Below are 57,671 nucleotides of genomic sequence, written 5' to 3' on the forward strand. Positions count from 1 at the left end.
ACCGGTATCGGGGCGCCCGAGCACCACCGTGCCACCCTTGGCGTTGACCGCGGCGACCTGCGCTGCAAGTGCGGCCTCCGAATAGAACTGCAGCGCCCGATCGAGGGTCAGGGTGACATCGGCGCCGGCACGGGCCTGGCGCAGCACACGCTCGGTGCCCGGCACGTTGATCCCGTTGCGGCCCCGCTCGACCCGTTCGACCCCGTCGGTCGCACTCATGTCGTCGTCGTAGAGCTTCTCGACACCGGAGCGGGCCTCTTGTCCGAACGGATCGAGCGATCCGATGACTGAGCGGGCGAGGTTTCCGTTGGTGGCATGACGGATCTGATCGGGGTCGTAGATCAGCCCGTTGTAATCCCGTAGCGACTCCTGGGCCGCCTTGCGCTGGGCCGGGTCCTCGATCGCCGCGGCCTCCTTGCGCATCGCAGCAACCCGGTCTTGGAGCTGTGCCGCGATCTCGAGATCGACGTGGCGCTCGATGACCGAATACTCGGTGTCCGGCTTGCTCAGCGCATTCTGGACGGCGACCGGATCGAGCCCGACGACCTCGGCCACGACCGCTGCGACCGCTTCGGGGTTGGCGATCATCGTCGGGTCGGCGGCGAGCGTCCTGGTCGGGATGTCCATGACGAGCGCTTCGCCGTTGCGATCGAAGATCGTGCCGCGCAACTCCTTGAGCACCGTTTGTCGTTCGAACTTCTCTTTACCCTTTTGGCTGTAGACCTCGGCGTCCACCGCACCGATCCACACCAGGCGAACCACCATGACCATCGCCAGCGCCACGATCATGGCCCCGGGCAGCGCGAGGCGGTGCGTGTCTCTGACGGTGCGCGGGCCGACCGGACGCCGCGGGCTGACCGGACGGCGCGTACGGGGCGCGACGGTTCGCGCGCCGGTGGTTCGGGACGAGCCCGAACCACCGGACACACTGGCGCGGGCGCCGGGGAAGGACTTGCGAGCGCGGCCCGTGCGGGCGGCAGCGGGACGACGAGACGACGAGGCGGGGCGCTTGGAGGTCATGGCGACGGGCGTTCAGCCCTCACCTCCCGCCGTACCCACCACGACGGTGGCGGGGGTCACGATCTCAGAGGGTCGTGCCTGCACCATGCCGAGCTCGGTCTCGGCGATGCGCAGGATCTCCGAGGTCGACTGCAACATGCTCTCGTGTTGACGAAGGGACTTGTTCTCTTCCTGGATTCGGTTGATCTCCGAACGGACGCTGTCGAGACGCTGCTGGCGTTGCACCATGCGGATCTGCAATCCGACGGCGCCGAATGTGATCGCGACGAAGACCAGCATGGACACCATCACGATGGGCCGAACCCGACGAACCGTCTCGGCACGCTGGTGGACGGTGAGCTCTGGACGCCGCGGCGAAGCCTGGCGCGAAGCACCGTGAGCGTGACCGCGGGCGGTGCTGGAGGCGCGGGCAGCAGCCATCACGCAACTTCCTGAGGACGCTCCGTGAAGCGGACCGATTCCACGACACGGCGGCGCACCGACGCCGCGCGGGGGTTCTCGTCGATCTCCTCGGCGGACGCCTTCTGCGCACCCCGCTTGATCAATCGAGCCTGAGGTTCGGCGCCGCAGACACACTCGAGGCCCTGCGGGCACTCGCAACCGCCGGTCTCGGCCCGACGGAAGCGGTCCTTGACGATGCGATCCTCGCCGCTGTGGTAGCTGAGCACGACACATCGGCCGCCCGGCAACAGCAGGTCGAGCGCCTGGTCGAGCGCGTTGGACAGCGCAGCCAACTCGTCGTTCACCTCGATGCGGATCGCCTGAAACGAGCGATTGACCGGGTTGCCGCCGCGGCGCCGAGCCGGGGCGGGGATCGCACTGGCCACCACCTCGCTGAGTTGGGTCGTGGTCTCGATCGGTCGGGCATTGACGATCTGCTTGGCGATACGACGATGGAAACGTTCGTCGCCGTAGCGATGCAGCACCTCGGAGAGCTGCTCTGCGGTGTAGTCGTTCACGACATCGTGAGCGGTCAAGGTCTGTGATGTGTCCATGCGCATGTCCAGAGGTGCTTCGAGGCGATAGGAAAACCCACGATCTGCGTGATCGAGCTGCGGAGAACTCACGCCGAGATCGAGGAGAACCCCCGAGACGTGGTCTTCGCCAAGTCCACGAACGGCTTCGGCCATCTGGTCGAAGCGTCCGTGGTGAAACGCGACCCGGTCGCCGAAGCGAGCCAGGCGCTGACGTGCCACCTCGAGGGCGGCGGCATCGCGATCGATACCCAGGAGCCTCACGTCGGCTCGTGAATCCAAAATGGCGCTCGCATGGCCGGCGCCGCCGAGGGTGCCGTCGACGATGAGGCCCGGCGGCACCGTCGAAAACAGCTCGACGACATCGCCCAACATGACGGGCACATGTTCGAACGTCTCGTCGCTGAACCCGCTCAAAATCCCAGATCCTTGAACTTGAGGGCCTGGTCGGCCTTCGTCCGATAGGTCTCGACGGCTGCGGATTCGTCCTCGCCGCCGGGCACGATCGACAGGTAGTCGAGCCGGCCGCCGACCGTCACGAGTCCGGCGTCGAGATTGACCGCCAACCGCATGATCTTGGGGATGATGAGGCGACCCTGGGAGTCGACCGTGGCGTTTTCGGTCATCTGCATCAGATCGTCGATGTCAGAACGGCCCAGCCGGCCTTCGCGAAGCAGTTCCTCCATGCGGGCGACGACGTTGTCGAACCCCGATTCGGAGTAGAGCGCGAGGTGATCGCCCCGGTACATCAGCTTCGCCCGCTCCACGAAGTCGGGCCGGTACTGCGCCGGGACGAACAAGCGACCCTTGACGTCGAGCTTGATGACGTGGGTGCCGACGTAGGTGCGAAGGGCCGTCATCGGGCACCCCCGCGGGCCTCCGGTGTCGCAGCGCGGCCGTGGCAGCTGTCACAGCCACCACTTTCCACCACTTCACTGGTCCGGCACTCCATAACGCACCACTCTACGCAGTGACCACCCCACCACCGCTAGCGTTCGTCGCCGGTTTTTGGGAGATTTCTCGCGTTTTTTCGCGTTGGAGATGCCTTGAACATCATTCAGACATCATGAAAACCCCTTCCACGTTTGTGATTTCGAACGAGCGTTCCGAGCCCGTCCAGGCTTCGATCCGCTCCACTTCGCGCCAAATCGACCTCACCGGCAGCCCGCGCCACCGGTCGAACGCTCCACCGGTGGAGCGGGGCCGGACCGGCGACGGTGCCGCGAAACGTCAGCGGAGGGTGACGAGGCGTTCGACCAACGCGTCCGACACGCGATCCATCGCCGGTACCGTCCGAACGCTCGCGCTCAGGTGCCGGGTGAGCGCGTCGCGGTCCACCGAGCTCGTCGGGCCACCGAACACGGCGTCGTCCAACAACCCGGTCGTCTCGGTGGGATCGAACCGGGCGTAGGCCAGACACTGGAACCTCGCCCAATGCCGCGTTCGGCGCTGCGAAACCCCGATCACCTTGGCCGAACCGTCGACGACCTCGCCGGCTCCGATACCGGCGAAACACACCGTCCGGGCGAGGTCACGGTGCCGGAGCGGACCGCGATGTACCTCAAAGGATCCCGAGTCGGCGATCTCCCCGGCATCATGGAGCGCGTCGACCCACAACTCCCCCAGCCAGGCCCCGGCCGACGAAACGTCGTCGCGCCACAGCGGATCGCCCGCGGGGATCACCACATCCACCCACAGGACCTCCCCCGGGTTCATCACCACGAGCCCGCCGCCGGAGCGCCGAGTGGTGACCTGACGGCCGCTGCGTTCCACCGCATCCGGATCGAGTATGTGCGCCGACTGGGTGCTGCCGAGCACTGCGCATGCGCCCTCGAGTTCCATGAGAAAGACGCTACGTCGCGCCTCGATGAACCCCGTAGCGTGAAGGTCCTCGCCACGACCCCGGCGGCGTTCGACGCTGAAAGACATCGGGGCGAATGCTACCGGCGGGGCAAGTATGGTTCGGCGCCATGGGATACGTGATCCGACGCATCGCCGCACGCGTGGTCTGTTTCAACCCGCAGGGCCAACTGCTCATGATCCGTTCGAGCGACCCCGTCGACCGCACCAAGCCCGACTGGTGGGAACTGCCCGGAGGTGGCATCGACCACGGCGAGAGCGCGACCGACGCGATCCTTCGCGAGCTGCGCGAGGAATGCGGCGTGAACAACGTCGTCATGGGCCAGCTCATCTGGACCCAGCACGCTCAGTTCACCTTCGCCGGCTGGGACTTCGATCAGCATGAAACACTGTTCGTCGCGCAATCCGACGGGGATTCGAGCGGCGTCACCACCCTCGAGGCCCTCGAGGCCGTCGCGTTTCAGGAACTGCGCTGGCGAACCATCGAAGAGCTGATGGCCGATCCCCTCCCGACCGTGCCGCCACGACTCCGCGAATTCATCGTGCCGATCTCTCGGGGCGACTACCCGAACGAACCGATCGACATCTCGCCGAGGACGTGATCGATCCGCGTCACCCGCCCGAGGACAACACCCGCATCGAACGGCACCACTGCAGGTAGGCGATGACATCCTCGCTCGTCGCGCGGGCATCGCCCGACCCGCCGTAGGCGGTCACCATCCGGAACCTCAGGTAGGCGACATCGGGGACCGGCAGCCACGGCCGCCGACGCCACCACCGCGGCGGCACCAGCACGAGGAACTGGGCGAACGCCGTCGGCCACAGCCGGGGGTGGCGCGCCAAGGACCGCACGACCGTCCACATCATCGTCAACACCCGGTCACCCTCCATGGACTGCGGGTACGGGTCGGCGCCGCCGACGCGCCGCTCGACGCGCCGCTCGACGCCTGGTTAACGCACTGGTTGACGCGCTGGTTGACGGGAACTCCTGGGTCGGCACGAACGCCATCCTACCGAGCGACCTGCAAGACTTCTCCGGCAATGACGATCGACGAACACCCTCCGCCGCCCGCCACCTTCCAGTCCCTTTTCGACGCGATCTGCGACAACGTTCGAAGCGTCGTCCGAGGCCATGACGCCTCGATTCACCTGGCGGTCACCTGCCTGATCGCCGAAGGCCACCTCCTGATCGAGGACGTCCCTGGGGTCGGCAAAACCACCCTCGGCAAGGCCCTCGCCGTCTCGGTCGACGGCACCTTCGGGCGCGTGCAGTTCACCCCGGACCTCCTGCCCGCAGACGTGGTCGGCACGTCGATTCTGAACCAACAACTCGGGCAATTTGAGTTCCGGCCGGGCCCGATCTTCGCCAACCTGCTCCTCGCCGACGAGATCAACCGGGCGACCCCGAAGACCCAATCCGCCCTCCTCGAAGCCATGGCGGAGCGCCAGGTCACCGCCGGGGGTGAATCGCGCGACCTGCCCGTACCGTTCATGGTCATCGCCACCCAGAACCCAGTCGAGCACCACGGGACTTACCCGCTTCCCGAGAGCCAACTCGACCGGTTCCTCATCCGCTTGTCGCTCGGCTACCCCGCTGCCGAGGACGAGGAGCAACTCCTCATCAGCGAGGGAGCCGTTCCCCAACTCGAATCACTTCAGCCGGTCGTGTCGATTCAGCACATCACCGCGATGGCGAAGCGGGCCACCACCGTGCGCGTCGGCGATGACGTTCGCCGGTACATCGTCGCGCTCGCGAACGCCACCAGAAGCCACCACTGCATACGCCTGGGGATGTCGCCGCGGGCGTCGCTCGGCCTGCAGCGTGCCGCCCAGGTCACGGCGGCGGCCCAAGGGCGCGATCACACGACCCCCGATGACGTCAAACAGATCGCGACCGCCGTCCTGGCGCACCGACTCGAGCTCACCCCGCACGCGCTGGTCGATGGCCTCAGCGTCGACGACGTCCTCCACGACCTCCTCGCAACCGTTCCCATTCCGAGGTCCGCGTCGGTTCCCCTCGGTGCCCATGGCGCGTAGCAGCGCCGCAACCCTTCGCCCGACCGGTGCCGGCTGGGCGACGATCGGGTTCTGCGGGTTCGCACTCGCGGTGGGGCGCGCCACCGGCATTACCGAATTCCTCTTCGGCGGGCTGTTCGGCGGCATCGTCGTCGTGCTCTGCGCAGTCGCTGCGAAGGTCAGCGCCCGATCGGTGGAGATCGATCGGGCGCTGTCGCGGGACCGGGTTCCCATGGCCTCACCGTTGCGGTCGATCTTCACCGTCTCCACGACCGGTCGCTTTCCCTGGCCGCCCGTCGTCATGGTCGACCACATCGACGGCGAGGCGCAGCCGGCCCGGCTCCTGGCCGACCCGGAGTCGCGATCCGGCAGCGGGGCGCGCACGCGAACCGAACGCGTCGAGATCCCGATGCACGCTGCTACCCGCGGCCTCGTGCGTTTCGGGCCGGTACAACTCGTGCACCGCGACCCGCTCGCACTCATGGCCGCAACGACGACACACCCGGCGCCTGCGACACTCCTCGTCCTGCCGACCATCACCCCGCTCGGAACGATGAGCCCGGCCATCGGGGCGCAACCTCACGCCCAACTGCGCAGCGGCGCGCGGCGCATGGCGAACCGCAACGACGAGTTCGAAGCGCTGCGCGAATACGTTGAGGGCGACGACATCCGACTGGTTCATTGGGCGGCGAGCGCGCGGGTCGGTCAGTTCGTCGTGCGGGAATTCGAACACCGGTCGCTGCACCGAACCCTCGTCGTGGTCGACACCGGAGTAGGTATGGGAGTGGGTACGGGCGATTCGAACGGGCCCACGAGCGACGACGTCGATTCGGCCTTCGAACAGGCGGTGTCGAACGCTGCGTCGGTGCTGGTCGACCTGGTCGATGCCGGCGAGGCCACCACCTTCATCGTCGGGGCTCAGGTCGGCGTCAGCCCTGTGCGATTCGACATCGACTCGCCGAGCGATCTCGATCGAGCACTCGACACCCTGGCGACGGTGGCTCGCGACGCTGTTCCGGCCTCGTCGTCGAATTGGATCGAAGGCCCCATCGGCCGCGCCCATGGCGTCACCGGCGGCGACCAGGTGGTGGTGTGTACCGCCGGTCTCGACCGCGATGGCGTGGCCGCATTGAGCGCTGCGGCGTCCACCGGAGTCGACGTCATCGTGCTGGACGCCTCGCGATCCGGCGCCTCGCGATCCGGCGCCTCCACCAGCGGCGCCTCCACCAGCGGCGCGATGCGCTGGTTTTCCGCGACCGACGCCGACCAACTCCGCGACGCATGGACGGCCGCGGGTGGGGCGGTCGGGGTCCACGCTGCGGCCTCACGGGCCGGCCGACGATGATCCGCTCCGACGCGCCGGCCACGACGCCCGACTGCAGGCGACAGCGGACCGCGCCCTACGGCATCGACGACGCCCTCGTGGTGCTCGCCGTGGTCGCATTGTCGTTCGCGACCGCGTTCTGCGCCGCTCGAGCCTTCACTCCCATGAGCGATGTCATGGGACGTCTGGCGATCACCATCGTCACCTGCGCCAGCCTCGTCGTCGTCGCCCGATCCGCTCGACTGCCGGCGGCGACTACCTTCGCGTGTTCCCTACCGGCCGGGGTCCTCGCCATCGGCGTCATCTTCGACATCCCGTACCGGACGATGGGTCTCGTGCCCACCGCCGAGTCGATCGCGTGGCTTCACGAGTCCATGACCGACTCCTTCAGTGGATTCCTCCAGGCGGTGCCCCCGGTGAGCGCCACTCCGGGATTCGTGATCCCGATCGCCGCGGTCCTGTGGTTCTGCACCTCGTTTGGAATCTTCGCCGCCGTCGACTCCCACGGGCCCCTTCACGCAGCCGCAGCGCCGCTCACCTTGTTCGCGACCACCTCCATCCTGCTCCTGGGCCGGTATGCGATCGCGTCCACCGCGGCGATGGCGCTGGCCCTGATGTTGTTACGGCTCGCGACGGCCGCCCGGTCGGTGTCGATTCGACACTCGCCGCGGCGCTCCGGTTCCTCCGCGCTCACGCGTGGGATCTGGGTGAGCGGAACCGCGGTGATTCTCACCTCGGTCGCTGCGGCACTCGTCGTGAACGCCGTCGTTCCCCTGAACGTGTCGGGGGCGATCGACCTCCGGGCGATCGGTCGGCCCGAACCACCGCGCACCGTCGAGAGCCCGTTGGTCAGCGTCTCTGCGCTACTGCGCAGCCAGTCGACGCGACGGCTCTTCGACGTCGACGCGTCGAGTGCGCACTACTGGCGACTGACCGCGCTCGATCGGTTCGACGGCATCTCGTGGTCGGCCACCGCCGATTACGAATCCGTCGGGGACGGCCGCCTCGCCGGGGAGGCCCCCGCCAACGCAGCGGCCGACACGGTGAGACAACGCTTCACCCTCCGCGAAGCCTTCAGCGACTGGCTCCCCGCAGCATTCGCCCCGACCCGCATCGATCTCGACGAATCTCTCCGCTTCGATCGGGACTCGACCTCGATCTTCCTGCCCACCGACGACCGTCCCGCAGCGATTTCCTACGAGGTCACCTCCTCGGTTCCGGATCGCGACGCGGTCACCGCCGACCGATTCGCGTCCATCACCACGACCCCGGACGACACGACCGACACGATCCACAACCTGATCGACCCCAGCGTGGCCGAGTTGGCGAGGGTGATCACCGAAGGCCGCTCCCCGTTCGAGTCGGCCCTGGCCCTCGAGCGGTTCTTCCACACCGACCGCCGCTTCACCTATGACACGAACGTCGATTACTCGCGCCAGGGCGACCCGTTGGTGGCCTTCTTGAACGACGGGGCCGGGTTCTGCCAACAATTCGCCACCGCGTTCGCCGCGATGGCGCGGGCGGTGGGAATCCCCGCACGGGTCGCGATCGGATTCGTCCCCGGCACCGCCACCCCGATCGACGAGTCCTCGACGCTGTTCGCCGTTCGGGCCAACGACGGCCATGCGTGGCCCGAGTTGTACTTCGACGGGCTCGGCTGGGTGCCGTTCGAGCCAACCCCGGGCGCGCAGAACCCCGATGCTTCGAGCTATTCCACCGCACCTGAGCCGACCGGATCGGGCCGCGATCGCGACGACCTCGCAGACTCGACGACGACGACGACTGCTGCCCCGGCGACCACCATCGCCGATTCCGCCGTTGCGCCGACCACGACCTCCGATCCGTCCAACCCATCCGATGCGTCGGATGGCGACGACGCTTCGGACGGGCTCGACGACCGCTCCGCGTGGCGACCCGGCCGGGGCAGCGCACTCGTCGCGCTCATCGCCCTCGTCGCGGGCGCGACGATCGTCGCCCGGGTGATCACCGTTCGCCGACGGGCGCGGCACCTACAGGCGCCCGACCGCCCCGCCGACCGACGGATCGAGGCGTCGTGGGACCGGGTCGTCGCCGAGCTGTCGCGCATCGGCATCGTCGCGCAGCGCTCCGAGACCCCCCTCGAATTCGCCGAACGGGCCCACCGCGAGGTGGGAGAACAGGAACCGCTCGACACCGCGATCGACCTTCGCCGGCTCGGAGAGATCGAGAGCCGTCGTCGCTATGCCGGCACGCCGCCGCACCCCGACGACGCCGACCGCGTCGCCGAGATCGCCGATCAGGTCCACGACCTCGTGTGGGCGCGCCTCGCCTCCGCCGACAAGGTCCGGTTCCTGCTCGATCTACGGTGAGCGGATCGAGCGAAGCTGATCAGGTCCGTCGTCTTTTCAGGTCAGTCGTCTTCGGGTTCGGCGGGGAACCGGTCCGCGGAATCGCCGTGGGTGGAGCGCTCCGCCGGAGCCAACGCCGAGCCGATCTGGTCGAGCGACGCCCAGGCGAGGTGGCGCAGGCTGCGTTCGAGCGAGATGCCACATGCGAACATCGGCAGGAACCCGACGACGAACGCGGCAACGGCGTTGACGCTCACCAACAACAGCAACATCACCGCCAGCGACACCACGAGTCCGACCGCCGCCACCTTGGTGTGACGGATCGGAGCGGTGAACACCGTCGTGGTCGACACCTGCCGCGCCAGCTCCGGATCGGAGGCGCGCAGCTGATGTTCGATCTCGGTGAGGATTCGCTGCTCTTCTTCTGACAGCGGCACGTCGCCCCCTCCCCAATCAAGCCGGGCCGTTCGAGTCATCGACTCGCGGCTCCATGTTTCCACACCATCGGCGGACCGACAACGCGACTTGACCGACGAGGTCGATCTCGGGTTACGAGCCGTGGCCGGTCGCCCCCGGGCCCCATTGCTGTTCGCCCTGTTCGAAGGACCGACCCGAGCGGCTCGACCGCAACGAGGCGGGGCCGATCGAGCGCAGTCCGAACCGGTCGCGAATGGCGTCGATCGCCTCGTTCAGTTCGACTCGCTCGAGGTGGCTCGGCTCGGGTTCGTCGAGCAGGGAGAGCTGAGCGCTTCGCTGGGCGCGTTCGGCAAGCCCGCTCACGCCCACACCGACCAGGCGAACCCCCCGCAAATGATCGGCATCATCCATCAGGTTCCGGGCGATCTCTGCGATAGCAAGACCGTCGTCGACCGGGGTCGCCAGGGATCTCGACCGTGTGATCGTGTCGAAGTCGGCGAAGCGCACCTTCAGATGCACCGTGCGTCCGGTGTTCGACCCCGCACGCAGCCGTGCCGCCACCGCATCGGCGAGTCGCACGATCTCGACGTCGATGGCCGGGCGTCCGACCAGATCGACGGCGAAGGTGACTTCGTGGCTGATCGACTTCGCCTCGAGGTCGGCGATGACCGGCCGGTCATCGATTCCGTGGGCCAACGCCGAGAGGTGTCGCCCGGCGGCCTCGCCCAGTGCGCTGCACAACGCCGTCTGCGGCATCCCGGCGAGCTGTCGCACCGTCGTGATGCCCAGCCCTCGCAGCTTTTCTCGGGTCTTCGGTCCGACCCCCCACAACGCGCCGACCTCGAGGGAGTCGAGAAAGGCGCGCACCTCCCCGGGCCTCACCACCGCCACACCGCTGCCGAACACCGGCCCCGTCGGCGTCGGCGCCGGCTTGGCGGTCTCGGTGGCGAGTTTGGCGAGGAACTTGTTCGGCGCAACCCCGATCGAACAGGTCAATCCGACCTCGTCGAGGACGCGCTGTCGAATGGCCGCAGCGATGCGAGGTCCATCGCCGAGGGCACGCCGCCGGCCGGTGACGTCGAGAAACGCCTCGTCGAGCGACAGCGGTTCGACCAGCGGTGTCACCTCGCCGAAGATGGCCATGACCTCAGCACTGACCTCGCGGTAGCGACCGTGACGACCGGCCAGGAACACCGCCTGGGGGCATCGACGGCGCGCCAGCGCACCCGGCATCGCCGAATGCACGCCATAGGCGCGGGCCTCATAGGAGGCAGCCGCGACGACCCCTCGGGGACCCGACGCCCCCACCACCACCGGACGACCCCGCAACGACGGGTCATCGAGAATCTCCACCGACGCGAAGAACGCATCCATGTCGACGTGCAGAATCACCCGCTCGGGCCCGTCGCGGCCGGTGGTCGTGTTCACCACGCCTCGCTCACAGGCGCACGATGCGCCCCGGCCCGCTGCGGTGAGGTTCGAGCCGGTAACGGTAACTGCGCGGTTCGGACCAGCGCTGCCCGAGCCAGTCGGTCAGCGGTTCGCTCACCCAACGATGGGTGCTGGTGAGCTGTGCAGCACACGCGTCGACCGGGACGTAGGCCGCGTCGGTCACGATGCCATCGGGGTCGTTGCCGACCACGACCTCGCCGATCACCGCCGTCACCAGATGGATCTGCGCACGCATCACCCACCCGAGCGCCGGCGCCTCGGCCACCACCTCGTAGAGCAACTCGCCCCATCCGGCAACGGTGAGCCCGGTCTCCTCGAGCACCTCGCGTGCGAGTCCGCTGCGGATGTCCTCGGCGTCGTCGGCCTCGATGACCCCGCCGGGTGGGGTCCAATCGGTCGCACCGTTGCGCCGCAGGTTCTCCACGAGCAACAGCCCGGCATCGTTTTCGATGACCGCTCCGGCGACGACCCACTCTCTCACGACACCATCTTTCCCGATTCGACGCCGCTTCGCGCCTCGGGTGTTCGGACCCAGATCGACATCAGGTCGGCGTCGAGGCCTTCGACCTGACGCGATTCGAGGTCCAGGACGGCCTGGTATCGCGGCCCCGTGCGATAGCGCAGCCAGCAATCCGAGGTGGCCGGAACCCGGATCTGCGACGGGTCGTCGACCGAGGCGAACTGCGCCCACGTGTCGGCGAGAGCCGCGGCGAAACGACGGCGTCGTGGGGTCAACTCGCCGAGCAGAACCTCAACCCCGGGCTGATCGAGGTTGTCGAACACGAACGGAACCTCCACCGCGTGGCAGGCGCCGAGCGCACCGCCGAAGGCGCTCGACGGTTGGGTGAAGTGATACGACCACACCCGGCCCCGTGCTGCGTGGGCGTCGGCCATGGCGAACATGTGCGCCCGGAAGGTCGTGTCGGTGCTGATGGTGCTCCACAGTTGCGAGTTGTCCTGATACGGGTACCGGTCGCGGTAGCGGGCGAGCGCCTCGTCGAGGCCGACGGGCGAACCCCAGAACTCGAGCGCCCGTGCCAGACGCCGCCGTAATCGATCCTCATTCAGATCCTCCGAAGTTCCCGACAACAGGTCCTGCACCCGAAACAGGTTCATCTCGTCCGCGTTGGTGCCACACAGCAGGTCGACGTCGCAAGAACTCCCACTCCGCAACGATTCGACGGGGTGCTCGGAGATCGTGACCCCGTCGATCGTCGGACAGAACGCCAGCGCAGTGTCGCCGACGGACTGACGTGACACGGTGTGTACCGCCTGGCGAAGCGCTGCGGCCGAAACCCCCTGGAGGCGATCGAGGAGTCGGTGACCGCTGCGGCCTGCGCCGCGGTCCAACGGGCCGGGCCCCAGTCCGAGCGAGTCGAGAACCGCCTCGGCCACCTTGGTTCCCGAGGCCGCCGACTGCACGTGTCCCGCGGCCCCGGACTGCGCGATGACCCGCCGAAACAGGCCACGGGACCCGGGTGAGGCCAGGTGCACGGCGGCGCTCATCGCCCCCGCACTCTCGCCGAACAGCGTCACCCGATCCGGGTCTCCGCCGAAGGCCGCGATGTTGTCGCGAACCCAGGCCAACGCGAGCGTCTGGTCCTGCAGCCCGAGGTTGGCGGTGCCGACCAGCTCATCGTCGAACTCGCCGAGGTGCAGGAAGCCGAGCGCGCCGAGCCGGTAGTTGATCGACACCACCACGACCCCGCGTTGCGCGAGGCGGGTGCCGTCGTAGTACGGCTGGCTGCCCGATCCCGAGGTGAAGCTGCCGCCGTGGATCCACACCATCACCGCCTGCCGTGCCGACACGTCGGGGGTCCAGATGTTGAGCGACAGGCAGTCCTCGTCCTCGGGCTCCGGGGCCGCGGTGAGCAGCGAGGGCGGTTGAATCGCACGCGGGCCGGCGACGGTCGCGTCGTAGACCGAGTGCCAGGCCGCGGTGGGTTCGGGCGGACGAAACCGCCGCGTGCCGACCGGGGCCTCGGCGTAGCGAATTCCGCGAAAGACGCTGATCCGATCGGCCCCGACCGTGCGGGTCCCGCGGACGGGCCCGAGCGGCGTCTCGACCGTGTGCGTCTCGGCGATCACCGTCGGCGTCTCATCCCTTCGGCACCGAGATCGAATCGAGGTCGATCCGTACGGGCCCATTCGTCGCCGGGACGGCGGGGGCCGTCGCGGCGTCGGCCATGTTCTCCATCGGACCCGGCGCAGCGACGGTCTTCCAGTCGACATCCGCCGGTGCGGCCGGGATCTCGGCGAGGATTCCCGACAGGTCTCCGAAGTCGAAGTCCTCGCCGCCACACCCCGCCTTTTCCTGGAGGTTCTCGGGGAAGTTGGCGGTGGTTTCGTTGTCCTCGAAGCAGTTTCCGAACAACGTCGAGGCGAAGTTCACCGGGATGTACACGAGGTCGAATCGATTGTCCGACAGACGATTGGCGCGCACGACGTTGCCTTCGGGTTTGAATCCGTCGGGCATGTCGGTCACCACCACGCCGCCGACCTGATGGCCGCGGATCAGGTTGCGTTCGGCCACGTTGTTCGACACGCCACCGAACACGATGCCCGTTCCGTAGGCGATGGCGAACGACTCGTTGCTGGGGGCCTCCGCCGAGTTGTTGTTCTCGATGAGGTTCCCCACGATCGTGGTGCCAGCGTTCGGGGCCAGCTTCTCGCCGTTCAGCGAATTCGGGACGATGCCCGAACGGTTGTTGCGAAACACCGAGTTCACGATGGTCACGCCGGTGGAGTTCGTGCCCGAGTAGCCCAACATGTTGTACTCGCCCACGCTGTCGGTGATGACTGAGTTACAGGGGTTGCACTGGCCCACGTAGAACGCCGAATCGGGGTGGCCCGAACCGTAGCTGTGGTCGATCTGGCCGTCGTTGGCGTTGAACCCGTAGATGCCGTACAGGCCGTTGTTGTAGGCGGTGATGTAGCTGGCCCGCCATCCGGCGAGGATCTTGTTTCGCGAGGTGTCCTCGTTGTACTCACCGGTGAAGAACAGACCGTTCGCGGTGTGGTTTCGCACGGTGAGGTTCTCGATGGCGACGCCGTCGGAGAACACCTTGATGCCGTTGTCCCGGGTGAACTCGCCGTCGATGATGACCTCGTTGCGATCCTCGCCGCGGATCACGATGTCGGCGGTCTCCACGACGATGCCCACTCCTTCGGGGGTGTAGACCCCGGGGGCGATCAACACCAGGTCGCCGGGCTTGGTGGCGTCGACCGCGGCCTGGATCGTGTCGTAGTCGGCGGGAACCCGCAGGACGGTGCCGGCCGCCTCGGCGGTGGTCACCGTCGAGGCATCGGAATCCTGCGCGTCGTCGGAGCCTCCGCAGGCCGTGGCGGCGATCAGCGCCGCGACCGAGACGGCTGCGGCGGACAGTGTTCTGAACCGGTTTCGTGACGTGACCGACATCGTCGGCCCTCCTCTCAGGCGACGACGCGGATGACGCCGTTTTGGCCGTTGCGCGGGGTGCCGTGCAACGAGCAGAAATACGGGAATTCGCCGGGCTTTTCGAAGGTGACGGCGTGGGTCGAGCCGGCGCTGAACTGCCCGTGATCGACCCCGGCGAACGCCCCTTCGGGCTCGGCGATGATGTTGTGGTCGTTGCGGCCGTTGTTCGTCCAGCGGACCTCGGTGCCGGCCGACACCACCACCCAGCGTGGCTCGAAGGAGTTGTCGACCACGCTGATCTCGACCACGGCCTGGTCGGTGTGCTGTTCGAAATCCTCGTCGGGAATCGTCGGCAGATCGGTCTCGGGAACCACGGTCGATCCGGTCGATCCGCCCGATCCGCCCTGGTCGGAGTCGCTCTGGTCGGAGTCGTTCTGGTCGGAGTCGTTCGAACACGAAGTCGTGCCGAGCGCCCCCAGGCCGACGCCGGCGAACGCGATGGCCCAGGTCGATGCCGCAGATCGGAGCAACCGGCGGCGCGAAATCACGGGACGAGTCATCGCCCGCGAGTGTATCGACGCGTCAGCGTTCGAGCGTCTGAGCCTCGATGACACCCACTTCGGCGGTCGCATCGGCCTCGGCGGTCGCATCGGCTTCCGCACCGGTCCGCACCCTCGCTTCGCCGACGCTGCCGTCCGCGCCGCGCTCGACGACCACGGCAGAGCCGATGTCGACCGGAACCTCCGCGGCGACGATCGTCGTCGGGGCCGTCGACGTCGTCGGAGCCGTCGAGGTGATCGACGTCATCGTGGAGGCCGAGGACGCGGGGAGCCCGTCGTTGCCGCTGATCAGGATCAGGCTGCCGGCGGCGATCGCGGCGACGAGGACTCCGGCGGCCGGAATCAACACCCGCCGATTCAGCAGTCGGTGGCGCCACGACGCCAACTCCTCCGGAGCCGCGATGAGCGCCTCGAGACGTACCCGCACGTCGTGTCGGTCGCGCTGCAACGCGCGCCCCAACACGTCGAGGTCCTCGGTGCGCAAGACGAGGTTCGAGCCGGCGGCCTGCCCGCGCATGGAATAGACCATGGCCAGATACCGGGTGAGCAACTCGTCGTGGCTGGGCGCTTCGAGATCGATCCGCTCGGTGCGGCCGACCACGAAGAGGTGCCGGGTGTCGGTGTCGAGCACCAGGCGAGAACGGGCCGGGACGATGTCGGTGGTTTCGAGCGCGTAGAGCGACGCGAGCGCGGCCGCGTCCTCGTCGGTGACCGTTCGTATGCCCGACTCAAAGGCCGCCAGCATCGCCGGGGTGAAGCGACCGTCGGAATTCGCCGCGACCTCTTCGACCGTCTTGCCCGCTGCGGCCCGAGCCTTGCTGAGCAGCGAGGCCAGGCGCGCCGGAGGCACCAACGACGCTGCGGTGATCCCACCACCACCCGGATGCTCGTCCACATCGAATTTCATGACCACGGCCTTCCTTCGTTACGTCCGTCGGCAACCTGCATCGGCCTCCGCTGTATCGGCGCGGGACCACGGTGACACAAACAAATTCTTCGCCGACCTAACCTGACCCCTGTGGATGACCCGCTTATGACCGAACCCGAAAGTGCCCTGCCCTCGGTTCGCGCTCGCGCCATCGCCTTTGCGTCGGTGTTGTTGTGCGGGTTGCTCGGCGGCGCGGTCGGCGTGTGGTTCATGGACACCCAGTGCAGCGACGAGTGCACCGTGCCCACCGGCATCGCCATGTGGGTCGGGACCGTGATCCTGGCCCTCGGCGCGGCCGTGGTCGCCGTGTTGAGCCTGCGCACCCTCGCCGAATGGAAAAGTCAGGGTGCCGCCGCCGAGGCCCTCCGCAGGTAGGACCGCCGCAGGTAGGACCGCCGCACCAATAGGGTCCCAGCATGGCTCATTTCGACCCCGACCAACCCAACCCCACGCTCGACCTGCCCGCCGACCCACGGGAATTGGCGACGATCGCGTTGCGGATCGCGTCGAGCGCCGCCGATCTTGTACGCGAGCGGCGGGCTCAGGGGTTCGGAATCGAGACGAAGTCGACCGCCACCGACATGGTCACCGACGTCGACCGGGCCTCGGATCGGCTCATCCGGGAGTTGATCGGCCAGGAGCGTCCCGATGACGGGATCATCACCGAGGAAGACGCGACCATCGTGGGCACCAGCGGTGTCACCTGGGTCGCCGATCCCATCGACGGCACCACCAACTTCGTCTACGGCATGCGGCCCTACCTCGTTTCCATCGGGGCCGTCGTCGATGGGGTCTCGGTCGCGGCCGCCGTCGTCGAGATCTCCGGCGACACGCGCTTTCATGCAGCGCTCGGGTCGGGGTCCTATCGCGACGGCGCCCGATTGAGGGTGCCCGAAGCGCCGACGCTCGACCGGGCACTCGTGGCCACCGGATTCGGGTATGCACCCGAACGCCGCAAACGACAGGCGCGCGTGGTCGCCGGCATCATCGATCACGTCCGAGACATCCGCCGCCTGGGCGCGGCGGCCTACGACCTGTGCGCCGTCGCCATGGGACACGTCGACGGCTACTACGAACACGGACTCGGAGCGTGGGACCTCGCCGCCGGCCGGCTCATCGCCACCGAGGCCGGCGCCGCGGTCGAGGCCATCGCCGGGGGTCCGGCCGAGCCCCACGAGGGAGTCATCGCCGCGCACCCCGACCTGATCGGCCCCTTGCGCTCGCTCATCGTCGAACACGGCGCACTCGAGGTCCTCGATTGAGTCGGCCGTCGCCGAACCAACGCCGCGTGGCGCCGTTTTGCTCGCGGCGCATGAGAGACTGGCCGGGTGGGTACGCGCATTTTGACCGTTGAGGATGACGAGCGGATTCGGACGTCGGTGAAACTGGCCCTCGAAGATGAAGGGTGGGAAGTCGCGGAGGCCACCAACGGCGAGGATGCCATCGCCCAGTTCTCCCATCACCCGGCCGATGTGGTGCTCATCGACATCATGTTGCCCGGTATCGACGGGTTCGATGTGTGTCGGGCGATCCGGCGTGTCAGCGACGTTCCTATCGTGATGGTCACCGCCCGAGCCGACACCCACGACGTCGTGGCCGGCCTCGAGGCGGGGGCCGACGATTACCTCACCAAACCGTTCGTCCCCAAAGAACTCTCGGCGCGTATCCGAGCACTGTTGCGCCGGGCCCGTGCGGCCGACACCGGCGTGACGCGCATGAGGTTCGCCGACATCGAGATCGTGCCTCAGGAGGGCCTCGTCACCAAGGACGGCGAACAGGTCCACCTCACCAAGACCGAGTTTCGGCTCCTGGTCGAACTCGCAGCCAACGCCGGTCGGGTGTTCAGCCGTGAGGCGCTGCTCGAAAAGGTGTGGGGTCACGACTACTTTGGCGACGGCCGCCTCGTCGATGTTCACATCCGGCGCCTCCGCACCAAGATCGAGGCCGACCCCGCATCGCCGCGTTACGTCGTGACCGTGCGCGGACTCGGCTACAAACTCCAGCCGTGAGCGAGTCGGCCCCGATCCCTGAGGAGTCGCTGCGCGGCCCGCTTCGCCAGCTCGGGCTTCGCACGCGCCTGATCTTCACCTTCGCACTCGGCTCGCTCGTGATCGCCGCGCTCGTCGCCGGGGCATCGGTCGCGGTGAGCCGATCGAACCTGCTCGACCAACGCGAGAAGACCAGCCAGGACCGCGCGCTGGTCAACGCCGCGACCCTGTCGGACCAGTTGTCCTCCCCCGACGTCGATGCGCAGACCCTGTTCGGATCGGTGTCGGTGGCCGGCAAGCCCTCCGCCATCGTGCGAGACTCCGCCGACCCCGCCGGATACCGGTCCGTGAGCCTCGACCCCCGATACGGCGTCTCGGCGCTGCCGACCTCGCTTCGCGACCGCGTGATCGTCGATCGCGAGGGTTCGATGATGCGCTATCGGCGAGACGGCGAGTTGCTGTTGGCCGTCGGGGTCCCCACCGCGAACGGCGGCGGCTACTTCGAGATCAGTCAGCTCGACGACATCGCCCGCTCGATCAGCAGCCTCAGCTACCGCCTCGTGCTCGCGTGCGGGGCTGCGGGCGTGTTGGGCTCGGTGCTGGGGGTGTGGGCCAGTCGACGGGTGCTGCGACCGCTCGCGGATGTCAGTGAGGTCGCCGAGGCGATCTCACTCGGAAAGCTCGATGCCCGCCTCGTCGACACCGACTGGACCCACGACACCGACCTCGCACCGCTCGTCGCCTCGTTCAACTCGATGGTCGCCGCCATGCAGACCCGCATCGAGCGCGACGCCCGCTTCGCGTCCGACGTCAGCCACGAGCTGCGGTCTCCCCTCACGACCTTCAACGCCTCGCTCGAGGTGCTGTCCAACGCCCGCGACGAGATGCCCGAACGCGCCCAGATGGCCCTCGATCTGTTGTCGAGCGACATGGAGCGCTTCACCCAACTCGTCGAGGACCTGCTCGAGATCAGCCGATTCGATGCCGGTGCCGTGCGCCTCGAACTCGACGAGGTGCTGATCGTCGAGACCGTGAGGATCGCGACTCGAACCTTCTCGCGCGACCCGGTTCCGATCGAGGCGCAACCCGGCCTTGAGGACTTGGTCATCATGTGCGACAAGCGGCGCCTGATCCGGGTACTCGCCAACTTCTTGGACAACGCCCGAAAGTACGCCGGTGGCGCAACCCGGGTGACCGTCGAGCGGGTCGATCCGGTCGACGACGACCCCGAGTCGATCTCCATGGTCCGAATCGCCGTCGAGGACGAGGGGCCGGGGGTGACCGAATCCGAACAGGAGCGGATCTTCGACCGGTTCAACCGCGGCGGCCAGGGCGGCAGTCGCGGCACCGACCTCGGCGTCGGCCTCGGTTTGGCCCTCGCCGCCGAACACGCACGACTTCACGGGGGATCGGTCTGGGTCGAGGATCGTCACGACGACATCACGGGGGCGAGATTCGTCGTCGAGTTGCCCCTCGTCGAGCCGATCGACGACCCCGAGGAACCCTCGCTCGATGAGGCGGTGATCGCATCGTGAGCCCGCAGCGTCCTCCCCTCCGATCGGCGGTTGCGAGGCGTGCCGCGTCGGTGGCCGCGCCGGTGCTCGTGGCGCTGCTCGCCGCCGGCTGTGCCATGCCCGTCGACCGCGAACCTCGCGCACTGTCGGCCACCACCACGACGGCCTCGCCGTCGACCACCCCCACCTCCGAGTCCGGCAACGGCATCGCGTTTCTGTACTTCCTGACCAACGGACGCCTCGACGCGATCTCGACAGAAACCTCGAGCGTGCGTCCGGTCGACGTCCTCGCGTTGTTGTTCGACGGAGTCCCCGCCGGCACCCACAGCGACCTCACCACCCAGATCCCCGCCGGCGCCAGAGTCCTCGACGCCTCGCTCGCGGCGGGGACACTCACCGTGAACATCAGCGAGGACTTCAACAACATGGTCGGCTCCGGACGCACCCAGGGCATCGCCCAGATCGTGCTCACCGCGACCGGGCTCAGCGGCGTGCGCCGGGTGACGTTTCAGGTGGAGGGCGTCACCACGCTGGTGTACTCCCCGCTCGTCGGCGACACCGAGACGGTCGATGAATGCGACTTCGTCTCCCTGTTGCCCGATCCGGCGTCGCTGCCCGACCGCGAGGACGCCACCCGATCCCAACGCGAGCTCATCGACCGGATCGAACAGGCGAGCGACGGCTGCGACGACGGGTAGATTCACGCCATGGCCGTCGTGTTGTCCATCGATGCAGGTACCACCGGGGTGCGATCCGTCGCCGTCGACGAGCGCGGCGCGGTGACCAACTGGCACTACCGAGAGTTCACCCAGCACTTTCCTCGTCCCGGGTGGGTTGAACACGATGCCGCCGAAATCTGGTCGGCGATCGAGGCGACGATGACCGACCTGGTCGCCGAACTCGACGAACCGATCGCCGCGATCGGCATCACCGACCAACGCGAAACGATCGTCGCCTGGGATCGGCGCACGGGGGCACCGCTGAGCCGGGCGATCGTGTGGCAGGACCGCCGGGGAGCCGCCCGTTGCGAGGAACTCGCCGAACTCGGCCACCTCGACCTGGTGCGATCGACCACCGGGCTGGTGCTCGATCCGTACTTCTCGGCGACCAAGATCGAGTGGTTGATTCGAACCGGCGGCGTCGAGGTGACCGCGGACACCGCCTTCGGAACGATCGATTCATGGATCCTCTGGAACCTCACCGGCGGCCGCGCCGACCGCGGGGCGGTGCATGCCACCGACACCTCCAACGCGAGCCGCACGATGCTGTTCGACATCGCCTCCGGAGCCTGGTCCCCGGAACTGTGCGACCTGTTCGGCGTGCCCATGGTGTCGCTGCCCGACGTCATGGCCTCCGCCGGACGCTTCGGCGTCACCGGAACCGACTTGCCAGTCGAAGCCGGCATCCCCATCTCCGGAATCGCCGGCGACCAACAGGCCGCGCTGTTCGGCCAGGCGTGCGTACGCCCCGGGATGACCAAGAACACCTACGGCACCGGCTCGTTCGTGCTCATGAACGTCGGCGACACACTCCCCACCCCCGCCGATGGCCTCCTCACGACCGTGGCGTGGACCCTGCCCGGACGACTGCTCGGAAACGAGGGCCCGGAATTGGTGACCCATTACGCGCTCGAGGGCGCGATCTTCGCCACCGGCGCAGCGGTTCAGTGGCTGCGCGACGGCTTGCAGATCATCGACTCGGCCGCACAGGCGGGTCCGATCGCCGAGTCGGTCCCCGACACCGGCGGAGTCGTCGTCGTCCCGGCGTTCACCGGTCTGGGTGCGCCCTACTGGGACCCGTATGCCCGCGGAACCATCGTCGGGCTCACCAGAGGGTCGACCCGTGCTCATCTGGTGCGCGCCGTCGTCGAGTCGATGGCCTATCAGACCCGCGACGTCGTCGAGGCGATGGCCTCGGCCAGTGGTCGCTCGATCAGCGAGCTCCGCGTCGACGGCGGGGCGTCGCAGATGAACCTGCTGTTGCAACTCGTCGCCGATCAACTCGGCGTCGAGGTTCGACGCCCGGTGGTGAAGGAGACGACCGCACTCGGCGCCGCATACCTCGCCGGCCTGGCCGAAGGGGTCTGGGCGACGGTCGATGACCTCGACGGGGCGTGGATCGAAGATGCCCGAGTCGGCCCCGGCGACGGACGCACCGAGGCCGACGAGCGTTACCGAATGTGGACGCGGGCGGTCGAGCGGTCGCGAGATTGGGCCGACGCCGACGAATCGGATTAGGCGTCGGCTGAGGGCACCGTCGCTGAGGGCACTGTCGCTGAGGGCACAGTCGCTGAGGGCAATGCGGCGAGCCGCGTGCGGGCGAGCGAGCTGAGCCGCTCGAGAAGCGAACGTTCGACCTCGCGCAACGGTAGGTCGCGGCGCGACAGCAACAGTTCAAGTCCGTCGGGCCCGTGATCGACCGACTCCCCGAGCGAGGCGCAGGCGAGTTCGCCGATCACCACCCCGCCCCCCGTCGCAGCCCGCGGTGAGACGCCGGACGGCTCGGTATCCGCACCGGAGGCAGCGCCGAACGCGAACGCCGCCATCCACTCGGCCGACGGGAGGTCATCGCCAACGCTCGAGACGACTGCCGGAGGCCGGGCCATCGACACCGCCGCGACCCAGTCGGCCCCGAACAGCGCTGCGGTGCCCGACACGACCTCATCGATGAGCTCCTCGCGATCGGTGGCGGAGGCGATTGCGGCGGCGAGATCGAGTGCCTCGACCGCGCGGTCGCCCAGCACCGCACGGGCGGGCCGAACATGTTCGACGTCGACGCCGTCGACCTGGCCGATCTCTTTGATGAGCAAGTCGACGTGCTGTGGGTCTTCGATGTCGATCGTCAACTCATCGACCGCCCGACCAGCGCCGCGCTCGAGGATGTCGATACCGACCACATCGGCGCGGACCGAGCCGATGCGACTCGCGACCGCGCCGAGTGCGCCCGGGCGATCAGGAAGCCAAACACGAACAACGAATAACGGCATGCCTGCAGGTTATCGAGGCGGCATGAACGCACTGTGTAGCGCCATTACGGGCGTGTGAACTCCGCCGCCGACTGTCTTGACCGCCCGGTCAAGACTGGTAGCTTGTCCGCTCATGAGCGACGACACCGACGGAGGCGCCGACGGAGGCGCCACGCCAACACGTCGGCTCACCCCGCGGGGTTCTCAGCGGCGCAGCCAACTGATCGAATTCGCCACTCGCAAGTTCGCATCCGACGGCTACCACCCGACGTCGGTAGCCGACATCGTCGACGGGATCGGCGTCGGCAAGGGCGTGTTCTACTGGTACTTCGAGTCCAAGGAGATGCTCCTCGAGCAGATCCTGCGCGACGCTCAGCGAGGACTGCGCCAGCGCCAACGAGAGGCCGCCAGCGCCGCACCGGACCCCATCGAGAAGCTCGAGTTCGGCATTCGGGCGGCCGTTCGATGGACCGCCGAGCACGAGGACCTGGCAAAGCTCGTCGAGTTCGCCCAAACCGACGAACGGTTTGAACCGCTCGTTCGCCGGGGGCGCGCTGCGCTCGTCGGCGACACCGTTCCCCTCGTCCGAAAGGCGATGAAGCAGGGGGTCATCCCCGACGGCGACGCCGAAATGCTCTCCTATGCGATCTTCGGCGTCGCCTCAAGCCTCAGCGCGGCGCTGCTGCCGCGCGAGGGCGTCGACCCCGACCACATCGCCGATGCGGTTGTCGAGTTCTGCCTTCGGGGAATCGGTGCCCGGCCGGACGGCTAACCGAGCCTGGTGAGTCCGCGACGAAGGTTGCGGATCGCCTGGGCGGTTCGCTGTTCGTTCTCGATGAGGGCGAAGCGGACGTGGCCATCGCCATCCGGGCCGAATCCGACGCCGGGCGAGACCGCCACCTGACCCTCACGCACGAGGAGCTTCGCGAACTCGATCGAACCGAGATCTCGATAGGCCTCCGGAATCGGCGCCCACGCGAACATGGTTCCGCGAGGCGGCTCCATCTCCCACCCGATCCGGTTGAGACCGTCGCAGAGCGCGTCGCGACGGCTCTGGTAGATGGCCGTTTGCTCGGCGGGGAAATCGGGGGCCTCGTTGATCGCCACCGTAGCGGCGATCTGGATGGGCTGAAACGTGCCGTAGTCGAGGTAGCTCTTGAGCTTCTGCAGCGCTGAGACGACCTCAGCGTTGCCCAGCATGAAGGCGACACGCCACCCGGCCATCGAGAACGACTTCGTCATCGAATAGAACTCGACGCAGCACTCGAGCGCCCCCTCGGCCTGCAGGATCGACGGGGGCTGGTAACCGTCGAACCCGAGGTCTGCATACGCGTTGTCGTGCACGATGACCACGTCGTTTTCGCGGGCGAAGTCGACGACGCGTTGAAAGAAGTCGAGGTCGACACAGGTCGTCGTCGGGTTGTGCGGGAAGGACAACACGATGACCCGGGGCTTCGGAAAGCTGTACTTCCAGGTATCGACCATCGCATCGAAGAACTGCTCGGCACCGTTGATCATCGGCAACTCGCGCACGTCGGCGCCGGCGAGCAGCGGACCGTAGATGTGGATCGGGTAACTCGGCGACGGCACCAGCGCCGCGTCGCCGGGGCCGAGCAGGGTCCACATCAGGTGGCTGAAGCCTTCCTTCGCCCCGATGGTGTTGATCACATGGCGATCGGGGTCGAGTTCGACCCCGAAACGACGCAGGTAGTACCCGGCGATCGCCTCTCGGAGCTTGGGCAGGCCGCGGCTCGAGGAATACCGATGGTTCCGGCTGTTCTGCGCCGCCTCGACCAGCTTGTCGACCGCGACGTCGGGCGACGCGAGGTCCGGATTCCCGAACCCCAGATCGATGATGTCTTTCCCGGCGCGCCGCTCTTCGATCTTGAGCGAGTCGATGATGGTGAACACATACGGCGGGAAATTGGTGATGCGCCGAAACTCCATAGGCCTGCGATCCTACCGCCCCTCCCCCATGGCCTCGACCCATATATCCCAACCGGGCCGCGCCGGTGCGAAATCGGTCAGTGGTGAGCGGGGCTGAGGCGTGGATCGATCACGAGTGCCCGGCTCTCGCCGAGGCCTCCGGCCCAGTCGGCCACGGCCGGATCGTCGGTCAACATGATGATCTGGATGACGTCGCCCATCCGCTCGAGGCGCGTGTACACCTCGCTGATCTGATGCATCGGCCACTGTGCGAAGGCGTCGTCGATCACGATCGGCACCGACCCCACGAACGACACCGACCGCTGCTGGGCCAGCCGAGCGAGGATGTACCACTCGAGGGTCTCCGATGCCGAATCGTCATCGGATCCGGCCCCTCCCACCGCATGGGCGATCTGCGGGGTCTCGCGAAGCGCCGACTCCAAGCGCTGCAACTCGTCGTGAGCACCTGCTCGCTGCTCGAGCACCGCGGCCACGCGCTGCTCGCGTTCGGACAATGAGAAGCTCACATCGTTGGTGCGTTGAGCGAGGCGCTCGCGACGTTCGACCGCCTGTGCGTAGGCCTGGGCGGCGCCGCGATGGGCCTGGGCTCGCGCCTGGGCCGCGCCGAGGCGGCGCTTGGCAGCGATGACCACGGGGTCGTCATCGGTGGGGCCATCGAGCAACGGATCGTTGGGCACCGGCTCGTTGGGCACCGGCTCGGTGGGCAACGGCTCGGCGCCGTCCGCGAACGAGTCGCTGAACGAATCACCAAACGAGTCGCCAAAGGTTCCCACGACTCCGAAGCCCTCGTCCCCGCCGCCGGCCGACTCGCCGACATCGAGGCCGGTGGGATCGCCGAACCCGGTGGGGACATCGAGGTCGGTGGGATCGCCGAACCCGGTGGGGACATCGAGGCCGGTCGGGGCATCGAGGTCTGGCGCAGCGTCGAACCCGGTCGCAACGCCGAGGTCGGCCGTATCGGGGATCTCATGGTCCACAGCAACGCTCGGAGCCTCACCGGAGTCGCTCGGATCACCCGAGTCGACCCGAGCGAGCAACGATTCGTACCGGGCCCCCATCTCCTCGATCTCGGCTTCGAGGCTCACGCGCTCGTCGGCGAGTTCGCCGATCCGGTCGTTCAACCCAGCCATAGCGTCGAGCCACCCTGCGGCGATCGCACCCATCTGCTCGGCGGCAAGATCGGAGTCTGGGAGTTCGGCGCCGGTGGTTGTCAGGGCCCACCGCAGATTCTCCGTCGCGGTCGCCAACTCCTCCGAGTCCGCCGAGGCTGTCGAATCGGCTGTCGAGGCTGCCGAATCGGCTGAACTCGACTCCACACCGGGCGCATCCCCGTCGGCGCCGGCAGGCGCACCGGAACCGGCACCGGCATCGGCATCGGACGCAATCGCCTTGCGTTCGGCGATGAGTTCCGAGCGTCGTGCCAGTAGCCCATCGACCAGCGCGGCGTCCGAATGATCAAGCTGTTGCGCACCGAGGAGCGTGGCGGTGTCCTCGATCAGACGTTGGCGGCGTTGCCCCCGGTGCTGTCGGGATTCGAGTGCAGCGTCACGACGAGCGTTGTCCTGTTCCGCCTCGGCGATTGCGTTGTCGATCTCAACGAGACGAGCGCGGGCGGCGGCGACAATTCGTTGGCCGGCGTCATCCCCCGGCGAGGACGCGGACGTCAGCGCGTTCGAGGAGACACCCATCACGTAGGCGCTCCAGCTCGCGAATCCGAGTTCCTCGAGCAGCTTCGCCTCGGTTTCGCGCAGCGCCTCAAGTTGTCGACGGTGCTTCGTCGCGCCGATCCGAGGGGACTTGCCATCGAGTTCGAAGATCTGGTCGTGAGTCCGTTCGAGTTCGGCGACCAATTTCTCCGACGCGCGGTGTTCCTGCACGGAGGCTTCGGCGAGCGAAACCGCTTCCTCCGCGACGTCACGGTCGGCACGCAGATGGCCCAGATCGACCGGAGGCTTCAGCGCGACGTCATCGTCGTCGAACGCCTCCGAGATCTCCTGCCACCGATCCAAGATCGACTCGATCGCCGAGAACTCCTCGTCGACCGCAAGAAGCTCCGGCTGCCCCGCCGCTGTTCCGGCTTGGTCGGGCGCTTCACCCACCAGGCCCGCTCCGGCGCCAGCATCGTCGGCCGACCCGGTCGCCTCGTCATCGGCTTCTGCAAGGTGCAACAGCGGGATCAACGCGTCGTAGGCCACCTGCACGGGCTCGGGATCGAGCGCTCGCAACGCCCGGAGTTGCTGGCGCAGGTCGTTGGACCGCTCGATCGACTCCGAGAGACGCAACTCAAGTTGCTCGAGTTGCACCAGCGGCGATTCCTCCTGCGGCTGAACCGCCGGTTGCTCCACGGGCGCGACGAACTCCACGGGCGGTGCCGGATCGGGTGCCGGTGCCGGATCGGGTGCCGGTGCCGGATCGGGTGCCGGTGCCGGATCGGGTGCCGGTGCCGGATCGTGTGGGGTCGAGTGCTGGTCCGACGCTGCCGCCACCCGGGGGTCGCCCGCAGCTGCCCGCGTCGCGCTGAGCGCGGCCGCGCGGGCGGCAGCCACCGCGTCGAGCGCGGCGATCAGCTCGGATTCGGCATCGGGATCGAGTGCGGCCTCTGTGGCCCGCAACTCGCGCTCAAGTCGTTCATGTTCGCCCGCCAACTCTTCGAGCTTCGAGCGGTACTTGCTGACCGCAGAGATGACCGCCTCGTACTCACGCTCCGCCTCCTCCGCCGCGATCCGAGCGCGTTCGAGTGCCACATCGTCGAGATGTTCCGCACCAAAGTCCGGTCCGCTGCCGACCGCCGTCGGCAGGTCCATGGCACGCACGACCACGTCGAGGTCGGTTTCGAGTTCGAGCAGCTCCAGGCTCTCGCGGTTGAGGTCGAGCAGCACACCGTGCACCTCGATCGTGCCCCGTCCGCCCGGGTCCGATCCTTGTGGGATTGCCTCGACACAGTTGATCAGGCGCTCACGCATGTGCGCGGGGAGACCCCCCACCACCGTGATCAACGGATGGAAGTCGACGGAGAATCCACCTGATTCATCTTCGAAACGCACGAGTCTCATCGATGGGTCCTATCGGCGCGCGAGGCCACAAACTAAGAGAAGTCCCACAAGATTCTCCCGCACCCCCTCGAGTCGTTGCACGACCGAGCCGACGACAACAGCTTCTGCGGCCGCCCGGCCGAGACCGTTTCGAGGCCGGATCCGAGCAGAAGCGGCATCCGGGCCGGGGGACGTTACTCGACGTCGATTCGACGCACCCTGGGTCGGCGGCTCGCCGATTCCTCGGTCGTGTGCCTTCCACGGGCCGAGGCGCCGGCCGCGCCTGCCGGGTCTGCGGGGTTTGCGGCGTGGGTCGACCCGGCCGCCTGAACAAGGCGGGTCAGCATCTCCGACGTTCCGGACAACAGATCGGTCACGCCACCCGCCACCGAGGCCAACTTCTCGCGGTCGGCGACGACCTCCTCGATCACGTTCAAGAAGACGCGGGCGGCGGCGATCATCTCATTCGCCGCCACCTGCAGGTGTTCCATCCCGTCGGAGACGGTCGCGTCCGGGCCTCGGTTTGACTCCGGTTCCTCTGAGTCCTGATCCATCGGGTCCATCGGGTCCATCATGCCAACGAGTGAACGACTCGCGCTGCCGGCGCCCACATCAACGACCTATTCGAACACGATCGTGAATCGGCCTTCGGACAGCGTCGCCCGCACGATGTCACGACGCCGAAGCGACTCCGGCAGCAGAATCGAGCGTCGATAGGGGCCCACACGGACGAACACCTCCGCGGCGCTGCGGCTCACCTGCAGGTTGTCCTTGGTCGCGAACGGGAGGTCGAGATGCACTCGGAAGGTCTCCCCCTCGCGGTCGATCCGTACGGCATCGCCGTCGATCAGCACCTCCGCCGCAGCCACCTCGCGATACAGGTGCGTTCCGAGCGCGGTGAGCGCCTCGACGCCGACCACCTCGCGATCGGCCAGCGGGGCACGCAACACCGGTAGCGGCGCAAACCCCTCCGAGATCTCCTCGAGGTGATGGGACTGCGAACGTTTCCACTCGTCGAACCACGGGTCGGTCACCTCGTCGGGCAGGATGCGATTCGCGATCACCGCGTCGGTTCGATAGCCGAACAACGACAGATAGGTGAAGGTTCGACGGGCCTCGGCGACCACCATCTTTTCCGGGGTCACGACGAGGCGAGCGGTCGATCGCGAGCCATCGCGCAGCAGCGTTCGGACCGCTTCCAGCTCACGGTACATCCGCTCGACCGCACCAAAGACGTGATCGCCGGCGACAGGAATACTCGCCAGGCGCTGCACGACCGGCCCCACCGTCGCGGTGAGGCGCCGACCGAGTGGAAACGCTCGGTCCATGTACCAACTCAACACGTCGGGCAACGAGAGAAACCTGATCGTTTCGGCCGTGGGCGCGCAATCGACGATCAGCACGTCGACCTCGCCGCTGCGGTCGAAGGTCACGATGTCGGTGAGCGCGAAAATCTCCTCGAGTCCCGGGATGATCGACAATTCCTCGGCCTCGATCTCATCGACTCCCGCCCAGCGCAACACGTCGCGCAAATAGCTGCGAATCTCGCCCCAGTTCTCCTCCATCCGGGTCATCGCGTCGAGTTCGGTCGCCTGCACGTTCGCCGCGACCTCGGTGAGCGATGAATCGAGAGCGACGCCGAAGCTGTCCGACAGCGAGTGGGCCGGGTCCGTCGACATCACCGTGACCCTCGCACCATCTGCCGCGCAGGCCAACGCGGTCGCCGCCGCGATGGTCGTCTTGCCCACGCCGCCCTTGCCGGTGAACAGGATCGTCCTCATCGCACCGAACCCCCCGTCGAGGCGCGCCGCGGCGCGAACATGCCGTACATCGCACCCCAGAGCCCGAGAAAGGACAGGCCGAGCATCGGCACGAGCACTCCGAACGCGATCGAGGTCTCAAAGCGAATCGCCGCACACACGCAGCTGACGACAATCTGCATCAGCAGCGCCCCCCAAAGGTGTGCCCGCGTCGATTTCGGGGCGCTTTCGGACAGGAACCACCACCCGACCATGGTCATCTCGTCGCGACGGCTCCGTTGCGCACCCAGCCACAACGCCACGAGATGGAGTACCAAACTGATGCTGAACAGCGCGAGGGACAACAGTGCGGCGACGAGGCGAGCCTCGCGGTTGTTGACGACCGTGGCCACGACGGTGGTCAACACGAACACCCCGGTCGAGGCCCACGAGGTGAGCACGATCCAGCGACCGGTCGGGTGCTCGGCGAAGTACTCCTCCAGCGCAGCCGCGTTTGCCGAACGCCGCTGCTTGGCCAGGGCCTGGGCCTTGGCGCGTTCATCCGCGACGTTCATCGACCCGCCGCCTCCGGGGCCGAGTCGCCATCGGTCACCCCCGAGGGCTCCGCCGAGATCTCCCCTGAGATCTCCGCCGAGGATGTCGCTGGGCCACAGCCGAGCGCTTGCGCAAGCCTGGCCGCCAGCAAGTCATAGGAGAACTCCGCAACCGCACGCCGACGCGACTCGCGCGCCATCGCAGGGTCTGGGTGGTCGAGCAGGTGCGCAAGCCCGGTCGCGACGTCGACCACGTCGCGCGGGTCGTCGACCACCGACCCGGTCACCCCGTGTTCCACGGCCTCGTGACTTCCGCCGCTGCGTCCGGCGAGCTGCGGAACGCCGCAACTCGCCGCCTCGAGGAACACGATTCCGAACCCTTCTTGTTCGAGCCCGAACCAACGGTCGTGACACAGCATCGCGAACACGTCACCACACGCGTGGAACGCGGCAAGGTCCTCGTCGGGAATCCGGCCCATAAACGCCACCGGTGCGCCAAGGGATGTCGCGAGCCGCTTGAGGCGCGCCTCGTCACGTCCGGATCCGGCGATGGCCACGAGCAGATCCGGTCGGGCGGGAGCGAGCCGGGCAGCCGCTCGAATCACCATGTCGAAACCCTTGCGCGGAACCAGGCGACTGACGGCGGTCACGATTCGTGCGTCCTCCGGCAGGCCGAGACGGCGACGGGTGGTGCGACGTTCGTCATGCGAAATCGGGATGAAGCGTTCGGTATCGACCCCCGGCGGAATGACGACCGAATTCAACCGCCGACCCGCACAACGCTGCGCCTCGGCAAGCGGATACCCTCCGGCGGCGATGACCAGATCTGCTCGCCGCAGCAGCGACCCCATGAGCTGGGCGCTGCCCGGGAGACGACCGGGAACCGTGATCTCGGCGCCGTGCAGGACGTACGCGATCGGGCGCTCGATCTGGGGGGCCAGCGCGCCCAGCGGAAGCACCGGATCGAGCACGACCATCGAGGCGTCAACCTCCTGCGCGAGGCGGTTGATGCGGCGCGCCAAGCCGGGATGCGGCAGCAGCACCTTGTCCGGGGTCCGCACGATCCGAATGGGCGACACAGCATCGAACGCCTCGGATCCCGAGTACGGGGTGGTCAGCACCGTGGTGGCGGCCGGCGGGAGTCGACGCCACAACTCCCAGAGGTAGGACTGAATGCCGCCCACTTTCGGGGGGAAATCGTTGGTGACCAGCAGGTGGTTCGCTGCGCCGGATTCGTTCACGGGGCCCTCGTCGTCGCCGGTGGCGGATCGGATTCCATTGTGGTGGTTTGGTCGGTCGTCGTTCCAGATCCGGCACCGGAGGGGGAACCGATGGTGGAACCGATTCGGTCATCGAGGCGATTCAGCGCCCACGTTGCATGTTCGGACAGCATCGGGTCGGCACCGGAATCGAACTGTTCGAGGACGGAGCGGACGCTGGCGTTGTCGGCGGGGGCGCTGTTGGCGATGACGATCAGGAGGTTGCGACGCACGAGGTCGGGATTGCGGTCCGCGATGTACCAACGACCGACGCGATCCAGCAGCGCCTCGTCGTCCAGGTTCAACAGCTCCATCGCGTCCATCCATCGTCCAGGGCTCGCAATAGAGCGATGTGGTCCGGACCCAACATCATCCGACGACTCCAGGCGTCGGGCCCGCAACTCGACCGCACGGTTCGGCGGACATGCCGTCTGGCAGTCGTCGCAACCGTAGATCCGATCTCCCAGCGCGACACGGTGTTCGACCGGAAAGCTCCCGCGGGCCTGCAGCAACCAGGACAGACACCGGCCCGCATCGATGACACCATCGGCGACGATCGCTCCGGTCGGACATGCGTCGACACAGCGTCGACATGTGCCGCAATGATCGCCGACCGGCGTCGGCACCGGTGCGGTATCGGGGTTGAGCCTCGCGTTGGTCACCACCGAGCCCAACACGATCCAGCTCCCGAACCCTGGAGCCAACAGGAGCGAGTTCTTGCCGTACCACCCGATCCCACAGCGCCACGCGGCTTCACGGTCGACGATGTCATTTCGGTCGAGGACCACGACCGCCCGAGCGCCTCGGGCGCGCAACGCTTCGGCAACCCGTTCGAGGGATGCGGCGAGTTGCCCGTAATGGTCGGCCGTCGCGTACCTCGCCACCTGCGCCGCGACCTCGATCGAAGGGTCCGGGGGCGCATCATCGGTCTGGAGGTAGCTGCGAGCCCCGACGATGAGGGTCGCTGCGCCCTTCACCACGCGCGTGGCATCGGTGCTGCGCGGTGGGTTCTTGTAGGTGAAGGCCATGTCCGCGTTCAGGCCCAGGTTCCGGCGGCGCTCGAGTTGGGTTCGGGTGTGACCCCACGCCGCGGCGCGGGTCGCACCGACGAGATCGAGTCCCGCCGCTCGGCCGACCTCGAAGAGTTCGGAAAGGTCGCTGCCGTCGAGCACCACCGGTTGGGATCCGCTAGCGCGCCGGGCATCGCCGGTGCGCCGGACCCCGCCACGGCGCCTGGCCCCGCCGCTGACCTGGGGCGGCGTTGCGTGTGAGGCTTGCGAGCGTTTCGGCTCACCGCGTGAATCAGCGCCACGGGTCGCCTTGGCGGACGTGACTCCGGTCGGTCCCGCAGGTTCAGGCGGATCGCCAGTCTGAGCCACGGGTGGATCCGGCATCGCCCCGAGTCTATTGGTGTCTCTTGGTCGATTCCGAGGTGACCCGCCTCGGAGGTCAACCGGTAGCTACACCCCTGGCTGGCACGGACTCGGACAGCGTCACAGCGATTCGCACTGGTAGCGCACCTCTGGAACCAAGCCCGAGGCGGCGAGGCGGCGAAGCACCAAATGCTCCTCCATGCTCAACACCACGGCGTCGTCGGGCTCGCGCGACAGGATCAAGGCGACGACACAATCGTCGCAGGCCGACGTCGCTTGCATGATGCAGTCGTCACAGCTGATTCGCAGAGTTCTCATGGCGCCATGATCCACACAACCACCGACAGCGAGGGTTGCCGCGTTTCTAGGGTTGGCCGAGAAGGGCTTCGACCCAGACCGAGAGTGCCCATGAGGTGAGTGGTGCGCCGGCGCCGGCGGGTTTGGCGGTGTATTTGTCGATGTCGATGTTGTCGATGCGGTTCCGCAAGCTGTGTTCGGTTGGTGGTGTGGTGGCGTTGAGTGCGTGTTGGGCCATGGTGTTGCCGAGGAGGCGTCCACGTTCGTCGTGGAATTGTGCGTGTCCGTCGACGATGGCCGCGTTGAGGTGACCGCTGTGGATGCGGCGGTGGTGGAACGAGCAGATTGGTACCAGGTTGTCGAGATCGGTTGGGCCGTGGGGGTAGGGCTGGACGTGGTGGTAGTGCAGGAATCGTGTTTGGCCACATCCTGGGACTGCGCATCCGCCGTATTGGACGCGTAGCGCTTTTCGTTGGGTTGGGGTCGCGAAACGTTGTTCGGTGCCGACCTTGATGGGGACACCGCTTTGGTGCCAGAGCAGTTGCAGGGTTCCGGCTTGGGCCAACATGGCGACCACTGTTGGGGTGAGTTCGGTGCCGTTGAGCAGGGTTGCGACCGAGTCGGGTCGGAGGCGTTGGGTGACGAGGGTGTCGATGTCGACGAGGACGTTCACGCAGAACGGTTCGTTTCCTTCGCGGGTCAATCGGTCGGTTTGTGCTGAGTCGATGACCATTCGGGCGAGGTGGTACAGGATCAGGTAGTTCGACGCGATCGCGGTGCGTTCGCCCGCGGGTGCCCGGCTGTCGCGTGGGTCCTCGCTGGCAGGTTGGTCCCCGGCGGCGGTGTTGTGAGCACTGTCGCTGTCGGTGTTGTTGTGGGTTTGGGGTGTTCCGTGGCGTTGTGCGCTGCGGCGGGCGGCTTCGAAGGCTTCGTCGAGTAGGGCTCCGAGTTCGATCGGGGCTCGACCGTTGACTCTCCAGCGTCCGTGTTCGTCGGTCCAGGTCCGCCAGTAGGTTTCGTCGTCGTCGGTCACGTCGGTCGCCTCGGGGGTGGGAACCGCCGTGCCGCCTTGAGCCGAGCCGGCCGGACGCTCGTCGCCGGATGCCCTCTCGTCGTCGGGTGTCTCGTCGTCGTCGTCGGGTGTCTCGCCCTCGTCGGTGGGCTCCTGGTCGTCTGGGGTCTGGTCGTCGATGCCTGGTTTGAGTTTGCGGTACCAGCCGAACGCTCGGGCGGCTTGGGTGGTGGTGGCGGTGGTGGCGATGCCGGCGAGGGCTTGTTCGTTTTCGGGGCAGGCGACGCGTGCTGCTAGCGCGGCCATGCCGAGGGAGATGGCACCGTCGTGTGCCAAGCCCATCACGGTGGGCATGGCGTTGTCGGTGACCGATTCGGCGACTTGGGCGACCAGTTGGGCCATGTAGCGGGTCATGCCGCAGTTCACGATCAGCCAGTGGGTGACCGAACGCCAATCGCCGGCGAGGTTGTAGCGGGGATCTGAGGTCATCGTGGCGACCTTGGTGGCCAGGCGGGCGTGAGCCGCGTTGATTTCGCCGGCCAGGGTTCGCACCTCGGCTTCGAGTTCGTCGTATTCGTCGTGCCACGCGTTGATCGCGGCGATCCGCGCGACTTCGGCCGCTGTGGGCGGTCCCTCGACGTATCCGCCGGGCACGCCCTTGGCTTCAGGTGAGGTGAGAAGATCGAACATGTGTTCAGAGTATTAGGAACCAGAACACGTGTTCGAATTATTGTGTGGGTAATTTCACCTACGACAAAATCGTCAGGAACTCCGTTGAGCTCATCACGACCGCTCCCCGCTCCTGCGCGCCGGTCTGCACTCGCCGGTCGTTCGACACCACGACCGCAGGTTCCGTCCCGAGGTCGAGTTGGCGCAGAATCTCGTCGTCCGCCTCGACCGAAGCCTCGGTGAACATGACCCGCACCGGCGAGCCAAGCGCCGTGCGCACATCACGGCCGCCTTCGCCATCACCGTCGAAGACCAACACGACTCGACAACCGTGGCGAGCCTGAAGCCGGCGTGCCGAACGCTCCAACATCGAGCGCTGCTCGGTCGCGTTCAACTCCGGCCAACCCAACATCGTCACGTTGTACCCGTCGACAAACACCGTGAGGTTCGGCCGAGACAGCAGCCATCTGGTCGCCTCAGCGCTGCCAGGCGCGATCCGTGCGGGCAGCCGAGGCGCCCGCCGAACCGCACGCGCACTTCCAGCGTGCTCGCCCGTCGACCTGGAGTTGCCGGGCCCTGTCGCCCCACCAGCGGACGAACGCGCGGTCTGGGCATCTTTCAACAGTTCGGCTGGCGTCGATGCCGCGTCGCCAGGCGGCACCGCCAGCAACCGTTGAATCTCACCGAGCGCCGGCGCGAGCGCATCCCATCGCTCCCGAAGGGTCTCCACCAACAGGGCGTCGCTGCTTTGACGCGCCTGAACCGCCGACGCGACCGCGTCCGCAGCCAACGCATCGCCCTGCTGCAGCAGCACTTCGGCCTCGAGCTCCTCAACCCGTGCGCTCAACTCCTTGACCTCAGCGATGCGCTCGGCCAACCGACGCTCGGTGGCTTTCAACTCCCTGACCGCGCGCTGGCGCGCCGCTTCCGCCGCGTTCAGCGACGCCTCCGCCCCATCGAGCGCCTGCGCCATGGCGTCGACCCGCTGTAGCGCTGATCGGGCTCGCTGCTCCTCGGTGTGGCGCGAGGCCTCCGAATCAGCCAACGTCCGGCGGAGCTCTTCGACCTGTCGCCCGAGGCGCTCCGCACTTCGATCACGGTTCACCGCGGCGGCGGTTTCAGACGCGATCGCATGGTCGCGCTCGGCGATCTCGACGAGATCGCCGAACTCTTGCTCCCAGCCGTCCGGCCGCGTCAGGTAAACAACTGCGGCCCGGCCCAGCACTGCGGACTCGACTGCCCCCTCGACCCCCTCGACCCCCTCGGCCTCGACGACCTCCGCCGCGACCCGCGCTCGGAACTCCTCGTCGCCATCGATCACGCGCCGCGCCGCCACCAACGCCTTGGCGGGGATACGCCGGAAGCGAAGGAACGGAACCAACGCTCGCGGCGGATCGACCGGCGGCGTCGCGGTGCATCCCGATCGAGCCACCTCGACCGCCAGCTCAAGCGCAGGGCGAATGAGCTCCAGTTCGACGCTCACGACGACCCCCCTTCCGGCTCCCCCGCATCGGATTCAGATATCGGAGGGTGTTACCGCACCGAGCTCCACGACGTTCGCGCCCGTTGCACACCAGCGACATGACACGTCCTCGATCGTCTCCGACAACACCTCGACGTCTTCGATCTGTAGCTCACCGCCGACGCTGTAATGGTGAAATGCACGGGTCGTGCGGGTTGCCACAACGTCGAAACGAGTGAGGTTCCCGCATTGCGAACACCGGTACCGCACACCGATATCGGGAAGGCGGGGTGCCCGGGTTGTGTCTGTCGAATCCGGCGAGGTCACGCGACGAATCTACCCGAGTGCGGCGCCACGCCCCGAAATCGTTGACAAGCGAACACGCGTTCACTAGAACGGTCGTTCGATGTCGCCGATCAGCTCTCCGTCAGTGGCGGCCCCTCGCCAGATCAGCTTCGACGATCTCGGAACACCACTGAACGAGGTCACGTTCTGCATCATCGATTTCGAAACGACCGGAACGAGCTGCGACCACGACACCATCACCGAGATCGGAGCGGTGAAGGTACACGCCGGCGCCGAGGTCGCAAGGTTTCAGACCCTCGTGAACCCGGGTCGCCTGATTCCACCCCAGGTGACGGTACTCACCGGGATCGCCCAAGCGATGGTGACTACCGCACCGAGGATCGAGGCGGTGTTGCCCACACTGCTCGAGTTCATCGCCGACTCGGTCCTCGTCGCCCACAACGCCCGCTTCGACATGTCGTTTCTGCAGGCAGCACTTCGACGCAGCGGCCGCGACGAGCTCACCAACCCGGTGATCGACACGGTCCCACTGTCGAGGCGTCTGTTCGGCGACGAGGTGACGAACCATCGGCTCTCCACGCTTGCGAGACACTTCCGACTGTCGCACCGGCCAACCCACCGAGCGCTCGACGACGCACTCGCAACCGCCGAACTCCTACACATCGTCATCGATCGAGCAGCGGCACTCGGAGTTCGCGGACTCGACGATCTGCGGTCGCTCCCCAAGCTCGCCAACCATCCACAGGTCGCGAAGCTGCACCTCACCGATCGACTTCCGAGGTCGCCCGGCGTGTATCTGTTTCGCACGGAGGACGGCCGGGTGCTCTACGTCGGCAAGGCGACGAACCTACGAACCCGCGTGCGGTCGTATTTCGGATCGGACGACCGCCGCAAGATCGGCCCACTCCTGCGCGACACCCAGCGCATCGACCACAAGTCCACCTCGTCAACGCTCGAGGCCGAGGTGTTGGAGATGCGCCTCATTCACCATTTCGAACCCGCTTACAACCGCGACGGGACCCGCTGGCGCTCGTCGGTCTATGTGAAGGTCGACTCCGGACGCTCGCCCGCCGGACGCTCGCCCGCCGAACGCTCGCCCGCCGGACGCTCACCCTCCGGGAGCCGCCAGCCGCGCCTCATCGTCACCGCCGCCCCCAAACCCGACGACCGGGTCGTCGCCGGGCCGCTGTCGAGCCGCCGCATCGCTCGATCCTTCGTCCACGCCGTCGAGCAGGTGGCCGATCGAGTCGCCGAAGCCGAACTCAACCTGACGACCCTCTGCGAGGACCCGACGGTCGTGGTCGATGCGTTCACACAACGCATGAGCGAACTCGCAGCCGAGGAACGCTTCGAAGCGGCCGCGGCGGCGCGGGATCATCTGGGTGACGTCGCCTCCACCGTCGAACGCCAACGCCTCCTCGACTCGATGGCGCGATGCACCATCGAGTTCGCAACCCCCGACGGGCACCGGTTTCTGGTCCGCCGGGGACTCCTCGAACGGGTTTGGGAGCCATCGCAGCGAGCGGGCATCGACGGCCTCGATCCGGGACGGGCCACCGAAGCGATGCCGACGGGACCGGGCGACGCCGACCGCCCACTGCGAGCCGACCTGGCGGACGAGGTGTTGCTGATCGGCCGGTGGCTCGAACGTAACGGCGAACGGATCCGACTACTCCGGGTGGACGGCCATCTCGCATCGCCACGGACGCCGGTCCCCTCACCCGGTCGAGCGCCCGAACAGAGCCAGCCCGAACAGAGCCAGCCCGAACAGAGCCAGCCGGCCTGAGGTTGGGGCGAACCGAGGTTCAGCCTGCGTTCGACGCGGCAGCCTGCGACGCGGCGACGAGCCGGTCGAGCGTCGCTGCCGCAGCCCCGGAGTCGAGCGCCTCGGAGGCCTTGGCCACCCCCTCGGCGATCGAGGTTGCGAGATCGCTCACGTACAGGGCGGCACCGGCGTTGAGCGTGACAATCTCGCGGTGAGCACCCGGCTTGCCTGCGAGCATGTCGCGGGCGACCGCGGCGTTCTGAGCGGGATCGCCGACCGCCACCTCGTCGACCGTGCGAACGGGCAGACCCAGATCGGTCGGGGTGACGTCATAGCGCTCGATGGTGTGACCGCGGATCTCGATCACGGTCGTGTGACCGGTGGTCGTGATCTCGTCGAGACCGTCGAGGCCGTGCACGACAAGGGCCCGATCGACGCCCCGGGCGGCCAACACCTCGGCGACGATGTCCATGCGCGAGCGGTCCGCCACGCCGAGCAACTGCCGCCGGACACGACCCGGGTGCGACAGCGGACCGAGAATGTTGAACACCGTCGGGATGCCGAGTTCGCTTCGCACCCCGGCGACGAAGCGCATCGCGGGGTGAAAGACCCGGGCAAACGCGAATCCGACGTTCGCCTCGGCGATGCAACGCTCGACCCCTGGCCCGTCGAGTTCGACCGCGACGCCGAGCTGTTCGAGAACGTCGACGCTTCCAGAGGTTGAGGAGGCCTTCCGGTTGCCGTGCTTACACACCGTCGCCCCGGCGGCCGCAGCGACGATGCTCGAGATGGTCGAGACGTTGAAGGCGCGGTTTCGCAGCGTGTGGGACCCGCCCGTGCCAACGATGTCGACGGTGCCATCGGCCAGATTCAGCGGGGCCGCGACCTCCAACATGGCATCGGACAGCCCGAGGATCTCCTCGGCGGTCTCGCCCTTGATCCGAAGTCCGACGATGAACGCTGCGATCTGGGCGTCGGTGGCGGAACCGGCGAGGATCTGCGACATCGCGGCCTGCGCCTGTTGTTCGGAAAGGTCCTCGTGATCCGCCAGATGGCCCAGCAGTGCCGGCCACCCCGGGAACTCACCGGCCGTCATCAGGAAGCGATACTCGCCGTCTGAGAGCGGAGGCGACGTCGCCGACGGATGATCCGCAACCGCTCCCGTTCGGTCGCACCACCCCACACACCGTTCTTCTCACGGTGTTCTATCGCATGCTCGAGGCATTCCTGCTGAACGGGGCACTGCTCGCAGATCGCCTTGGCCTCAACGGCTTCGTCATCGGTGGGTGGGTAAAAGACGGCGGGATCGAGTCCGCTGCACGCGGCTCGCCCAACCCAGTTTCTGTCCATTGGCCTTCGATCCTCGCGGTTGTATCGGTGCGCTGTCCAATTGATTCTCAGGATTCAAAACACCCCAAAACCCGGGTCGGATTCCCACCAACAGAACAACGTGACATCGGTCACATTTGGGAGGAAAGTCGACCCGGTTACCGATCGGTAACTTCCGGGTTTAGCATGGAGTGCGTGAGTTTTGCATCGTTCGAACGCTCGACCGCACTGACCCGACTTCGAGACGAGTCCTTCGATCTCGTGGTCATCGGTGGCGGCATCACCGGCGCCGGCGTCGCCCTCGACGCTGCGTCGCGAGGCCTCAAAGTCGCCATGGTTGAACGCGACGACTTCGCCTCGGGCACGTCGTCGAAATCCTCCAAACTCATCCACGGCGGATTGCGCTATCTCCAACAGGGCGATGTCGCGCTCGTCTATGAGGCGCTCGCTGAACGACAGACGCTGTTGAACAACGCCCCACACCTCGTCGAACTCCTCCCATTTCTCATTCCGATGGTCGGCGAGGGCGGCGTCTTGCCGGCCAAAGCATCACGACTGCTGGGCGGAGCCATGTGGGGGTACGACCTGACCGGCGGATTCCGGATCGGCAAGCTGCACGAGCGGCTCACCAAGGCCGAAGCGCTCGCCTACATGCCGACACTGCCGGCCGACAATCTCGTCAGCGCCTACCTCTACTACGACGCCACCGCGGATGACGCCCGCCTGGTCCTGACCGTCGCCCGCACCGCGGCGCTGCATTTCGGCGCGGTCGTCGCCAACGGAGTCGAGGTGGCGGGGTTACGCCACAATCGGCTCGGCCTCGTCGACGGGGTCGAGGTGAGCGCAGACGGTGAACATTTCACGATCGACACGGCGTCGGTCGTCAACGCCGCCGGGGTGTGGTCCGACGAGGTCCGGTGCTTCGACGAGGGCACCGACCCCGACTCGATGCGGCCGGCCAAAGGGGTGCACATCGCCATCCCCCACTATCTCGTGCAGAACGAGGTCGCTGCGGTCATCCCCGTTCCCGGAGACAAGCGCACCGTGTTCGTGGTGCCCAACGGCGAGTTCACCTACGTCGGCACCACCGACACCGATTACGACGGGCCACTCGACGATCCGCAGTGCACCCCCGACGACATCGCGTATCTGCTGTCGGCCATCAACGGCAGCAACGTCAACACGGTCACCACCGCCGACATCGTCGGTTCGTGGGCCGGACTTCGCCCGCTCGTGAAGTCCGCATCGTCGGGGCGCACCGCCGACCTCAGCCGAGGCCACAACGTGCACCTCGCCGAGTCGGGGGTCGTGACGATCACCGGCGGCAAACTCACCACCTACCGCCACATGGCCGACGACACGGTCGATGTCGTCGTGCGCGACGTGCTCGGCGCCCGCGCCCCCGAGGGCGCACGGAAGTGCCGGACCAAGAAGATCCGCCTGCGCGGGGCCGACGGCTTCGAGTCGGTGAGCGAAGCCGCCGCGAGTTACGGCGTCGCCGACCACGTCGCACACCACCTGTCGCGCCGCTACGGCGGGGAGGCCCGGGCGGTGATGGGGCTCATCAAGGCCGAACCCGAACTCGGCGAGCCGCTCGTGGGCGGCTTGCCCTACGTGCGTGCCGAGGCCGTTTTCGCGGTCCGCCACGAGATGGCTCGCACGGTCGACGACGTGTTGAGCCGCCGCACCCGCGCCCGACTGTTGGCACGAGACGACAGCGCCGCCGCCGCCGACGACGTGGCCGAACTCATCGCAGCGGATCTCGGGTGGGACGCCGAGGCTGCGGCGGCTTCCGCGGCCGAGTTCCGCGCCGGGGTGGCACATGAGCGCGACGCCGCCGGCCTCCCCGAGGTGTTGTTGGCCCACGCCCTCGGCTGACGGGCAGACTGGGAGCCATACATCGCCCGTACACGTCCCCCGTCCGGGCCTGCAACGAGGATCCTTCGCCGTGACCGACACCGGCCTGTCCATCTCGATGATCCGTTCGCTCGACTGGGCGACGATCTGGCGGGCAGCGGTTTCGACCGCCACCTTCGCCGTGCCGCTCACGCTGTTGCAGTGGTGGCTCATCGAAACGGATCGGGCATCCAAGGGCGACTCGCTCATGTTGTTGCTCAACCTGGCGATCATGGGCAGCGGCGCCCTCGGCGGGTTCGCCGCAGCCAAGCTCGCGCCGCGACTTGCGCTGCAACACGGCGCGGTGGCTCCGGCCCTCGCCGCCATCGCCATTCAGATCGTGGGGGCGATTCGACGGTCCATCGTCGGCGAGGAGGTCTCCAACGTGCTGGGATGGATCATGTTGGCGCTGCTCATGGCGGTGTTCGGCATGTTTGGTGCCTGGGTGAACGAGAAGGTCTCGCCGCCGAGAACGGAGGGGTGACATGACAGCGATCCTGGTGCTCGACATCGGCACGAGCGGGGTGCGCTCCGCAGTCGTCGACGAAACCGCGACCATCGTCGTCGAACGGTTCGCGGAGTTCCTCCCCGACACGCCCTTCGACGGGATCGTCGAATACGACGCCGTCACCTACAACGCGTTGGCGATCTCTGTGGCCCGCGATGTCCTGGAGGATTACCGGCAAACACCCGGGGTCACCGACCCGGAGATCGACGCGATCGGCATTTCGAACCAGCGGGCCTCCACCGTCGTGTGGGACCGCCACACCGGGGTGCCCGTCGCGCCGGCGCAGAGCTGGCAGGACCTTCGCACGATCGGCGACTGCCTCGCACTGCAGGCGGCCGGGCACTGGACCGCGCCGAATCAGTCGATCACCAAGGCCGCGAACATCTGGAACTCGGTCGATCCCGAACGCGAGCGCGACCTGTGCATCGGCACTCCCGACTCGTGGCTCGTGTGGTCGCTCACCGAGGGGGCGGCCCACATCACCGAACCGACGAACGTGGCCCTCACCGGGTTCTGCGAGCTGAGCGGGGTCGATTGGAACCCGGAACTGCTCGCACTGGTCGACATCTCGGAGTCCGCGCTCCCCCGGATCGTCGATTCCTCCGGCGAGTTGGCATGGGCCACGGTGTTCGGCCCGGGCCGCGACGGCCGAGGCATCCCGATCTGCGGCATCGCCGGCGACCAGCAGGCGAGCCTCATCGGACAGGGCGGGCTCGAACTCGGGGTCGCGAAGCTCACCTTCGGCACGGGCGCCATGTTGGACATCAGCCTCGGCTCGCAGCGCCCGCTCGAAGCCATCCGTTCCGAGGGCGGCACCTTTCCGATCATCTGCTGGCAGCTCGACGGCGAGCAGACCTGGGGCCTTGAGGCTGTGATGTTGAGCTGCGGTACCAACGTCCAGTGGTTGCGCGACGATCTCCGCCTCATCGAGACCTCTGCCGACAGCGAGACGGTCGCGGCGCAGTGTGAGAGCACTGACGGCGTCGTCTATGTGCCAGCCCAGCTCGGTCTGGCGACACCGCACTGGGACTACGGGGCACGGGGCACGTTGCTCGGACTGACCCGCGGAACCGGGCGACCACAGGTGGTGCGCGCGGTGCTCGAAGGTATCGCCCATCGAGCCCTCGACCTCATCGAGGCCGCCGAGGACGACGGCGGCACGCGCATCGAGGTGATCCGGGTCGACGGGGCGATGAGCGACAACGACCTCTTCGTCCAGCTCGTGGCCGACATCACCGGGCGCACCGTCGAGGTGAGTCCGGTGCGCGATGCCACCGCTATCGGGGCCGCGATGCTCGCCGGGCTCGCCCTCGGGGTGTGGTCCTCGCCCGAAGCGTGCACCCGACTGTTCAAGCCGCGCAGCGTCGTGTTGCCCGACCCCGACCTCGACCGAGAGGCGATGCGGCGCCAGTGGGCCAAGGCGATCGACCGGGCACGCGGCTGGTACGAGGACCTGTCGGCACTCGACTTCTGAGCCACCAGCCCGCTGACCTAAGCTCCTCGGGCTGGTGAGTTGCCCGGGTGACCGCGGGCCGTCGAGCGATCGGCGCGCCTGAGGAAAGTCGGGGCTCCGAAGAGCAGGATGCTGGCGAGAGCCAGGTGGGGGCGACCTCACGGATCAGTGCAACAGAAAGCAGACCGCCGATGGCCGGGTTCGCCCGGCACAGGTGAGGGTGAAAGGGTGCGGTAAGAGCGCACCAGCGTCGCGGGCGACCGTGGCGGCTCGGTAAACCCCATCCGGAGCAAGGCCAAGTCGTGGGTTGAGTTGCTCGCTCGGCGCAACCGCGCCGCCCACAGGTGGGCTGCACAGATGGATGGTCACCGAACCGGATGCCGCGAGGCGCCGGGGAACAGAACCCCGCTTACAGGGCGGCTCACCAGCACCACACCTTCGCCGTGGCCGGCAGGGTCGGCGGGCCGAAACGCCCGAAGTACCGCCGCTACAGCGAGTCGAGCGGGGTCGGCGGATTGAGCAGGGTGAGCGAGCTGAGCGCGTCGGAGCGTCGCTGCGACTTCAACAGCGCGAACAGCGCATCAGGGCTGACGGGTCGGCTCAGGTGGTACCCCTGTGCCAGGTCGACGCCGATCCTGACGACCTCGCGCAGCTGGGCCTCACTCTCGACACCCTCGGCGACCGGGGTCAGGCCCAGCGTGTGCGCCAGCTGGGTGACCGCCTCCACCATCGATGCCCCCTCGTTCACGAGCATCTGTTGCACGAAACTGCCGTCGATCTTCAAGAAGGCGATCGGAAACTGCTGCAGGTACGCCAACGACGAGTACCCGGTGCCGAAATCGTCCACCGCAAGGCGCACACCGAGCGCGCTGATCCGCTCCAGGATCCGACGCGACTGCTCGGGGTCGCCCATGATGGCGCTCTCGGTGATCTCCAGCACCAGCTTCGATGCCGGCAGGTCGAGTTCGGACAACACCGCGAAGACACGCTCCGGCAGCCGGGGGTCGTTCAACTGTCGAGGCGACAGGTTCACGTTCACGGCCGGCACCGCGTCGAGGCCAAGGTCGCGACCCCACTCGCGAACCCATCGAAGCGATTCCCGCAAGACGAACTCGCCGACCTCCTCGATGACCCCCGTCGACTCGGCCTGGGGGATGAATGCCCCGGGGCCGAGCAGACCTCGTTCGGGATGGTTCCATCGAACGAGGGCCTCGGCTTCGACCATCTCCCCGCTGCGGGTGTCGTAAATGGGCTGAAACTCCACGAACAGCTCACCGCGGGCGGCGGCCCCGCGAAGGGTGGCCTCCACCTCGAGACGCTCGAGTGCCGCCGAGTGCATCTCCGGTTCGTAGACCCGATAGCAGGACTTGCCCTGTTTCTTGGCGGTGTACATGGCGAGGTCGGCGTTTCGCAACAGGTCCGAGACGCTCATCGTGCGGTCCCCGTAGGCGACCCCGATCGACGCGCTGGCGCTCACCCAACGCCCAGCGATCAGCATCGGCTCGTCGAGCACCGCAACGATCCGTTCGGCCACGATCGTCGCCTCACGGAGCTGGTGAAGGTCTTCGATGAGCACGGCGAACTCGTCGCCGCCGAGGCGGGCCGCGGTGTCGGTGCTGCGAAGACACGAGTTCAGCCGGTTGCTGACCGAGATCAACATCTCGTCGCCGACAAGGTGCCCGAGGCTGTCGTTGACGGTCTTGAAGTCGTCGAGGTCGATGAACAGCACCGCGACGGGCGCGTCCGCGGGCCGGAATCGACCGATCGCCAGCTCGACTCGTTGGCGAAACAGCGTGCGGTTGGCGAGACCCGTCAACGAGTCGTGAAAGGCCTGGCGGGTGAGCTGTTCGTGGAGTTGGCGACGCTCGGTGACGTCCCGGTAACACCAGACGCGACCGACGACCTCGCCGTCGACCCGCTGCGGCACCGTGATACGTTCGATGCGCCGCCCATCGGCGAAGTGCAACTCGTCGCTGAGTTCCGCGTCGGGTCGATCGGACAGGTCGTTGAACGAGGTCAAGAACTCGTCGGGGTCTGCGAGCTGGGAGGTGAACAGTTTGAGGAGTTCCTTGCGCGACGAGGAGTAGAGCACCTCGCGGTCGAACCCCCACACCTCGAGAAAGCGCCGGTTCCACATGGTGATCTCGCCGGCGGGGCTGGTGACGCAGATTCCGTCCGCCGAGGATTCGAAGGTGGCGGCGAGCACCGAGTTGGCGCCGCGAAGCGCACGCTCGACCGCGACGCGATCGGAGATGTCGTGGCCGCTCAGCACCAGCGCTGCGACCGACTGATCATCGAGCAGATTCTTCACGGTGACGAGGAAGGGCACGTGACGGCCGTCCGCGGCGAGGAGTTCGAGATCGAGGCTCTCCGACTCGGCCGGGTGGCCGTGTCCCGACACGAGGAAGTGCAAGAGCTCCCGCCACGCCGGACGATCCTCCTCGCTCACGATCTGCTCGAAGGGCATGCCTTCGATCGTTTCCTGGTCGTGGCCCAGCAATCGGGTGACCACGACCGAACTCTGCTCGATCAGACCGTCGGCAGTCATGAGCAGGGTCAGCACATCGGAATTGGAGACGAGCGCACGAAATCTCGCCTCCTGGTCATGGGCGATCTCCCACCGACGTCGATAGGTGATGTCGCGGATCACCAGCACGATTCCGTAGTCCTTGGTCGCTCCGACCATTTCGCACAGACACCAACCGTCCGGGGTCTTGACCCGCATTTCGATCGGGGTGCCGACCTCTTTGTTCTGCACCGAGGTCATCGCGGCGTGAGCCAATGCCAGGTCGTCGGGGTGCAACAGGTCCAGACCGGTGATGCCGCGTTCGATGGCTTCGCCGAAGGTCATCTGAAAGATCTGTTCGGCCGCATGGTTGGCCCAGAGGACCTCACCGATCGGGCTCATCAACAGCACGCCGTCGGGCAGGTCCGTCACGAGGCGACAGAGCTCCGACATGCTTGGTGCTGCATCGAGCATGCGCGGCTGAAAGATCGACACATCAACCTTTCGGTAGTTCAGGGGCCGACCTGACCTGTTTTGTGCAGAACACATCGCTCGACCCACGCGCGCCCGGAGCCGCGGCGGGCGTTTCGCGGAGCCGATCCGGCCGAGGGCTCCGGCCAACGCCGTCGGTGTCTGGGTCGGTGTCTGGGTCGGTGTCTGGCAGCTTCAGGACAGGTGCGACACGTCGTTGAACCCATACAGGCTCGCGACACCGCCCCGCAGCGCGATCCGCGTGACCGCCGCCGGCTGCACGAACATTCGCCACGACACCGCGATGTCGACGCCGAGTGCCCACGCGACCGCGGACTTGATCGGCGACACGTGAGTCACGATGGCGATGTCGTGGTCCTGGGCCTCCTCGAGGAGGTCCGCCAACCCCGCGGTCACCCGCGTGTGCAGGTCGACCAGCGATTCGCCACCGGGCGGGGCGAACTGCGCATCGCTGCGCCACCGCGCCCACTCCTGCGCGCTGACCGACGAGATCGGTCGCCCGTCCCAGTCGCCGTAGTCCAGCTCGATGAACCGCTCGTCGGTGACCGGGCCGTCGAGGCCGCTGACCCGGGCGATCTCGACCGCCGTTTGGCTGGTTCGGGCCAGTGGCGAGCACACCACCCGGGTCAACTCGACGCCGACGGGGCCCGACAGTGACACGGCGACCGCGGCCGCCTGCGACCTGCCGACATCGTCGAGCGACGGGTTGGCGTGGCCGAGTAGGAGCCCCGACGCATTCGAAGCGGTGCGTCCGTGTCGAACGAGATAGATCATCGTGGCCCCTCAGTCATCCCTGCCCCCTCAATCATCGATCCTCAGTCATCGATCCGTGCGCCGCGTTCGCGCAGAAAGGCGCGGTCGAGCTGGCCGGTGCTCCAGAACCGCCGCCGTCGGTCGGGGTCATCGAGGCCGAACTCGTTCCAGAGCCACAGCGCCACCATGATGCCGATCAGCTCCAACATGAACGACCAGATTCCCCAGGCGACGATCGGCGAGCGGTCGTCGCCGAAGGACCAGCCGGCGAACGGCCACCAGAACGCGTTCGCGTTCGTCCAGGCACCGCCCAGCACCAGGTGCAGGAACATGCCGATGGGGATTCCGAGGTAGCGGCGCCGCACGAGGCGACGCCCGACGGTCAGTGCCATCACCACGATCATCGCCACGACCGATCCGGTGAGCGATTGCAGCGGGCCCATCCCGAACGGCGTTTCGACGAGCGCGATCAGCGACCCCAGCGCGACCATGCGGTAGTCGACTGCAGGGCTGCGAAACACCACCCAGACGATGGCGACGCTCGTCGCCGCGAACCAGAACAGCACGACCGATCAGCGCACCAGAATGCGATCGCATTCCGGACATTGGACGATCTCGTCGGCCGGGCGTCGTTTGATGTCGGAGTACTCGGCGCTCGGCAGGGTCAGGTGACACCCCTCACAACGTCCGCCGGGCGCGAGTCTCGCAGCGCCTTGACCGCCGAGCCTCGTGCGCAGGTCCTCGTAGCGGGCCACCAGCGAAGGATCGACCGTGGCGGCGATCTCGCTACGCTCGGCCCGTGCAGCGTCGACCTCCACCTCGAGTTCGGTCATCGCCACGGTGACCGCCCGCTCAGCCGTATCGAGTAGCGCGGCGCGTTCGTCGCGTTGAACGCTGAGCTCGGCGATCTGAGCGTCGAGCGGTTCGAGCAGTTCCATCTGCTCCAACTCGTGGTCCTCGATCTCGCTCAACCGCTTCTTCAACATGGCGATCTCGGCCTGTATGGCTTCGAGTTCCTTGTGGGCGGTCACCGTCCCGCCGTACAGGGTCGCCTCGTGCTTGGAAATCTTGTCCTCGGTGAGCGCGGCCTCGTCTTCAAACCGCTTCAGTTCCCGCTGGACGGTGTGACGCTGCGCCTCGGCGGCCTCGATCGGAGCCTGGGCCTCGATGACCGCTGCCTGCGCAAGGTCGCGTGCGGCGATCGTCTCGTCGTGGGTGCGTCGGTACTCCAACTGATCCAGGCGCGTGTCCAACGTCTGGAGTGTGAGCAGCGCTTCGAAATCCACGGGACCTCCACATGGGAACCAGAGCCCGGTCGGGCATCGACCTGTCGAGGAACCCTACGCGATCACGGCGAGCCGCCGACGTTGGCGGTCGACCTCAGTTGGCGCCTGGCTCAGTTGGCGTCCGGCGCGCTGGCGGCCGGAGTTGCCGCGGCCCCGGGATCGGCGGGAGCCTCGCCCGGCACCGTGGTCGTCGTGGCGGCGACCTTCGGTTGGCCGTCGTCGTATTTGTTGCGGTACTTGATCGACTTGCCGGAGCGGGTGTCGGGCGCCTCCGGGAACGCCCGCGATTCCAGATCCTGGTGGTAGGCGGTGTTGAACGCACCCCAGACCCGCGACGGGTAGTCCGCTCCCTGGATTCGGCGGCCGTTGATGACGATGTCGTCCTGTGAGGTCGGGTTGCCCAGCCACACGGCGGTGACGGCATATGGGGTGTATCCGATGAACCAGGCGTCGGCGTTGTTCTGGGTGGTGCCGGTCTTTCCGGCCGACACCTGTCCCTTGATCGCCGCACGCCTGCCCGTTCCGCCGGTCACGTTCTTGGCGAGGATCTCGGTGACGAGTTTGGCGGTGTCCGACGACATGACCCGACTTCCAGGGTCGAGGTGTTCATAGAGCACCTCGCCTCGGGCATCGGTGATCCGGTCGATGTAGTAGGGCGCGTGATAGACCCCGTCGTTCTCGGCGGCGCCATAGGCGGCCGCCATGTCGACCGCGTGAACCTCGCGGGTGCCCAGCGGCAGGTTGATGGGTGGGTTCTCGGTGATCGGAACCTCGTTGAAGTCCGCGTCGATCGTGGTGATGCCCATGCGGGCCGCGACCTCGGACACGATGTCGAGACCGACGACCTGACCCAGCCGGACGAAGCCGCAGTTCGACGAGCTCTGCGTCTGCGAGGTGAGCGAGGCCGTCTTTCCGCCTCCGGAGATCTTCGCGATTCCGCCCGGGGCGCTCGGGTCGGGGAACCGACACGGCGAAACCCCCGAGATGATGTCGTTCGGCACGTAACCACGTTCGAGCGCAGCGACGAGCACGAAGTATTTGAACGTCGAACCCGGCTGACGCCACGCCTGGGTCACGTAGTTGAACTGGGAGGTCTCGAAATCCGGGCCGCCGACCATGGCGCGCACGGCACTGGTGTCGGGATCGAGCGACACCAGACCGGTGAAGTATTTACCCTTCGAGTCGGGCACCTCCTTCACCGCTTCTTCCGCCATGCGCTGGGCCTTGGGGTCATAGGTCGCGTAGACGCGCAGGCCGCCGCTGAACACGGCGTTGTATCGGTCCTGGCGGGTCTCGCCGAGCTCGGGCATCGACAGTAGTTGTTGTTTGACCTGTTCGGAGAAGTATCCGCCTCCGACGAGTTGGTCGGACTCCCCCGACGCCCTGCGCTCGAACACCTCCGTGGCGATCGGCGTCGACAGCACCTCCTCGGCGATCTCCGCGGTGATGATCCCCTTGGACCGGAGTTGGCCAACCACGACCTCACGTCGTTTAAGCGCCCGTTCGTGACCGATCTCGCGGGTCGGGTCGTAGCGGTACGGCGACTGGATCATGCCGGCGAGCAGGATCGACTCGCTCCAGCCGAGGTCGCCCACGGACGCGTTGAAATAGGTCTCCGCCGCGGCCTGAACGCCGTAGGCCCCGTGACCGAGATAGACGGTGTTGAGGTAGCGCTCAAGGATCTGGTCCTTGGTCATCTGCTCCTCGAGACGCAGGGCCAACACGGCGTCCTGCGCCTTGCGTTTGAGCGTCTTGTCGGTGTTGCCGAGCGAGATCTTCGCGAGCTGCTGGGTGATCGTCGAGCCGCCCTGCCCGGTCGCCCCCGATTCGACGTTCGCCGAGAAGGCTCGGGCCAGCGCCCGCACGCTGACGCCGTTGTGGTGGTAGAAGTCGGCATCCTCGGTTCCGAGCACGGCCAGCTTCAGCTCCTCGGGCACCTCCGAGAGCTCGACTTCCTGGCGATCCTGTTCGGCATACAGGTACGCCATCTCGTTTCCTGCCGAGTCGTAGATGATCGAACGCACGGCGAGCGGTGCGAGCAGCACCTCGTCCTGGTTGACGCTCGGCACGACGCTCGACACGTTCGACGTCACCCCGGCGATCAGCGCGATGACGAGCGCGACGGCTGCGCCGCCGCCGCCGAAAACCGTCAGCAGGCGGAGCCCGAATGCGATGATGCGGGTGTCAGCCCGTCGTGGGGGATGTAGGTCGACGGAGTCCACTGCGTCGACATGCTACTTTCCGCCCTCAAACCCGTTCTGCGATACCTGAGGGTCCACACGGCGACCCGGCGCACCGGGCTCGGAGATCGACCGTGGCCACTCCCCCAACGACCTCGACCATCAAAGTGGCGCTCGCCGGTGCCGGCTGGGCGGGACAGGTGCACACCCTGGCCGCAGCCGCCGTGCCGGGGATCACGATTCCGGCGGTGGCGACGCGTTCGCTCGAGTCGGCGCGTGCGTTCGCCGAACTCGTCGGCGGCGAGGGGGTCGGCATTGAGGAGCTTCCCGCCGCCGCCGATGCGGTGGTGGTGGCCACCCCGCCGACGAGCCACGCGGACATCGCGGTGGCGATGCTCGAACGCGGAGTGCCGGTACTGGTGGAAAAGCCGCTCGCCTGCACCCTGGCCGAAGCGGACGCCATCGTCGACGCTGCTCAGCGCAACGGCGTTGCGGCCTGTTATGCAGAAAACCTGCTGTTCGCACCGGCGCTCGATCTCGCGGCTGCGAAGCGGGCGACCCTGGGCCCGCTCGAACACCTCAGCGTGCGCACCGTGCAACCGACCCCCGACTGGGGCCATTTCGCCGACGACCTCACCGTCGGCGGAGCGTTGTTCGACCTCGGGCCCCACGCGCTGGCGGTGCTCATGGTGCTCGCCGGCGAGGAACCCGTCGCGCTGCGCGCCAAGCTTGACTCGAGCCGCGCCGACGGCGCCGATGACACCGCCCGGGTCGAGGTGCGCTTCGCCTCGGACCTCATCGCCGCGGTGGACGTGGCCTGGGGTGGCGAGGTGGTCGACTGGTCCGCGCAGGCCGCCGCATCCGACGGTGTCGTGCGCGTGGAGTTCCAGCCGAACCTGGCGGTGGAGTTCAACGGCGAGCCGGTTCCACTCGCCTCGGCGGTGCCGTCCGGATCCGACGTCGACGCCCGGGTCTTCGACTACGGGTATCAGCCCCAACTCGATGGGTTCGTCGGAGTGGTGAAGGGGCGCGGCGGCCGCGTGGCACCCGTCGGGTTCGGACGCAGCGTGTTGGACATGATCTGCGCCGCGTACGCCTCCGCTGGGCAGGAGTCGGCGGAGGTTCCGCTGCCATTTCCGGGCCCACGGAACCTCACGCCGATGCAGCTCTGGAAGGGCTGAGAGGCCCCGAGGATCAGAAGTCCTCGTCGAAGGCGATGTCGCCCTCGATGCCGACCTGATAGGAGCTGGTCGTGCGTTCGAAGAAGTTCGTCAGCTCCTGGACGTCTTGGAGTTCCATGAACGTGAACGGGTTCTTCGAACCGAACACCTTCGGCAGGTGCAACACCGCGAGGCGCTGATCGGCCACGTACTCGAGGTACTGGCGGGTATCGGCGACGCTCATGCCGGCGACGCCCTGGCTCAACACGTCCTCGGCGAACTGGGTCTCGCAGTCGACGGCTTCGGTGATCATCTCGGTGACCCGCGCTGCGAGATCCTCGTCGAACAGATGCGGCTGTTCGGCGCGCACCTGCTCGATGACAGCGAACGCGAAGTTCATGTGACCGGACTCGTCGCGAAACACCCAATTGGTGCCCGACGCCAGGCCGTTGAGCAGGCCCTTGGAGCGCAGGAAATAGACGTACGCGAACGCCCCGAAGAAGAACAGCCCTTCGATGCAGGCGGCGAAGCAGATGAGGTTGAGGAGGAACTTCTTGCGGTCCTCGTCGGAGTGCAGCTCGTCGAGGGATTCGATGGAGCCGATCCACCGCTTGCAGAACTCGGCCTTGGTGCGGATCGACGCGATGTTGTCGACCGCCGCGAACGCCGCGGCGCGCTCGGACTGTTCGGGGATGTAGGTGTCGAGCAGCGTGAGATAGAACTGCACGTGCAGCGCCTCTTCGTACAACTGCCGCGAGAGGAACATGCGGGCCTCGGGCGAGTTGATGTGTTTGTAGAGGTTCAGAACCAGGTTGTTCGACACGATCGAGTCGCCGGTGGCGAAGAACGCGACGATGCGATTCACCAGGTGGCGCTCGGCGGGCAGCAGCCGGTTGTGCAGGTCGGAAAGGTCGTCGGAGAGGTTGACCTCCTCGACGGTCCAGGTGTTGCGGATGGCGTCGCGGTACATCTCGTAGAACTCGGGATAGCGCATGGGCCGCAGGGTGAGGTCGAAACCGGGATCCAAGATGTTGGCGGCACGACCTTCGGTGAGCGGCGCTGCGGGTTCGGCCTCGGGGGCGAAACCGAACTCCGGGAATTCTTCGAGTGCGTTGTTGGTGAGGGCCACGATGACTCCAGGGGGAAAGAGGTTTGGAACGACGTATTGACGAACGGGGCGAACGGGGCGAACGGGCTGGGCCGCCTACTGGCAGGCCTCGCAGGACTCGGGGTTCTCGAGGCTGCAGGCGAGGGCTTCTTCGTCGGTGAAGCTCTTCACCGCGGCCTCGCCGCCACCGTTGGGAGGGGTCGGCGGGGTCGGCGCAGCGGTCGCGGTGTGGGCCGTCGTCGTCTGCTTGATCCGCGTCGCCGGACGTGAGCGCAGGTAGTAGGTGGTCTTGAGCCCCTTCTTCCATGCGTGGACATACATCGAGGACAGCTTGCCGATGGTCGGCGACTCGACGAACAGGTTGAGCGACTGGCTCTGGTCGATGTAGGGGCCCCGGTCGGCGGCCATGTCGATGAGGGAGCGCATCGGGATTTCCCACGCCGTGCGGTAGATCGCACGCAGGTCGGCGGGGATCTCCTCGATGTCTTGCACCGAACCTTCAGCCCGTTTGATGGCGGCCACGATCGGCTCGGTCCACAGGCCGTGCGCCTGGAGGTCTCGCACGAGATAGCTGTTGATCTGCAGGAACTCACCCGACAGGGTCTCGCGCTTGAACAGGTTGGAGACCTGGGGTTCGATGCACTCATAGCACCCGGCGATCGATGCGATCGTGGCGGTCGGGGCGATGGCGACGAGCAACGAGTTGCGCAGGCCATGGGTGGCGATGCGATCGCGCAGCACCTGCCAGCGCTCCGGGTCGCTCGGAGCCACACCCCACAGGTCCATCTGCAGGTCGCCGCGGGCGGCACGGGTCTCGTCGAAGTTGGCGTGAGGACCGTGGGCCTCGGCGAGTTCGGTGGAGGCCCACAGGGCGTTGAAGTAGATCTCCTCGGAGATGCGTGCGGAGATCTCGCGGGCCTCGGGGCTGTCGAAGGGCAGGCGCATCTTGAAGAAGACGTCCTGGAGTCCCATCATGCCGAGTCCGACCGGACGCCACTTGGCGTTGGAGTTGCCGGCCTCGTCGGTCGGATAGAAGTTGATGTCGACGACCCGGTCGAGATAGCGAACGGCGAGGCGCACGACCTCGGCGATGCGCCGGTAGTCGACCAGACGCAAACCGTCGTCGGCCTCGACGACGAACTTGCCCAGGTTGAGCGAGCCGAGGTTGCAGACCGCGGTTTCGGCATCGTTGGTCACCTCGAGGATCTCGGTGCACAGGTTCGACAGGTGGATGACGTTTTCGGGACGACCGGTCTGGTTCGACTTGGCGTTCGACGCGTCTTTGAAGGTCATCCAACCGTTGCCGGTCTCTGCAAGCGTGCGCATCATCCGGTGGTAGACGTCGCGGGCGCTCACCTTCTTTTCGGCGAGCCCCGCCGATTCGGCCTCGAGGTAGGCTTGGGTGAACTCGTCGCCGTAGAGGTCGACGAGGTGGGGCACCTTCTTCGGGTCGAACAGCGACCACTGCCAGTCTTTTTCAACCCGCTCCATGAAGATGTCGGGGATCCAGTTGGCGAGGTTCAGGTTGCGGGTGCGGAGGCTGACGTCGCCGGTGTTGTCCTTGAGTTCGAGGAACTGCTCGATGTCGGCGTGCCAGGTCTCGAGATACACGCACGCCGCGCCCTTGCGACGACCACCCTGGTTGACCGCGGCGACCGAGGCGTCGAGGGTCTTGAGCCACGGCACGATGCCGTTCGACAATCCGTTGGTGCCGCGGATGAGCGACCCCTTGGCACGGATGCGGCTGTAGCTCAGGCCGATGCCGCCCGCATGCTTCGAGAGTCGGGCGACGTCGTGATAGCGCTTGTAGATGCCATCGAGGCTGTCGGCCGGCGAGTCGAGCAGGTAGCAGCTCGACATCTGGGGGTGCTGGGTACCCGAGTTGAACAGCGTCGGCGAGCTCGGGAGATATTCGAGGCTCGAGATGAGTTCGTAGAACTCGATCGCATCTTCCGGGTTGGTCGACAGGCCACAGGCGACGCGCATGAGGAAGTACTGCGGGGTCTCGATGACGTTGCGGGTTTCGGGGTGGCGCAACAGGTAGCGGTCATAGACCGTGCGCAGGCCGAAGAACTCATAGAGCCAGTTGCGCTCGTTGATGATCGCGTCGTTGAGCTTGCGGGCGTTGGCGGCGACGAGCTGTGCGGTCTCGGCGCCGATGACGCCCTGTTCGTAGCCGAGGGCCACCGACTGGCTGAACGAATGGACGTCGCCGTTGCGCACCTCTTTGTCGATGACGGTGTCGAGCAGGCGGGCGGCCAACTTGGAATAGTTCGGCTCCTCGCTGATGAGCGCCGCGGCGGTGCGGATCGACAACTCGTCGAGATCGCTGGTGCTGGATTTGGGGTGGAGCCCGGAGATGGTTCGGGTGGCGACCCGCATCACGTCGACGCCCTCGAGCACGGAGCCGTCGAGGTTGGTGGCGCACCGCCCGATCGCCTTGACGATCTTGTTGAGATCCACGGCCTCGAGCGAGCCGTCGCGTTTCAACACGCGCATCTGCGTCGGCGCCGCCCCGGTGGCGTGCTCTTCCTCGGTTACGAGGGTTGGTCGGGTGTCTTCGTGGAGTGCCACTTCGCTGCACCTTTGGGTCGGAATCGGGTTCGGACGTACGCTGTGACCTGCTCGCGGGGTCGCCAAAGCAAACCCGCGGGGTCTTCTCGCTGCCGGCGGCGTCCCTGGCGCCGGGCAGGACTACTAATTACAGCCTTGAAACTACACCCGTGTCAACGGCGGCGGTGGATCCCAAACACGTCCGCGCAACACCCCCGATAATTCGCCGTTTCGACCAACGTATTGCCGGTCGAAGTGCCGAAAGTTCAAATGACAACTCCCTCGGTGGAGATGTCGGCGACGTGTCGGAACCGTGACAGCGGGCTCCGCGAAGCCGCTCCGGCCGGCGTCCCACGCCGTCCGCGCGGTTCTGGGCGCGCGGTTCTGGGCGACGCAGTCCGCGACAGGATCCGACCTCCTCCGCCCCACGGTGGAACCCGCTCTGGCAGACTCGAACCCATGGGCGAACGTGAAGCACTCCAACGGATGGGACGAGCCGGAGAGAACGGCCCGGAGGCGGTCGCTGCGGCGACGGTGGTCCTCGTGCGAACGACCGTCGAGGAGGAACCCGAGATCCTCATGCTGAAGCGCAACTCGAAGTTGGACTTCGCCGGTGGGCTCTGGGTCTTTCCAGGCGGGCGGGTCGACCCCGACGACTACCTCGCCGATCAGCCGACCAACCTCTCGATCGCCGAGCGCCGCGCCGCCTCCCGGGAGGCCGCCGAGGAGGCCGGCCTCACCCTCGACCCGCTGCGCCTCAAGCGATTCAGCCACTGGACCCCGCCGTTGCAGGCCCACAAGCGCTTCAGCACGGCCTTCTTCATCGCAGAGGCACCGCGGGGCGCCGTGACGATCGACGATGGCGAGATCCGCGATCACCGATGGGCGACCCCGACTCGGGTGCTGTCCGAACACGACGACCACAACATCGAACTGGCACCACCCACCTTCATCACGTTGCTCCAGCTCGCCCGCTATCGCACCGTCACCGAACTGCGCGACGCGATGACCGGCTGGGTCGTCGAGTCCTACGCGACCCAGGTCGCAGAAGTCGACGAACACATCGTCGCCCTCTACCACGGCGACGTCGGCTACGGCACCGGCGACCCGACCGCCGAGGGAGGTCGCCATCGGCTCTGGCTCGATCCCGCCGGGTGGCGCTACGAACGCACGACCGACCCCGAACCCATGCAGCGGGGTTGAGGCCACAGCAGGTGCGGACACATCCGACACGCGACCGCGCCGTGTTCATAAACTGCCACCCCATGGCCCGGAGCCGTCGAGCACGATTCGACTCCCCGAAACACCGACACAGCAGAACTCCGATGGTTCTCCGGCGAATCGTCGCGCTGGCAGGCGCACTGCTCGTGGCGGTCGTCGCGCTCGGGGCGACGCTCGCAACGGCCCTGCCCTCAGCCGCGGCCCAGACTGCACCCGACGCCACGACCACGACCTCCACCACCACGACCACCGCCGCAACAACACTCCCGCGCGTGTCGACCACGCTGAAAGCCGGCGGTGAGCCGGTCGAAGGGGTCGAGTTGGTCGTCGCGCTCGACGGTGTCGAGGTCGGGCGATCGGCGACCGACGAGTCCGGGTCCGCATCGGTGGAGGTTCCCGGAGCCGCCACCTACACGGTCTCCCTCGATGAATCCACCTTTCCCGACGGGGTGGCCTTCGCCTCCGGAGCGCGCACCGAACTCACCCCGACCGTGCGGGCCACCGGCACGAAGGCCGTGGTGTTCCGCCTCGCTTCCGGAGACGAAACCACCGGCGGATCGGGCGGGGCCGGCGGCGACGGCACCTTCACCCGGGTCCTCAACCTGCTCGTCAGCGGCACCCGCTTCGGGCTGGTCATCGCACTCGGAGCCGTCGGGCTGTCGCTGATCTTCGGCACGACCGGCCTCACGAACTTCGCGCACGGCGAGATGCTCACCTTCGGAGCGATCGTCGCCTGGTACCTCAACTCCAACGCCGGTGGATTGGGGTGGCCGCTGCTGGTGGCAGGCCTCGTCGCCGTCGTGGCCTCGGCAGGGTTCGGCGCCGGTATGGAACTGGGCGTGTATCGACCGCTGCGCAAACGGGGCATGCCGATCTTCAGCCAGATGGTGGTGTCGATCGGCCTCGCCTTCGCGATCCGCTACCTCTACAGCGTCGTGTACGGATCGAGCACCAAGCAGTACTCCCAATATGCGGCGCAGCCACCGACCCTCGAGTTGGGCCCGTTGGCCATGCGCCCCAAGGACCTGATCGTCAGCGCCATCGCCCTCGCCGCGCTCATCGCCGTGGG

52 protein-coding genes and 1 other RNA gene (2 of these 53 running past the window's edge) are annotated in these 57,671 nt (G+C 67.1%); 19 read left to right on the forward strand and 34 right to left on the reverse strand.

Annotation, left to right across the window (positions count from 1 at the left end; genetic code table 11):
• The 5 genes from M9952_06630 to M9952_06650 all read right to left on the reverse strand — a co-directional run.
• On the reverse strand, positions 1 to 1,020 hold the beginning of the coding sequence (locus M9952_06630) for a penicillin-binding protein 2 (GenBank protein MCO5312598.1). 1,128 nt of this gene lie to the left of the window's left edge; only the first 1,020 of its 2,148 coding nucleotides appear in the window; its start codon is at positions 1,018 to 1,020; its stop codon lies beyond the left edge, outside the window.
• Positions 1,021 to 1,032: 12 nt separating this feature from the next.
• Complete coding sequence (locus M9952_06635) at positions 1,033 to 1,440, reverse strand: cell division protein FtsL (GenBank protein ID MCO5312599.1); 408 nt, start codon at positions 1,438 to 1,440, stop codon at positions 1,033 to 1,035.
• Positions 1,440 to 2,411: a 16S rRNA (cytosine(1402)-N(4))-methyltransferase RsmH gene (gene rsmH / locus M9952_06640; protein ID MCO5312600.1), complete on the reverse strand. Its 972-nt coding sequence runs from the start codon at positions 2,409 to 2,411 to the stop codon at positions 1,440 to 1,442. The genes M9952_06635 and rsmH overlap by 1 nt, the downstream gene beginning before the upstream one ends.
• Positions 2,408 to 2,854, reverse strand: a complete 447-nt coding sequence (locus M9952_06645) for a hypothetical protein (protein MCO5312601.1) — start codon at positions 2,852 to 2,854, stop codon at positions 2,408 to 2,410. The genes rsmH and M9952_06645 overlap by 4 nt, the downstream gene beginning before the upstream one ends.
• A gap of 370 nt (positions 2,855 to 3,224) precedes the next feature.
• Positions 3,225 to 3,923, reverse strand: a complete 699-nt coding sequence (locus M9952_06650; GenBank protein MCO5312602.1) for a hypothetical protein — start codon at positions 3,921 to 3,923, stop codon at positions 3,225 to 3,227.
• A gap of 41 nt (positions 3,924 to 3,964) precedes the next feature.
• Between M9952_06650 and M9952_06655 the strand changes: the two genes are divergently transcribed.
• Positions 3,965 to 4,456: an NUDIX domain-containing protein gene (locus M9952_06655; protein ID MCO5312603.1), complete on the forward strand. Its 492-nt coding sequence runs from the start codon at positions 3,965 to 3,967 to the stop codon at positions 4,454 to 4,456.
• Between the two features lie 10 nt (positions 4,457 to 4,466).
• Here M9952_06655 and M9952_06660 read toward each other — a convergent pair whose 3' ends face one another.
• A complete protein-coding gene (locus M9952_06660; GenBank protein MCO5312604.1) occupies positions 4,467 to 4,745 on the reverse strand; it encodes a hypothetical protein in 279 nt (92 codons plus the stop codon).
• 150 nt (positions 4,746 to 4,895) lie between these two features.
• Here M9952_06660 and M9952_06665 point away from each other — a divergent pair, with 150 nt between their 5' ends.
• Genes M9952_06665 through M9952_06675 form a run of 3 tightly spaced genes read left to right on the forward strand, consistent with a single transcriptional unit; the run spans position 4,896 to position 9,542 of the window.
• Positions 4,896 to 5,891, forward strand: coding sequence for a MoxR family ATPase (locus M9952_06665; GenBank protein ID MCO5312605.1), 996 nt, complete (start codon positions 4,896 to 4,898; stop codon positions 5,889 to 5,891).
• Entirely contained in the window at positions 5,881 to 7,215 is a 1,335-nt protein-coding gene (locus M9952_06670) for a DUF58 domain-containing protein (GenBank protein MCO5312606.1), read from the forward strand. The genes M9952_06665 and M9952_06670 overlap by 11 nt, the downstream gene beginning before the upstream one ends.
• Positions 7,212 to 9,542 (forward strand): DUF3488 and DUF4129 domain-containing transglutaminase family protein, encoded by a 2,331-nt coding sequence (locus M9952_06675; GenBank protein MCO5312607.1) that lies wholly within the window; start codon positions 7,212 to 7,214, stop codon positions 9,540 to 9,542. The genes M9952_06670 and M9952_06675 overlap by 4 nt, the downstream gene beginning before the upstream one ends.
• Before the next feature lie 41 nt (positions 9,543 to 9,583).
• Here the strand turns inward: M9952_06675 and M9952_06680 are convergent, their stop codons facing one another.
• From M9952_06680 to M9952_06710, 7 genes are all read right to left on the reverse strand, one after another.
• On the reverse strand, positions 9,584 to 9,958 hold the full coding sequence (locus M9952_06680; GenBank protein ID MCO5312608.1) for a DUF3040 domain-containing protein: 375 nt from the start codon (positions 9,956 to 9,958) through the stop codon (positions 9,584 to 9,586).
• 112 nt (positions 9,959 to 10,070) lie between these two features.
• Positions 10,071 to 11,366 carry a DNA polymerase IV gene (locus M9952_06685; GenBank protein ID MCO5312609.1) on the reverse strand — a complete coding sequence of 432 codons (1,296 nt, stop codon included), beginning with the start codon at positions 11,364 to 11,366 and terminating at the stop codon, positions 10,071 to 10,073.
• 10 nt (positions 11,367 to 11,376) lie between these two features.
• The gene (locus M9952_06690) at positions 11,377 to 11,871 is read right to left on the reverse strand and encodes an NUDIX hydrolase (GenBank protein MCO5312610.1); all 495 of its coding nucleotides are present in this window, start codon (positions 11,869 to 11,871) and stop codon (positions 11,377 to 11,379) included.
• Positions 11,868 to 13,478: a carboxylesterase family protein gene (locus M9952_06695; GenBank protein MCO5312611.1), complete on the reverse strand. Its 1,611-nt coding sequence runs from the start codon at positions 13,476 to 13,478 to the stop codon at positions 11,868 to 11,870. The genes M9952_06690 and M9952_06695 overlap by 4 nt, the downstream gene beginning before the upstream one ends.
• 10 nt (positions 13,479 to 13,488) lie before the next feature.
• Positions 13,489 to 14,808 (reverse strand): right-handed parallel beta-helix repeat-containing protein, encoded by a 1,320-nt coding sequence (locus M9952_06700; GenBank protein MCO5312612.1) that lies wholly within the window; start codon positions 14,806 to 14,808, stop codon positions 13,489 to 13,491.
• A gap of 14 nt (positions 14,809 to 14,822) precedes the next feature.
• Positions 14,823 to 15,347 (reverse strand): cupredoxin domain-containing protein, encoded by a 525-nt coding sequence (locus tag M9952_06705; protein MCO5312613.1) that lies wholly within the window; start codon positions 15,345 to 15,347, stop codon positions 14,823 to 14,825.
• A gap of 22 nt (positions 15,348 to 15,369) precedes the next feature.
• Positions 15,370 to 16,254, reverse strand: a complete 885-nt coding sequence (locus tag M9952_06710) for a hypothetical protein (protein ID MCO5312614.1) — start codon at positions 16,252 to 16,254, stop codon at positions 15,370 to 15,372.
• Between the two features lie 111 nt (positions 16,255 to 16,365).
• On the opposite strand from M9952_06710, the gene M9952_06715 reads away from it, so the two are divergent.
• From M9952_06715 to glpK, 6 genes are all read left to right on the forward strand, one after another.
• Positions 16,366 to 16,650 (forward strand): hypothetical protein, encoded by a 285-nt coding sequence (locus tag M9952_06715; GenBank protein MCO5312615.1) that lies wholly within the window; start codon positions 16,366 to 16,368, stop codon positions 16,648 to 16,650.
• Between the two features lie 41 nt (positions 16,651 to 16,691).
• Positions 16,692 to 17,537, forward strand: a complete 846-nt coding sequence (locus M9952_06720; GenBank protein ID MCO5312616.1) for an inositol monophosphatase — start codon at positions 16,692 to 16,694, stop codon at positions 17,535 to 17,537.
• 66 nt (positions 17,538 to 17,603) lie between these two features.
• Complete coding sequence (locus M9952_06725; GenBank protein ID MCO5312617.1) at positions 17,604 to 18,284, forward strand: response regulator transcription factor; 681 nt, start codon at positions 17,604 to 17,606, stop codon at positions 18,282 to 18,284.
• Positions 18,281 to 19,798 carry a HAMP domain-containing histidine kinase gene (locus M9952_06730; GenBank protein MCO5312618.1) on the forward strand — a complete coding sequence of 506 codons (1,518 nt, stop codon included), beginning with the start codon at positions 18,281 to 18,283 and terminating at the stop codon, positions 19,796 to 19,798. Before M9952_06725 ends, M9952_06730 begins: the two co-directional genes overlap by 4 nt.
• Positions 19,795 to 20,475, forward strand: a complete 681-nt coding sequence (locus tag M9952_06735; GenBank protein MCO5312619.1) for a GerMN domain-containing protein — start codon at positions 19,795 to 19,797, stop codon at positions 20,473 to 20,475. The genes M9952_06730 and M9952_06735 overlap by 4 nt, the downstream gene beginning before the upstream one ends.
• 9 nt (positions 20,476 to 20,484) lie before the next feature.
• Positions 20,485 to 22,014 (forward strand): glycerol kinase GlpK, encoded by a 1,530-nt coding sequence (gene glpK / locus M9952_06740; GenBank protein ID MCO5312620.1) that lies wholly within the window; start codon positions 20,485 to 20,487, stop codon positions 22,012 to 22,014.
• On the opposite strand, the gene M9952_06745 is transcribed toward glpK, so the two are convergent.
• Positions 22,011 to 22,763 carry a hypothetical protein gene (locus M9952_06745; GenBank protein MCO5312621.1) on the reverse strand — a complete coding sequence of 251 codons (753 nt, stop codon included), beginning with the start codon at positions 22,761 to 22,763 and terminating at the stop codon, positions 22,011 to 22,013. The genes glpK and M9952_06745 overlap by 4 nt on opposite strands.
• A gap of 112 nt (positions 22,764 to 22,875) precedes the next feature.
• On the opposite strand from M9952_06745, the gene M9952_06750 reads away from it, so the two are divergent.
• On the forward strand, positions 22,876 to 23,514 hold the full coding sequence (locus M9952_06750) for a TetR/AcrR family transcriptional regulator (GenBank protein ID MCO5312622.1): 639 nt from the start codon (positions 22,876 to 22,878) through the stop codon (positions 23,512 to 23,514).
• On the opposite strand, the gene M9952_06755 is transcribed toward M9952_06750, so the two are convergent.
• The 11 genes from M9952_06755 to M9952_06805 all read right to left on the reverse strand — a co-directional run bounded on the left by M9952_06755 (position 23,511) and on the right by M9952_06805 (position 36,413).
• Positions 23,511 to 24,689: an aminotransferase class I/II-fold pyridoxal phosphate-dependent enzyme gene (locus M9952_06755; GenBank protein MCO5312623.1), complete on the reverse strand. Its 1,179-nt coding sequence runs from the start codon at positions 24,687 to 24,689 to the stop codon at positions 23,511 to 23,513. The two genes, M9952_06750 and M9952_06755, sit on opposite strands and share 4 nt — an antisense overlap.
• A 77-nt stretch (positions 24,690 to 24,766) precedes the next feature.
• A complete protein-coding gene (locus M9952_06760) occupies positions 24,767 to 27,742 on the reverse strand; it encodes a hypothetical protein (protein ID MCO5312624.1) in 2,976 nt (991 codons plus the stop codon).
• Between the two features lie 173 nt (positions 27,743 to 27,915).
• Entirely contained in the window at positions 27,916 to 28,275 is a 360-nt protein-coding gene (locus M9952_06765) for a hypothetical protein (protein MCO5312625.1), read from the reverse strand.
• A 66-nt stretch (positions 28,276 to 28,341) separates the two neighbouring features.
• Positions 28,342 to 29,502, reverse strand: coding sequence for an ArsA family ATPase (locus M9952_06770; protein MCO5312626.1), 1,161 nt, complete (start codon positions 29,500 to 29,502; stop codon positions 28,342 to 28,344).
• The gene (locus tag M9952_06775) at positions 29,499 to 30,035 is read right to left on the reverse strand and encodes a hypothetical protein (protein MCO5312627.1); all 537 of its coding nucleotides are present in this window, start codon (positions 30,033 to 30,035) and stop codon (positions 29,499 to 29,501) included. The genes M9952_06770 and M9952_06775 overlap by 4 nt, the downstream gene beginning before the upstream one ends.
• Positions 30,032 to 31,255 carry a glycosyltransferase family 4 protein gene (locus tag M9952_06780; protein ID MCO5312628.1) on the reverse strand — a complete coding sequence of 408 codons (1,224 nt, stop codon included), beginning with the start codon at positions 31,253 to 31,255 and terminating at the stop codon, positions 30,032 to 30,034. The genes M9952_06775 and M9952_06780 overlap by 4 nt, the downstream gene beginning before the upstream one ends.
• Positions 31,252 to 32,667 (reverse strand): tRNA epoxyqueuosine(34) reductase QueG, encoded by a 1,416-nt coding sequence (gene queG / locus M9952_06785; protein ID MCO5312629.1) that lies wholly within the window; start codon positions 32,665 to 32,667, stop codon positions 31,252 to 31,254. Before queG ends, M9952_06780 begins: the two co-directional genes overlap by 4 nt.
• A gap of 99 nt (positions 32,668 to 32,766) precedes the next feature.
• Positions 32,767 to 32,964 carry a hypothetical protein gene (locus tag M9952_06790; protein MCO5312630.1) on the reverse strand — a complete coding sequence of 66 codons (198 nt, stop codon included), beginning with the start codon at positions 32,962 to 32,964 and terminating at the stop codon, positions 32,767 to 32,769.
• Positions 32,965 to 33,010: 46 nt separating this feature from the next.
• On the reverse strand, positions 33,011 to 34,645 hold the full coding sequence (locus M9952_06795) for an HNH endonuclease (protein MCO5312631.1): 1,635 nt from the start codon (positions 34,643 to 34,645) through the stop codon (positions 33,011 to 33,013).
• 58 nt (positions 34,646 to 34,703) lie between these two features.
• A complete protein-coding gene (locus tag M9952_06800; protein ID MCO5312632.1) occupies positions 34,704 to 36,107 on the reverse strand; it encodes an NYN domain-containing protein in 1,404 nt (467 codons plus the stop codon).
• A 33-nt stretch (positions 36,108 to 36,140) separates the two neighbouring features.
• A complete protein-coding gene (locus tag M9952_06805) occupies positions 36,141 to 36,413 on the reverse strand; it encodes a hypothetical protein (protein MCO5312633.1) in 273 nt (90 codons plus the stop codon).
• Between the two features lie 79 nt (positions 36,414 to 36,492).
• On the opposite strand from M9952_06805, the gene M9952_06810 reads away from it, so the two are divergent.
• Entirely contained in the window at positions 36,493 to 38,178 is a 1,686-nt protein-coding gene (locus M9952_06810) for an exonuclease domain-containing protein (protein MCO5312634.1), read from the forward strand.
• A 19-nt stretch (positions 38,179 to 38,197) separates the two neighbouring features.
• Here the strand turns inward: M9952_06810 and trpD are convergent, their stop codons facing one another.
• Both trpD and M9952_06820 read right to left on the reverse strand, forming a co-directional pair.
• Complete coding sequence (gene trpD / locus M9952_06815) at positions 38,198 to 39,253, reverse strand: anthranilate phosphoribosyltransferase (GenBank protein ID MCO5312635.1); 1,056 nt, start codon at positions 39,251 to 39,253, stop codon at positions 38,198 to 38,200.
• Entirely contained in the window at positions 39,253 to 39,507 is a 255-nt protein-coding gene (locus M9952_06820; protein ID MCO5312636.1) for a WhiB family transcriptional regulator, read from the reverse strand. Before M9952_06820 ends, trpD begins: the two co-directional genes overlap by 1 nt.
• A gap of 174 nt (positions 39,508 to 39,681) precedes the next feature.
• Between M9952_06820 and M9952_06825 the strand changes: the two genes are divergently transcribed.
• From M9952_06825 to rnpB, 4 genes are all read left to right on the forward strand, one after another.
• A complete protein-coding gene (locus M9952_06825; GenBank protein MCO5312637.1) occupies positions 39,682 to 41,364 on the forward strand; it encodes a glycerol-3-phosphate dehydrogenase/oxidase in 1,683 nt (560 codons plus the stop codon).
• A 70-nt stretch (positions 41,365 to 41,434) separates the two neighbouring features.
• Complete coding sequence (locus tag M9952_06830) at positions 41,435 to 41,866, forward strand: hypothetical protein (protein MCO5312638.1); 432 nt, start codon at positions 41,435 to 41,437, stop codon at positions 41,864 to 41,866.
• A gap of 1 nt (position 41,867) precedes the next feature.
• Complete coding sequence (locus tag M9952_06835; GenBank protein MCO5312639.1) at positions 41,868 to 43,364, forward strand: FGGY-family carbohydrate kinase; 1,497 nt, start codon at positions 41,868 to 41,870, stop codon at positions 43,362 to 43,364.
• A 35-nt stretch (positions 43,365 to 43,399) separates the two neighbouring features.
• Positions 43,400 to 43,771, forward strand: an RNA gene (gene rnpB, locus M9952_06840) — RNase P RNA component class A.
• A gap of 59 nt (positions 43,772 to 43,830) precedes the next feature.
• On the opposite strand, the gene M9952_06845 is transcribed toward rnpB, so the two are convergent.
• The 5 genes from M9952_06845 to M9952_06865 all read right to left on the reverse strand — a co-directional run bounded on the left by M9952_06845 (position 43,831) and on the right by M9952_06865 (position 50,602).
• Positions 43,831 to 46,344, reverse strand: a complete 2,514-nt coding sequence (locus M9952_06845; GenBank protein MCO5312640.1) for an EAL domain-containing protein — start codon at positions 46,342 to 46,344, stop codon at positions 43,831 to 43,833.
• A gap of 171 nt (positions 46,345 to 46,515) precedes the next feature.
• Positions 46,516 to 47,115 (reverse strand): histidine phosphatase family protein, encoded by a 600-nt coding sequence (locus M9952_06850; GenBank protein MCO5312641.1) that lies wholly within the window; start codon positions 47,113 to 47,115, stop codon positions 46,516 to 46,518.
• A gap of 41 nt (positions 47,116 to 47,156) precedes the next feature.
• Positions 47,157 to 47,660: a hypothetical protein gene (locus M9952_06855; GenBank protein MCO5312642.1), complete on the reverse strand. Its 504-nt coding sequence runs from the start codon at positions 47,658 to 47,660 to the stop codon at positions 47,157 to 47,159.
• A 6-nt stretch (positions 47,661 to 47,666) separates the two neighbouring features.
• Positions 47,667 to 48,380 carry a C4-type zinc ribbon domain-containing protein gene (locus M9952_06860; GenBank protein ID MCO5312643.1) on the reverse strand — a complete coding sequence of 238 codons (714 nt, stop codon included), beginning with the start codon at positions 48,378 to 48,380 and terminating at the stop codon, positions 47,667 to 47,669.
• Positions 48,381 to 48,490: 110 nt separating this feature from the next.
• Positions 48,491 to 50,602: a transglycosylase domain-containing protein gene (locus M9952_06865; protein MCO5312644.1), complete on the reverse strand. Its 2,112-nt coding sequence runs from the start codon at positions 50,600 to 50,602 to the stop codon at positions 48,491 to 48,493.
• A 92-nt stretch (positions 50,603 to 50,694) separates the two neighbouring features.
• Here M9952_06865 and M9952_06870 point away from each other — a divergent pair, with 92 nt between their 5' ends.
• Positions 50,695 to 51,741, forward strand: a complete 1,047-nt coding sequence (locus tag M9952_06870) for a Gfo/Idh/MocA family oxidoreductase (protein MCO5312645.1) — start codon at positions 50,695 to 50,697, stop codon at positions 51,739 to 51,741.
• Between the two features lie 13 nt (positions 51,742 to 51,754).
• On the opposite strand, the gene M9952_06875 is transcribed toward M9952_06870, so the two are convergent.
• Together M9952_06875 and M9952_06880 are read right to left on the reverse strand one after the other, a co-directional pair.
• Complete coding sequence (locus M9952_06875; GenBank protein ID MCO5312646.1) at positions 51,755 to 52,849, reverse strand: ribonucleotide-diphosphate reductase subunit beta; 1,095 nt, start codon at positions 52,847 to 52,849, stop codon at positions 51,755 to 51,757.
• 75 nt (positions 52,850 to 52,924) lie between these two features.
• On the reverse strand, positions 52,925 to 55,402 hold the full coding sequence (locus M9952_06880) for a ribonucleoside-diphosphate reductase subunit alpha (GenBank protein ID MCO5312647.1): 2,478 nt from the start codon (positions 55,400 to 55,402) through the stop codon (positions 52,925 to 52,927).
• A 438-nt stretch (positions 55,403 to 55,840) separates the two neighbouring features.
• Between M9952_06880 and M9952_06885 the strand changes: the two genes are divergently transcribed.
• Both M9952_06885 and M9952_06890 read left to right on the forward strand, forming a co-directional pair.
• Positions 55,841 to 56,584: an NUDIX domain-containing protein gene (locus tag M9952_06885; protein MCO5312648.1), complete on the forward strand. Its 744-nt coding sequence runs from the start codon at positions 55,841 to 55,843 to the stop codon at positions 56,582 to 56,584.
• A 122-nt stretch (positions 56,585 to 56,706) separates the two neighbouring features.
• On the forward strand, positions 56,707 to 57,671 hold the 5' portion of the coding sequence (locus M9952_06890; protein MCO5312649.1) for a branched-chain amino acid ABC transporter permease. 406 nt of this gene lie beyond the right edge of the window; 965 of the gene's 1,371 nt are visible here — the first part of the coding sequence; it begins with the start codon at positions 56,707 to 56,709; its stop codon lies beyond the right edge, outside the window.

The organism is Microthrixaceae bacterium, assembly GCA_023957975.1.
GTDB lineage: Bacteria > Actinomycetota > Acidimicrobiia > Acidimicrobiales > Microtrichaceae > JAMLGM01.

Excerpts from the sequence above, each read along its gene's own strand:
- M9952_06635 (MCO5312599.1), bottom strand. The coding sequence starts at position 1,440 with ATGGCTGCTGCCCGCGCCTCCAGCACCGCCCGCGGTCACGCTCACGGT.
- M9952_06645 (MCO5312601.1), bottom strand. The coding sequence starts at position 2,854 with ATGACGGCCCTTCGCACCTACGTCGGCACCCACGTCATCAAGCTCGAC.
- M9952_06650 (MCO5312602.1), bottom strand. The coding sequence starts at position 3,923 with ATGTCTTTCAGCGTCGAACGCCGCCGGGGTCGTGGCGAGGACCTTCAC.
- M9952_06655 (MCO5312603.1), top strand. The coding sequence starts at position 3,965 with ATGGGATACGTGATCCGACGCATCGCCGCACGCGTGGTCTGTTTCAAC.
- M9952_06660 (MCO5312604.1), bottom strand. The coding sequence starts at position 4,745 with ATGGAGGGTGACCGGGTGTTGACGATGATGTGGACGGTCGTGCGGTCC.
- M9952_06665 (MCO5312605.1), top strand. The coding sequence starts at position 4,896 with ATGACGATCGACGAACACCCTCCGCCGCCCGCCACCTTCCAGTCCCTT.
- M9952_06670 (MCO5312606.1), top strand. The coding sequence starts at position 5,881 with ATGGCGCGTAGCAGCGCCGCAACCCTTCGCCCGACCGGTGCCGGCTGG.
- M9952_06675 (MCO5312607.1), top strand. The coding sequence starts at position 7,212 with ATGATCCGCTCCGACGCGCCGGCCACGACGCCCGACTGCAGGCGACAG.
- M9952_06700 (MCO5312612.1), bottom strand. The coding sequence starts at position 14,808 with ATGTCGGTCACGTCACGAAACCGGTTCAGAACACTGTCCGCCGCAGCC.
- M9952_06705 (MCO5312613.1), bottom strand. The coding sequence starts at position 15,347 with ATGACTCGTCCCGTGATTTCGCGCCGCCGGTTGCTCCGATCTGCGGCA.
- M9952_06710 (MCO5312614.1), bottom strand. The coding sequence starts at position 16,254 with ATGAAATTCGATGTGGACGAGCATCCGGGTGGTGGTGGGATCACCGCA.
- M9952_06720 (MCO5312616.1), top strand. The coding sequence starts at position 16,692 with ATGGCTCATTTCGACCCCGACCAACCCAACCCCACGCTCGACCTGCCC.
- glpK (MCO5312620.1), top strand. The coding sequence starts at position 20,485 with ATGGCCGTCGTGTTGTCCATCGATGCAGGTACCACCGGGGTGCGATCC.
- M9952_06745 (MCO5312621.1), bottom strand. The coding sequence starts at position 22,763 with ATGCCGTTATTCGTTGTTCGTGTTTGGCTTCCTGATCGCCCGGGCGCA.
- M9952_06750 (MCO5312622.1), top strand. The coding sequence starts at position 22,876 with ATGAGCGACGACACCGACGGAGGCGCCGACGGAGGCGCCACGCCAACA.
- M9952_06755 (MCO5312623.1), bottom strand. The coding sequence starts at position 24,689 with ATGGAGTTTCGGCGCATCACCAATTTCCCGCCGTATGTGTTCACCATC.
- M9952_06760 (MCO5312624.1), bottom strand. The coding sequence starts at position 27,742 with ATGAGACTCGTGCGTTTCGAAGATGAATCAGGTGGATTCTCCGTCGAC.
- M9952_06765 (MCO5312625.1), bottom strand. The coding sequence starts at position 28,275 with ATGGATCAGGACTCAGAGGAACCGGAGTCAAACCGAGGCCCGGACGCG.
- M9952_06770 (MCO5312626.1), bottom strand. The coding sequence starts at position 29,502 with ATGAGGACGATCCTGTTCACCGGCAAGGGCGGCGTGGGCAAGACGACC.
- M9952_06775 (MCO5312627.1), bottom strand. The coding sequence starts at position 30,035 with ATGAACGTCGCGGATGAACGCGCCAAGGCCCAGGCCCTGGCCAAGCAG.
- queG (MCO5312629.1), bottom strand. The coding sequence starts at position 32,667 with ATGCCGGATCCACCCGTGGCTCAGACTGGCGATCCGCCTGAACCTGCG.
- M9952_06790 (MCO5312630.1), bottom strand. The coding sequence starts at position 32,964 with ATGAGAACTCTGCGAATCAGCTGTGACGACTGCATCATGCAAGCGACG.
- M9952_06795 (MCO5312631.1), bottom strand. The coding sequence starts at position 34,645 with ATGTTCGATCTTCTCACCTCACCTGAAGCCAAGGGCGTGCCCGGCGGA.
- M9952_06810 (MCO5312634.1), top strand. The coding sequence starts at position 36,493 with ATGTCGCCGATCAGCTCTCCGTCAGTGGCGGCCCCTCGCCAGATCAGC.
- trpD (MCO5312635.1), bottom strand. The coding sequence starts at position 39,253 with ATGACGGCCGGTGAGTTCCCGGGGTGGCCGGCACTGCTGGGCCATCTG.
- M9952_06820 (MCO5312636.1), bottom strand. The coding sequence starts at position 39,507 with ATGGACAGAAACTGGGTTGGGCGAGCCGCGTGCAGCGGACTCGATCCC.
- M9952_06835 (MCO5312639.1), top strand. The coding sequence starts at position 41,868 with ATGACAGCGATCCTGGTGCTCGACATCGGCACGAGCGGGGTGCGCTCC.
- M9952_06850 (MCO5312641.1), bottom strand. The coding sequence starts at position 47,115 with ATGATCTATCTCGTTCGACACGGACGCACCGCTTCGAATGCGTCGGGG.
- M9952_06885 (MCO5312648.1), top strand. The coding sequence starts at position 55,841 with ATGGGCGAACGTGAAGCACTCCAACGGATGGGACGAGCCGGAGAGAAC.